Genomic DNA, 57,259 nt, shown 5'->3' on the forward strand with positions numbered 1-57,259 from the left:
AACAGCCACACCACCCCCGCCGCAATCGCGAAGCACGCCGCACCCAGCGCGAATACCCCGCCCTGCCCGGTAATCGGAAACACCAGCCCGGTCACCAATGGCCCGAGCAACGAACCCACTCGGCCAATAGCCGAGGCGAAGCCCGAACCGGTCGCCCGCGCCGACGTCGGATAAAGCTCCGGCGTGTAGGTGTAGAGCACCGCCCACATACCGAACAGGAAAAACTGCATCAACAACCCGGTGCCGATCAGCAGCGCCACGTTGCCGCCGAACACCGCGCTCTGCCCATACAGAAACGCCATCACCCCGCCGCCGAGCAGCGTAACGATGCACACCGGTTTACGCCCCCAGCGCTCGACCAGCCACGCCGCCATCAGAAACCCGGGAATCCCGCCCAACGAAATCAGCACCGTGTAATACACCGACTGCGTCACGGCAAAACCCGACTGTTGCAGCAGCGCACTCAGCCACGACGTCAACCCGTAAAAGCCCAGCAGGGCGAAAAACCACAGACTCCAGATCATCGTCGTGCGCTGGCGATACTGCGGTGACCAGATTTGCTTGAGCGCCGAAAAGAAGTTGCCCGGCGGCGTCACGGTACGCGGCAAGCGAATCGGTTCCGGCAGCGCCGCACCGCCGAGGGAGGATCGCACCCGCGCTTCGATGCCGTTCAACACCTTGTCCGCCGCTTCATCATGCCCAGCCTGCTCCAGCCAGCGCGGTGATTCAGGAATGAAAAAACGAATGGCCAACACAAACACCGCCGGTATCGCCAACACCAGAAAGATGTCGCGCCAGCCAATCAACGGCAGCAGGAAGTACGAGAGCACGCCCGCCGCAACAAACCCCAGTGGCCAGAAGCCGTCCATCAAGGCGATATAACGCCCGCGCCGCTGTGCCGGAATCAGCTCAGAGAGCATCGACTGCGCGATAGGAAACTCCATGCCCATGCCGATTCCCAACAGGATGCGGAACAGCGTCAGCGCCTCGACCGTTTGCGCCGTCGAGCACAGATAACTGGCCACGCCCCACAAGACGATGCTCCACTGGAACACCGGTTTGCGCCCGAAGCGGTCGGCGAGCATGCCCGACAACGACGCGCCCAGCACCATGCCGAAAAAGCTCGAACTGGCGAGCAATCCGGCCTGCGCACTGCTCAGTCCGAACTCGGCCTTAATCGAGCCGAGCAAAAACGTCATCATCGCCAGATCCATCGAATCGAAGAAAAACGCCAAGGCAATGATGATGAAAATGATCCGGTGATAACCGCTGATCGGCAGGCGTTCCAGCCGCTCTGCCGCACTGAAGTGTCGAGTGTCCATGCCGCCTCCCCCATCCGAAAAGTCCCCGGATCGAGTGTGCGCGATCGCGTTCAGGCGTTCGTGCTGGATGCGACCTGTTCGCAGCCGTGGGCGACGCGGCGACTGCTCTACAACGCCATTTCCAGCTCGGTCTCCCTGGCGAAGCGATGGATTTCGCGCTGCCCGGTGGAGGTCAATTGCAAGGCGCGGGAATCGTGGGGCAAGGTCAGCCAGCCGGACTGCATGAACAACTGCAACAGCGCCGCGCCGAGGGTGCCGCCCATGTGCGGACGTCTTTCGCTCCAGTCCGGGCAGGCGCAGGCGACTTGCACGTTACGGTGGGCCAGCGCCTGAATGAACACCCCGCGCTTGGCCAGTTGTGTCGAACCTTTGTGCGTGACCACCACGCGCTGTTCGATCTGCTCGATCCAGCCGGCATCAAGCAAACGTTGATACAAATCGGCAGCGAGCGTGCCGCCGAGGTGGTCGTCGCAGAAACGTGCGCGCAGCAGTGAAGACGGCGCCGTCTGCGGTTTGGCAATCGGCGTTGCGCGTTTGAACACGGCGGGAATGTCGCGGGGTGCGCTGGCGATGGTGGCGCTGGCCAGGGCTTCGATTGCCGCGCCGACCTCGGGCGCCGACAGACGGAAAAAGCGCTTGCGCCCACGCACTTCGACTTTCAACAGGCCGCCAGTGGAGAGTCGCGCCAGATGAGCGCTGGCCGAGGACGGCGATAACCCCGCCAGCAACGCCAGCTCTTCGGTTTGCCGCGCCGAGCCATCCATCAAGGCCCACATCATCGCACTGCGCTTGGGGTCAGCCAGCAACGTGGCGATCTGGCTGATGCAAGGTGCATGTTCCATATATTCACTCCCTGTTGAATCGTATCGTCTACTGCTCGCAGACATCTTGACCACTAATGAGTCGTCGGCCAAGACGCGAAATACGCCATGTACCGGGGCCATGCTGGCCACTGACGCAATCTGCCTGGGCACTGAATCAGTCGCCGTTGCGCGCCCGTCACCCGTTCCCGGCGACGGGCGGTGAAGGTCTGTGGATCGGGGTGTCGGTACGGCATGAGGCGGCCGCTAGTATAAGCGGGTTACAGGCTGCGTCCCGCGCCGGGGCCTGCACGGGTGGTGATTGTTGCTGAGAGAAATTTCTCTATTTACCTGCGACTAATGATCAACTTTCGAGAAAGCGGGAAATTGACTACTCAATTCAGCGCATCGGCTGGCGAGCATTTCCCTCAGAAGGTTCACTGGCTTACTCAATTGAGCGCGATGGGCGCACAACAAATTCAGCGGAGCGCGCTCACATAACAGCTCCGGAAGCAGCACTTTGAGGCGTCCGGCGAGGACATCGGCGCCGACGTCGAGCCAGGATTTGTAGGCGATGCCTGCGCCGGCCACTGCCCACAGGCGCACGACATCGGCGTCGTCACTGAAACGATCGCCGCTGACCGTCAGCCCGACTTCGCGCTTGCCGTCGTGAAAACTCCAGTGGTCGTGAACCCGGCTGCCGAGCATGTACAGCAGGCAATTGTGTTGCGCCAGTTGTTCAAGCTGACGCGGTTCGCCGTGTCGGGCCAGGTACGCCGGGGAGGCGCAGAGTACGCGACGGTTGTGCGGGGCGATCGGCATGGCCACCAGACTGGAATCTTCCGGCTCGCCATAGCGCAAGGCGATGTCCACGGGTTGGCGGAACAGGTCGGCGATGCGATCGCCAAGCAGCAGGCGCACAGTCAGTTTCGGGTGCTCGCGCTGGAACTCATCCAGCCACGGCAGCAACAAATTGCGACCGAAATCCGAGGGTGCCGATAACTGCAAAATTCCGCTGATCTGATCCTGCCCGCTGGCCAGCAAGCGCCGCCCTTCATCGAGGTTGCTCAACGCCGCCCGCGCGTATTCGAGAAAACCCTCGCCTTCGGCGGTCAGGCGCAAACTGCGGGTCGAACGCGCCAGCAAACGTGCGCCGAGTTGCTGTTCGATGCGCTTCAACGCCGCGCTGGCCACGGCGGCGGACATGTCCATCACCCGCGCCGCCGCCGACAGACTGCCCAGATCCGCCGCCCGAACAAACAACTGCAAGTCATCGAAACGCAGCATCCTCAGCCTCGATTATCAAAAAAATATTGAAAGAGACTGCTGTTTTAGCCGGTTTTATCCGGCAGAGAAATAGCTAATCATCCGCTCATCGAATTCATCCCGCTTCTCTGGAGCCGCGCATGTCCCAGCCATTCACCGCCATCGCTACCCTGATCGCCAAACCCGGCCAGCAGGACGCCCTCGAACAAGCCCTGCGCGCCTTGGTTGAACCGAGCCGCGCCGAGGACGGTTGCAGCCAGTACGACTTGCACCGCGACCTCGCCGACCCACAGGTTTTTTATGTAATCGAACATTGGGCCAGCGAGGAAATCCTCCAGACGCACAACGCCAGCGCGCATTTCCAGAATTTTCAGGCCACTGCCGCGCAGACCATCGAACACTTCGAACTCAAGCGCCTCGGCGCGATTGCCTGATTCCTTCTTCTATTACCTGTACGGAGCCACTCATGAAAGCCATCGCCTATTACGCGTCCCTGCCGATCAGCGACGCCAAGTCCCTGCAAGACATCGAACTGCCAGAACCGGTCGCCGGCCCGCGCGACCTGCTGGTTGAAGTCAAAGCCATCTCGGTCAACCCGGTGGACACCAAAGTGCGGCAAAACGTGGCGCCGGAACACGGCGCGGCGAAAGTGTTGGGCTGGGACGTCGCCGGTGTGGTCAAGGCTGTCGGCAGCGACGTGACGCTGTTCAAGGCTGGCGACAAGGTTTTCTACGCCGGTTCCATTGCTCGGGCTGGCGGCAACAGTGAACTGCACACAGTAGATGAGCGCATCGTCGGCCATATGCCGAAATCCCTCGGTTTCGCCGAAGCCGCTGCGCTGCCGCTGACCGCGATCACCGCTTGGGAATTGCTCTTCGAACGTCTGCAAATCCGCGAAGGCAAAACCGATGAAGGCCAAAGCCTGCTGATCGTTGGCGCGGCCGGCGGTGTCGGTTCGATCCTCACTCAGTTGGCCAAGCAACTGACGGGGCTGAAAGTGATCGGCACTGCTTCTCGCCAGCAGACCAGCGATTGGGTGAAAGAACTGGGCGCCGATCTGGTGATCGATCACAGCAAGCCGTTGAGCGAAGAACTGAAACGCGCCGGGATCGACAACGTCACTCACGTCGCCAGCCTGACCCAGACCGAGCAGCATCTGGATCAATTGGTCGAGGCACTGGCGCCGCAAGGCAAACTGGCGCTGATCGACGATCCGAAGTCGCTCGACGTGAGCAAGCTCAAGCGCAAGAGCCTGTCGCTGCACTGGGAGTTCATGTACACCCGCTCGCTGTTTGAGACGCCGGACATGATCGAGCAGCACAAGCTGCTCAATCGTGTGGCTGAGCTGATTGATGCGGGTACGTTGAAGACCACGGTGGGTGAGCATTTCGGTGTGATCAATGCGGCCAATCTGCGTCGGGCGCATGAGTTGCTGGAGAGTGGCAAAGCCAAGGGGAAAATTGTTTTAGAAAGTTTCTAAAGTCAAAAGATCGTCCGATCGCGGCCCGAGCCTTCGGCAGCTCCTACAGGGGTGTAGAGCCACGGTGGAGTGGGCGCGGCCGTGTAGGAGAGGCCGCAGGCTGCGATCTTTGCCGTCAGTCAGATGGCTGACCCTTGTCACAATTGTGATGGTATTCAGGACTACAATCGAAGCCTCTGCGGTACATCTTTTACGCAAAGGAGGTCAGCAATGAAGATCCTGATAAAAGAAGTGGCAAAGTCTCAATGGCAGGTTCGTCTCGACCAGCACGCCGTGACATTCCGCAGTGAAGCCGAAGCCCTGGCCTTCACCCGCACCCTCGAAGCGCGAATATTCGCGCCCCATCAGATTCCCGACCGCAGCCGGCAGCGCGCCGCCGGCTGAGTGTTTCAGACCTCGGCTTGAGCCTGCGCCAGCGCCCGGGCGTTTTGCAGACGCCGGGTCAGCATCGCGACGCACACCACCAGCAACCCGCAAACGCTGATGACAATCGCCATCGGCACGGCGGTGCCGTCGTGCAACACACCGACCAGAGCCGAAGCCCCGGCGGCGACGCTGAATTGCATGCAACCGAGCAACGCCGACGCACTGCCGGCGCGCCCGCCCTGCCCGTTCATCGCGCAAGCGGCGGCGTTGGGGCTGATGCAGCCGAGGCTCGACACGCAGATAAACAATGGAATCAGCAGCGGCCACAACGATTCGGTGTGCAAGGCGCTGACCGCCAATAACGTCAGGCCCGCTGCCAGATAAACCCAGACTGCACGCGCCAGCAGGAATGCCGGGCCACGCTTGGCCAACAGCCGCGCGTTGACCTGCGCCACCAGAATGAAGCCCGCCGCGTTGGTGCCGAACAGCCAGCCGAAATGCTCGGCGGGCACGCCATACAGTTTGATGAAGATAAACGGTGAGCCGGCGATGTAGGCGAACATCCCGGCGATGGCGATGCCGCCGGTCAGCGCGTGGCCGAGGTAAACGCGATCACTCAGCAAGCGTGCGTACTGGCGAAAGGCACCGGACAACGGTTGGCGCGGCATACTCGCTGGCATGCTTTCCGGCAGACCGAGCGCGACCGCGAGGGCGGCCAGGGCGCTGAAACCGGTCAGCACCAGGAAAATCGACTGCCAACCGGTGGTGTTGACCAGCAGACCGCCGAGCATCGGCGCCAGAATCGGTGCCAGACCCATCACCAGCATCAGTTGCGAAAACACCTTCGCCGAGCCGACGGCGTCGCATTTGTCGCTGACCACGGCGCGGGAAATCACCATGCCCGCACAGCCGCCCAACGCCTGCACGAAGCGCGCGCCGATCAGCCATTCGAGGTTCGGCGCGTAGGCGCAGGCCAGTGAAGCGAGGGTGAACAGGGTCAAACCGACGAGCAGCGGAATGCGCCGACCAAAGCGATCCGCCACCGGGCCGTAGGCCAACTGGCCGAGGGACAAACCGGCGAAATAGGCGGCCAGGGTCATCTGCACGTGCTTCTCGTCGGTGGCGAACGCCAGCGCCATCGCGGGAAATGCAGGTAAATAAAAGTCGATCGCCAAGGGCCCGAAGGCGGCCAAGGCACCGAGAATCAAAATGGTACGGAAGTTCATCAGGCATCCAGTCAGGCAAGTCGGCAGCCCGACAGTCTAGCTGCGGCTGGACGCCTTGAACATTCCGATAGCTCGCTAACTATAAAAACAGCAAAAGATCGCAGCCTTCGGCAGCTCCTACATGAATGCGTCCCCTGTAGGAGCTGCCGAAGGCTGCGATCTTTTTGCTTCTAGGCGAGTTTGACGGCGTAGCCCTCTTCGCTGATGACCTCGATCACCTGCTCGGCACTCAGCGCACTTTCAACGCCCACTTCTTTCGCCGCCAGATCGACGCGCACGCTGGCCGCCGGGTCTTTGGCCTGCACGGCGTTGGTGATGGCTTTGACGCAGTGGCCGCAGGACATGCCTTGAACGTTGAACACTTGCATGGAATGACTCCTTTGAGTGAGGTTGCCGGCAGTGTCGAGCTTGCCATGATGGCAAGGTCAAGTTCTGCAATCATCTGCCGGGCTGGCAATCGGCGTCGCGCTCGGCCAAGCTGCGTGCATCAATGACTTAAATTCAGGAGATTCAGCCATGCGCTGGTCAGCTTTCAGCCTGTTTGGCTTGCTCAGCCTCTTTGCCGCCGTCCCTCAAGTGCAAGCCGCCGGGGAGGATTACGCGGTGCTGATCATCTCCCGCGAGCGTCTGGAAGTGTCGACCTCCTGCGAGATTGGCGTGTACATCCAGGATCAGCTCTCGGCGCGGCTGCTGCAGGAGCAAAGTATTTCCTTCAACCTGCCGCCGGGCACCGTGTCGCTGCGCTTGAAGTTGCTGCCGGGGCAAGTCGCCGGTTGCAACCCGGGCATGCTTGCGCCGGGTTCGCAGGAGATCAAACTGCGTGCCGGGGATGTGCTGAAGTATCGCTTGGCGATGAATTCGGAAGGCGTCTACCTGAAACGCGCCGATCTCGAATACTGATTTATGCGCGTGATCGTTCCCACGCTCCGCGTGGGAATGTAGCCATGGACGCTCCGCGTCCCGATGCGTGACGCAGAGCGTCACAGGAGGCATTCCCACGCGGAGCGTGGGAACGATCACGGTAGGAAGATTGGCGCTTGACCTTGCCCGCATGGCAAGGTTGATCCTTGTAGGCATCTACTACAGGGAGTACGACCGATGTCCGATTCCATCACTTTCGATCTGCCGATTGCCGGCATGACCTGCGCCAGTTGCGCCGGGCGTGTCGAGCGGGCTTTGAGCAAAGTCAGCGGCGCCAGTGCCGTCAGCGTCAACCTCGCCACCGAGCAGGCCCGTGTGCAGGCGCCGGGTGACAGCCTTGCGGCCTTGATGGAAGCGGTCGAACGCGCCGGTTACAGCGTCCCGCAGCAAACTCTCGAACTGAACATCGAAGGCATGACCTGCGCTTCCTGCGTCGGTCGCGTCGAGCGCGCCCTGAACAAAGTCCCCGGGGTGAAAAGCGTCAGCGTCAATCTGGCCAACGAACGCGCCCACCTCGAATTGCTCGGCCAAGTCGATCAACAAACCCTGCTCGACGCCGTGAGCAAGGCCGGCTACTCGGCCAGCGTCTGGCAAGCCGAACACCCGCAAACCGATAACCAACAGCAGAAGCTCAAGCACGAACGCTGGGCGCTGATCTGCGCGATCGCCCTCGCCTTGCCGTTGGTGGCGCCGATGTTGCTGCAACCGTTCGGCATTCACTGGATGCTCCCGGCCTGGGCGCAATTCGTCCTCGCCACGCCGGTGCAGTTCATCTTCGGTGCGCGTTTCAACGTCGCTGCGTGGAAAGCCGTGCGCGCCGGCGCCGGCAACATGGACTTGCTCGTCGCCCTCGGCACCAGCGCCGGTTACGGCTTGAGCCTTTATGAATGGGCCACCGCCGCCGGGCGCATGCCGCATCTGTATTTCGAAGCGTCGGCGGTGGTGATTGCCTTGGTGCTGCTCGGCAAATACCTCGAGAGCCGCGCCAAACGCCAGACCGCCAGCGCCATCCGCGCCCTCGAAGCCTTGCGGCCGGAACGGGCGATTCAAGTGATCGACGGCCGCGAACAAGATGTCGCCATCAGCGCCCTGCGCCTCAATGATCTGGTGCTGGTCAAACCCGGCGAACGCTTCCCGGTCGACGGCGAGGTTATCGAAGGCCAGAGCCACGCCGACGAAGCGCTGATCAGCGGCGAGAGCCTGCCCGTGCCGAAACAACCGGGCGACAAAGTCACCGGCGGCGCAATCAACGGTGAAGGTCGCTTGTTGGTGCGCACTCAGGCGCTCGGCGCCGAGACTGTATTGGCGCGGATCATTCGCTTGGTCGAGGACGCCCAGGCAGCGAAAGCACCGATCCAGAAACTGGTGGATAAGGTCAGCCAGATTTTCGTGCCGACCGTGTTGCTGATTGCCCTGGCCACGTTGATGGGCTGGTGGCTGTACGGCGCGCCGCTGGAAACCGCGCTGATCAATGCGGTCGCTGTTCTGGTTATCGCTTGCCCCTGTGCACTGGGCCTCGCCACGCCGACCGCGATCATGGCCGGCACCGGCGTGGCCGCGCGCCACGGCATTCTGATCAAGGACGCCGAAGCGCTGGAACGCGCCCATGAAGTCAGCACTGTGGTGTTCGACAAGACCGGCACGCTGACCTCCGGCACCCCGCGTATTGCCCATTTCAGCGCGGTCGATGGTGATGAAAACAGGCTGCTGACACTGGCCGGCGCCCTGCAACGCGGCAGTGAACATCCGCTGGCCAAAGCGGTGCTCGACGCCGCTGCTGAACGCAATCTGCAGGTGCCGGATGTCAGCGACAGCCAGTCGCTGACCGGTCGCGGCATCGCCGGTAATCTCGATGGCCGACGTCTGGCCTTGGGCAATCGGCGCATGCTCGACGAAAGTGGTTTGAGCACCGGCAACCTGAGCGAATCCGCCCAAGCCTGGGAAGCTGAAGGTCGCACGTTGTCGTGGTTGATCGAGCAAAGTCCCGAGCCGAAAGTGCTGGGTTTGTTCGCCTTCGGTGACACCTTGAAACCCGGCGCGCTGGAAGCCGTGCAGCAACTCGCCGCACGAGATATCCACAGCCATCTGCTGACCGGCGACAACCGTGGCAGCGCTCGCGTGGTCGCCGAAGCGCTGGGCATCAGCAATGTTCACGCCGAAGTGCTGCCCGCCGACAAAGCCGCCACCGTCGCCGAGCTGAAAAAAACCGGCGTGGTCGCGATGGTCGGCGACGGCATCAACGACGCCCCGGCCCTCGCCGCTGCGGACATCGGCATCGCCATGGGCGGCGGCACCGACGTCGCCATGCACGCGGCGGGTATCACTCTGATGCGCGGCGATCCACGGTTGGTGCCGGCGGCGCTGGAAATCAGCCGCAAGACCTACGCGAAAATTCGTCAGAACCTGTTCTGGGCCTTCGTCTACAACCTGATCGGCATTCCGCTGGCGGCGTTCGGCTTCCTCAATCCGGTATTGGCCGGGGCGGCGATGGCGCTGTCCAGCGTCAGCGTGGTGAGCAATGCGCTACTGTTGAAAACCTGGAAACCCAAGGATCTGGAGGAGCACCGATGAACATCGGTCAAGCGGCCAAACACAGTGGCCTGAGCGCGAAAATGATCCGCTATTACGAATCGATCGGCCTGCTCAAAGCGGCGCATCGCACCGACAGCGGTTACCGGGTCTACGGTGACGATGACCTGCACACGTTGGCGTTTATCAAGCGCTCGCGGGACTTAGGCTTTTCACTGGAAGAGGTCGGCAAACTGCTGACCCTCTGGCAGGATCGCCAACGTGCCAGCGCCGATGTGAAGGCGTTGGCGCGTCAGCACATCGACGAGCTGAACCAGAAGATTCGCGAACTCGGCGAACTGCGCGACACCCTGCAAGACCTGGTCGAACACTGCAATGGCGACCATCGCCCCGACTGCCCGATCCTCAAGGAGCTGGCGTCGGGCTGCTGCGCACAACCCGCGCGCGTTTGAGCGCCAACAGTTTCACCGTGAGCAATGTGCAAAGCGGAATACCGTGGAACAACATGACCACGGCACCCGGCGTCCACCACGCGTAGAACGGCGCAGCGATGAGCATGCCGATGCCGAAACCGGTCATTTGCAGCAACGTCAGCACGCTGAAGATTGGCAGGCGCAAGTGCTCGGGCTCGCGTTGCAGACGGGACATCAGGCCGACTTCGGAAAAGCCATCGCCCAGCCCCGCCGGCAATGAAAACAGCAGCAATCCGTAGAGGCTGTGCTGCTGGAACATCAGAATGAAGCCGCAAGACATCAGCGCCACACCGAAGAAAAACCGCCGCTCCAGATGGATATTGTCCGAGCCTTTGAGGCGACTGGCGATGCGCGCGCCGAGCAGTTTGCCGCTGGCCCACACAGCGAGCATCAGGCCCAACGTGGTACTCGCCGAATCGGGCGTGAGCAGTTTCGAGATGATCGGAAAACCGACGTTGTGCGCGGCGCTGCCCAGAGTGTCGGCCATCGTCACCGCGAGCATCGCGGCAATCACCGGCGCACTGCGCAAGCCGTGCTTGAGCGCTGACCATTCGCCGCGTTCGGGTTCCTCGTTGATCGTGGGCGCGTCGAAGCGCAGCGGTACGATCAACATCGCCGCGAGCAGATAGGTCACGGCATTCAGGGCGAATACCGTTTCAAATCCGAATGCAGCTACCAGCAAACCCGATACGAGACTGCCGCCGACCATCGCTGCTGATGAGGCGGAGGTGATCCAGGCGTTCGCTTTGAGCAGTTGGTTGGCGGGGATCAAACGCGGCAGCTGACTGTTGAGGCCGATGGCGAACATCGAATTGCCCAGGCCGAGGCCGAAGGCAATGAGCGGCAATAACCAGACCTGCTGGCTGACCGGCACGATTAATAGCAAACCGAGCACGCTGGCGCGCAACAGGTCGAAGGCAATCAGCGGCGCGCGACCGCTCCAGCGCCGGTAAAACGCAGTGCCGATGAGGCTGGCAAAAATCCCGCCGCCGACGCGACTGGCGAGGAAGATGCCGACGCTCATGGCGCTGTTGCTGAGCAGGTAGACATAGGTGGCCAGCGCGACCATGTTGAGGAATGCGCCGAAATCGGAGATCAACCGGGCGGTGATGATCAGTTGGGTGTTGCGTTGGGTACTCACATACGATCCTTGTAGGAGCTGCCGAAGGCTGCGATCTTTTGATCCTGTTCTGATCGATCGCCAAGATCAAAAGATCGCAGCCTTCGGCAGCTCCTACAAGGGATTGGTGGTGTGCTGAAGACAAAAAACCCGGCCGAAGCCGGGTTTCTGTTCAAACGATCACTGCATCCACGGGGGTGGGGGTGGTTCTTCTGATTTGCCTTTAGGCTCGTCATCCGCCGCGCGGATCGCTTGCTTGCGCTCTTCATCAAGCCGCGCCGCTTCGATCTCGCGGATAACCCCGCCGACATCGGCCAGCTCTTCCGGCTCGTCGAACTCACCGGTCAACACACTGTTCGGGTGCAAGGTGCCGGCTTCGTACAGCGCCCACATTTCTTTCGCGTACTTGGTCTTCTTCAACTCCGGCGCAAAGCGACCGAAGTACGAAGCCATGTTGCCAACGTCGCGCTCAAGCATGCTGAACGCGTGGTTGTTGCCGGCAGCATCGACCGCTTGTGGCAGGTCGATGATCACCGGGCCGGTCGGTGTCAGCAGCACGTTGAACTCGGAAAGGTCACCGTGCACCAGACCGGTACACAACATCAGCACGATCTGCGAAATCAGGAACGCGTGATATTCACGGGCCTGATCGGCTTCCAGTACCACGTCATTAAGACGCGGCGCCGCATCGCCGTATTCATCGGCCACCAGTTCCATCAGCAGCACGCCTTCGAGGAAGTCGAACGGCTTGGGCACGCGCACACCGGCGCCAGCCAGACGGAACAGCGCCGCCACTTCGGCGTTCTGCCAGGCGTCTTCGGTCTCTTTGCGACCGAATTTCGAGCCCTTGGCCATCGCGCGCGCCTGACGGCTGTTACGCACCTTGCGGCCTTCCTGATACTCGGCTGCCTGGCGGAAACTACGTTTGTTTGCCTCCTTGTAGACCTTGGCGCAACGTAACTCGTTGCCGCAGCGCACCACATAAACAGCTGCTTCTTTACCACTCATGAGTGGTCGCAGCACCTCGTCAACCAGACCGTCTTCGATCAGCGGTTCAATGCGTTTTGGAGTCTTCATCAGCTTTTATTGTGGGTCCTTTATTACCAAACACGCGAATGTCACTCGTTATACGGCAATCCTCGCAGTACGGGGAGGGGTTGCCGACCTGTGAACGTTGTCGATGCACACACTGTGCCGGATTAATCAGGGCCAACCTGCGTAGACCGCAGCGAATCATAGCTGACAGCGTGGTACTTGTTGGTACCGGCTGGCGAGGGCATTTGCGACAGAATCTGACATTTGTGGTTGTCGCCTGTTTACCCACCCCAGCCCTCTCCCGGAGGGAGAGGGGGCCGACCGAGTTGTCTGGCGTTATACATCGACCTGGAATACCGCGTCGATTATGGATTGGGCAAACTGAAACATATGGATTCGGCGAACTGAATGACCGCGTCGATTTTTGGATTCGGTGCAGCACTATCAGGTCGGCGTACCTCGCAAGCATCCCCCAATCAGTCCCCTCTCCCTCCGGGAGAGGGCTAGGGTGAGGGGCTCTTCTAGCGTTCGATGATCGCGGTAACACCTTGCCCGCCAGCGGCACAAATCGAAATCAGACCGCGCCCCTTACCCGCCGCCTCCAGCAGTTTGGCCAGGTTGGCGACGATGCGTCCACCGGTCGCCGCAAACGGATGCCCCGCCGCCAGCGAACTGCCCTTCACATTCAGCCGACTACGATCAATCGACCCCAACGGCGCATCCAGCCCCAACCGGGATTTGCAGTATTCGGGATCCTCCCAAGCCTTGAGCGTACACAACACCTGCGCCGCAAACGCTTCGTGAATTTCGTAGTAATCAAAATCCTGCAAGCTCAGCCCGTTGCGCGCCAGCAAACGTGGCACTGCGTACACCGGCGCCATCAACAGGCCCTCGGCACCGTTGACGAAATCCACCGCCGCCGCCTCACCATCGCGCAGATAGGCAAGAATCGGCAAGCCGCGCTCCTTCGCCCACTCTTCACTGCCGAGCAGCACCACCGAGGCGCCATCGGTGAGTGGCGTGGAGTTGCCTGCCGTCAGCGTGCCTTTGGCGCTTTTCTCGAACGCCGGTTTCAGCGCGGCGAGTTTTTCCAGGGTCAGATCCGGGCGCAGATTGTTGTCGCGGGTCAGGCCGAGGAACGGTGTCATCAGATCGTTGTGCCAGCCTTCGCTATAGGACGCCGCCAGTTTTTGGTGACTTTCGAGGGCCAGTTGATCCTGCTCTTCACGCGGAATATTCCAGGTCTGCGCCATCAATTCGCAGTGCTGGCCCATCGACAGGCCGGTGCGAGGCTCGCCGTTGCGCGGGAATTCCGGGATCAGGTGTTGGGGCCGCAGTTGCAGAAAGGTTTTCAGTTTGTCGCCGGTGGTTTTCGCGCGGTTGGCTTGCAGAAGGATTTTGCGCAGGCCTTCGCTGACGCTGATCGGCGCGTCCGACGTGGTGTCGACGCCGCCAGCGATGCCGCAATCGATCTGGCCGAGGGCGATTTTGTTGGCGACCAGCAATGCGGCTTCCAGACCGGTGCCGCAGGCTTGCTGGATATCGTAGGCCGGAGTGGCTGGCGACAAACGCGAGCCGAGCACGCATTCGCGGGTCAGGTTCATATCCCGTGACAATTTAAGTACCGCGCCCGCCACGACTTCGCCGATGCGCAGACCGTGGAGGTTGTAGCGTTCGATCAGGCCTTCGAGCGCGGCAGTGAGCATCACCTGATTGCTGGCCGTGGCGTACGGCCCGTTGGAACGGGCGAAAGGGATACGGTTACCGCCAATGATCGCGACGCGGCGCAGCTGACTCATGAATAACTCCTTTTCCACATTATCGAATTTGATGCTGTTCCTGTGGGAGCGAGCTTGCTCGCGAAGAGTCCGGCACATTCACTATGTGCAGGGGCTGACCGGACGCTTTCGCGAGCAAGCTCGCTCCCACAGTTTCCGCATTTATCTGCCAGACCTGCTAAACCTCAGTGTTCTAGCGTAGGCCCTATTGCGTGGATCGAACGATTGATTGCCATCGGTAGTCCACACTTTGAACCCCAACTTTTGGAGAGCGTTCCATGTCTGACCGCTATATCGACTTCGCCAACTCGTCCTTCGGCCATCGTCTGGTCGGGGCGCTGGGCCTGCCGTCGCCGGTGCGACTGGAGCGCTGGCAGGCTGGGCGCCTGCGGCCGGTGGAAGGTGCGCTGCTGATCGGTGGCGGGCCGCTGGCCGAACGCGTCAGCACATTTGCCAACCGTCTGACCGAAAGCATTTACCGCTACGGCGAGCAACCGGCGACCGCCACTGAATGGATTCCCGGCCACGGCCCGAAACTCAAAGCGGTGGTGTTCGACGCCAGCGAATTGCAGCACACCGACCAGCTCAAGCAATTGCGTGAATTCTTCCAGCCGCTGATGAAGAATCTTGAGAGCAGCGCGCACTTGGTGATTCTGGGCCGCGCCCCGGAAACCCTCAGCGATCCGTTCGCCTCCAGTGCACAACGCGCGCTCGAAGGTTTTTCGCGTTCGCTGGCCAAAGAACTGCGCAGCGGCGGCACGTTGCAGCTGATCTATGTCGGCGAAGGCGCCGAGGATCAACTGGAAGGCCCGCTGCGGTTTTTCCTTTCGCCGAAAAGCGCATTTGTCTCCGGACAAGTGATTCGTCTAACCGCGTGCGCCACACAAGTCACTGACTGGACGCGTCCGCTGGCCGGTCGCAAAGCGCTGGTCACCGGTGCGGCACGCGGTATCGGCGCATCGATCGCTGAGACCCTCGCCCGCGATGGCGCCGAAGTGATTCTGCTCGACGTGCCGCCAGCGAAAACCGATCTCGAAGCCCTCGCCGCCCGCCTCGGTGGCCGCGCGATCACCCTCGATATCTGCGCCGAAGACGCCGCCGCACAGTTGACCGAACACCTGCCGGACGGCCTCGACATTCTGGTGCACAACGCCGGCATCACCCGCGATAAAACCCTGGCCAACATGACCCCGGAATTCTGGGACGCGGTGCTCGCGGTCAATCTCAACGCGCCGCAAGTGCTGACCAAAGCGCTGCTCGACAACGGCACGCTGCACGACGATGCGCGAGTGATTCTGCTCGCCTCGATCAGCGGCATCGCCGGCAACCGTGGGCAAACCAACTACGCCGCGAGCAAGGCCGGTTTGATCGGTCTGGCCCAAGCGTGGGCGCCGACGTTGCTGGAGCGTGGCATCAGCATCAACGCGGTCGCCCCCGGTTTTATCGAAACGCAGATGACTGCGCACATCCCGTTTGGTCTGCGTGAAGCCGGGCGGCGCATGAGTTCGCTGGGCCAGGGCGGCTTGCCACAAGACGTCGCCGAAGCCGTCGCATGGCTGGCGCAACCGGGCACCGGCGCGTTTACCGGTCAGGCGTTGCGGGTTTGTGGGCAAAGTGTTTTGGGGGCTTAAGGCATGAGCATCAAATGGCACACGCTGGAACGCGAACCGAGCCTGCCGGGGCTTTACGCACGGGCCGCGACGCGACGCAAAATCACCGGCACTACCCTGCCCGACAGCGGTTTGCGCTGTTGGGTCGATGTCGATGGCAAGCGCCTGGCGGACTATCGAAAGGTCTGCGGCTTTGCCGATGACGGGCTGTTGCCGCCGACTTATCCACATATCCTCGCGTTCGCGTTGCAGATGCAATTGCTCACGGCAAAAGAGTTTCCGTTTCCGCTGCTGGGGCTGATTCATCTGAGCAATCGCATTCGCGTGTTGCGGCCAATGGGCGGGATCAGTCGCGCGCAGGTCAGCGTGCGTGTGCACAACTTGCAGCCGCACCCCAAGGGCGCAACGTTTGATCTGCTGACTACATTGGACGACCAACTCGGGCCGTTGTGGGAGGCGGAAAGCCAGATGCTTTGTCGCGGGGTGAAGCTCGAGGGCGAACCAGTTGATCCGAATTGGGAGCCTGCGCAAGCATTAAGCGAATTGGCGCAGTGGAAAGCGCCGGCGGACATTGGCCGGCAGTACGCCAAGGTTTCCGGTGACTACAACCCGATTCACTTGAGCGCGGCGAGTGCCAAGCTGTTTGGCTTTCCTACGGCCATTGCTCATGGCTTGTGGAACAAGGCACGGACATTGGCGGCGCTGGCCGATCATTTGCCCAAGGCCAATCTGGAAATCACTGTGCACTTTCGTAAACCGGTGCGACTGCCGAGCGAGGTGACGTTGCTGGCGAGTGCGGCGGGGTCGAGTGGTGAGTTGCGGTTAGTGGGCAATGGGGAGTTGGAGCATATGGTCGGGCTGTGGCAACCGATCGCCTGACTCTGAACTGAAGTAATGATGAGCTTTTGTGGTGAGGGGATTTATCCCCGATGGGTGGCGCAGCCGCCCCAACCCCAGCAAACACGTTCATCCTGATTCACCGCATTGAATGGATTTGCGGCCGCTGCGCAGCCGGTCGGGGATAAATCCCCTCACCACAGGGTTGAGGTGGCACAGAGGATTGTGTTGATCCCGGAAACAGGAAGGTTCGACCTGTTAATTGTGTATATATCACTTAAGTTTTCCCGCCTCCCCTCCCTTCCAATGAAAAAACCCAAGCCTTGATTTTCAAGGCTTTTTTTTGCGCGTTTATCACCTCGGTATTAGTCCTTAGGCGCTGCAAACGGCCCTCTATATAAAGGCGTTAATACCAACTTGAGAATGGCGGGAACCCGCGCCTGGACTGAGATTGCAGCAACGGACGAGGACATTGCCGGCGACATGAATCGGCGAGTCATCGAAGGCAACGAACGTTGTGACAGGTGCAAGGAATCTCGATCATGAAAACTCAAGTCTGGTCAAAATCTGCAATCGCTTTGGCAGTGGTTCTCTCTCTCGGTCTCGCCGGTTGCAGCAGCGGCGGTGGCGGCCATCACAGCAGCTCCGGCAGTTCTGCGCCGGCCAGTGGCTCCGCCGGTACTGACGGGGCTGCGGGTGGTTCCGGCAGCGGCACCGATGGTACGGCCGGCAGCGGTGGTACCGGTGGAACCGGGACTGACGGCACGGCCGGCACAGGTGGTACTAACGGCACTGGCGGAACTGGCGGTACAAACGGCAACAACGGCACGGACGGTACGGCTGGCACTGGCGGAACCAACGGCACAGGCACCACCGGCCCAGCGGGTCCGACCGGCCCTGCAGGTCCCGCCGGCCCTACCGGACCAACGGGTTCTACTGGCGAAACCGGTTCCACTGGCCCAACCGGGCCTACGGGTCCAACCGGACCTACCGGCCCGACCAATCCAACTGACCCGACTAATCCGACCACTACGCCTTTGGTCACCACCAACCTGATTCAGGATGTCGGCAAAACCGTCTCCGGCGTCGGCGATGGCGTTGGCCAGGTGGGTGATTCGCTGAGTAAAGTGCCGGTTGTCGGCGGCGTGGTTCAAAGCGCAGTCAACACCACCGGCAATGTGGTCAGCACGCTCGGCGATGGTGTGGCCAACGGCATCGGCAAACTGGGCACCACTGACAATGGTCTGGGCGTTACCGCCGCATCGGTCGGTGGAGTAGTTTCAGATGTCGGCAATGGTGTTAAGGATCTTGACGGCAAATTGGTGACCGCCACCAGCAGCGTTCCAGTCGTCGGTGGCGTGGTGACCAAAGTCGCACCGATTCTCGGTGGCGTTGGTGACAAAGTGACCATGATTGGCGACACCCTCAGTGCCGCTACCACCACCGGCCCGCTTGGCTCGCTGACCAAAGGCGTCGGAGACAAACTGGTACCGGTGATTGCCATGACTGAAAGCATCACCACCAAAGTCGGCGGCGCAACCGGCCTCGGCTCGCCACTCAATGGCCTGACCCAGCAACTCGGCGCAACTGTAACCAGCCTCGGCAGCAAAGTGACTGCCACCGGTAATGGCAACCCCGTCACTAACACCGTCGGCGGCGCGCTGAGCAATGTCGGCAGCGCTGTTGGCAAGGCCGGTGGCCTGGTATCAAGCGGCACCGGTGGTGGCGATTCCGGCGGCATCGGTGGCGGACTTGGCGGCATCGGCGGCGCGCTGGGCGGCACCGGCCTGCTGCAAACCGTCGGCGGCGCGGTGGCCAATGTTGGCAGCGGCTTGAGCACTGGCAACAGCGCACTGGCAGCTCCGGGCGGCACCGTCGTCTCGGTCGGCAACACCGTCGCCTCGCTCAACACGGCTCTGGGCGGTTCGGGCACACCGATCACCGCACCGACCGCAACCCTGGCAACCATCACTAACACCGTCAGTACAGGCATTGCTCCGGTCACGGCAGCCGTCACCAGCCTGACGCAAAATGTCGGCGCAGCGACCGGCCTTGGCAGCCCGGTCTCCAGCCTCACCGCACAGGTGGGCGGCGCAGTCAGCAATCTGGGTGGCGGCATCGCCGGTGCCACAAGCAACCCGGTTCTCAGCGCCGTCGGTGGCACCGTCGCCAGCGTGGGCACCACCGTCGGCGCTGTCGGAGGCCTGGTCAACGCCGGCACGGCGGGCGGAGGTACTGGCGCGACAAACCCGGTCACTTCACTGGTCAGTAACGTCGGCGCCACCGTCGGCAATACGGTCAACACTGTCGGCGGCACTGTCGGCGGCGTACTCAACACAGTCACCAGCACCGCGTCCGGCGCTGGCGGCACCGCCACCGGTGGTGGTCTGGGCGGCGTACTCGGTGGTCTGACCGGCGCCCTGGGCGGCAACAAACGCTAAATTGCACCTGGCCGATTCGACGGCCTCACCTACAGCGCCTACGCTTGGTTGAGGGCGGAAGATTCCTACGAGTCTTCCGCTTTTTTCTTAGGAAAAATCAGCCCGGTGCTGTGATGACCACGGAGTGTCCTATGCGCGTAATGGCGTCTTTGCTGTTCCTCAGCCTCAGTTCCACTGCCCTCGCCGACACCCTGCCGACCTTTCTCAACTCCAACGAAACCATCCGCAACCTGCCCGTGCCCAACCTGCCGGCCGATGCCTATCGCCCGAACGCCGCGCCCGTGCAAGTCCCGGATCCCGGCGCTGCCGCCGCGCAGCCGTTGATGATGAGCACCAAGATCAACCTGAAAACCGTGCAGATCGAAGGCGGCACGATCTACCCGCTCACTGAACTGGCAGAAAACTACAAGCCCCTGATCGGCCGCGAAACCAGCCTCGCCGACCTGATCGAAGCCACGCGCAACATCACCCGCCGTTATCAACAGGACGGCTACCTGTTGTCCTACGCGTTCCTGCCGCAACAGAAATTCGACGACGGCGTGGCGCGGGTGGTGTTGGTGGAAGGTTACGTACGCGACGTACAAGTCGAAGGCGACGTCGGCCGCGTCAGAGGTCTGCTGGATAAATTCATCACCAAAATCCAGGCCGAACGCCCGCTGACCCGCAAGACTTTCGAACGCTACACCACGCTGATGACACGCATCCCCGGCGTCACCATCCAGGCGCAAGTGCCACCACCGGGCACCACCGACGGCGCCACCACCCTGATCGCCCAGGCCAGCCGCAAGCCGTTCACCAGCACACTGAGCACCACCGAAGACAACCGCAACGGCACTCAAGCATTGCTCGGTGTCAGCAGCAATTCACAGACTTCGATGGGCGAACAACTGACCCTCAGCGGCCTGTTCCCGCCAGGTGACGATGACGAACATTACTACCGCGCCGACTACAGCCAATTCCTCGGATCCGAGGGCACACAACTGGCCCTGTCCGCCTCACGCTACCGCGCCGACCCCGGCACCAACCTGCGACTGGACAACGGCCTGGAACTCAAACCGCACCGCGAAAACGATCGCTACTCGATCGGCTTCACCGTTCCCCTGATCGCCGCCTCCAACGAACTGCTAACAGCCGGCTCGCGCCTCTACGCCGTCAACGACAAAACCCGCTACAACGTCGTCGGCTACCCGCTGAGCGTCGAAGAACGCACCGACATCCGCGCCCTCGCCTTCGAAGGCGACTGGCGCAAAGCCGATGCCAAACAACTGCGCATCCTCAGCGCCGGCCTCTACCAAGGCCTCGACAGCATGGGCGCAAAAACCAACAACACCGCCATCGACCTCGACTTCTTCCGCGCTCGACTGTCCGGGGTGCAGAGCGATAAATTCTTCGACAACTGGCAAGGCGTGCTCTCGGCCGCCCTGTACTGGAGCGACGACAGCGTGCCCGACAGCGAACGCGCGGTATTTGGCGGACAGAATTTCGGTCGCGGCTATCCCGATGACCAAGCGTCCGGCGACAAGGGATGGGGCGTGGCGTACGAGGTCAACTACAGCTACAACCGCGAAGGAAGCTGGGTGCGGATACTGCAACCGTATGTAGTGCTGGATCGCTCGCGCAGCTGGTTCAATCAACTGCCGGTGCAGGCGAACAGCTTGTCCTCGGCGGCGCTGGGATTACGGTTTGGCGATGCCAAGTACTACAACATCGCGCTGGAAGCGGCGAAGGCAATGTCGGATGAAGCACTCGATACGTTTAACCGGCGGACGCGATATAGCATCAGTTTTAGTTATCAGTTGTAGGGGGCGGTGCTGGGGAGGGCGCTTTCGCGACGCAGGTTCGTAGAGCCTGTTTTTGTTCGCAAACAATACCGGTCTTGAAGCAAAAAAAAACGCCATCCTCATCTTTCGGACGGCGTTTTTCTTTCCAGACGTCAGTCAACCGTATCTACCGACACAGGTGTCAGTTGAATCTCGAACTGGAAAAGCCTTGAGGATGGGCCGACGTTACCGACTCGGTCTTCATATATGTAATAAAAGAAAAAAGCCCCATCACCGTTGTCTTCAACTGACGCCCTTGGAATCTTTATTTGAATCGGTGCAGAGGTATCATCATCTACAACATGTCTGTCGACATAAATTCCGGAGTTACGGCTTCCGTAATAACCCATGCAGACATCGCCCTGCTTAACATCTGCAGGGGTGGGAATGATCATAGTGATATCCCCAAGAGCATCCAGAATTTTGCGCGTGACAACACCCTTGATGATCTCAGATGGCGGAACCGCCGCAATACCAGGATTACCGTAATTGGGGGCAACTCTGTCAATTACAAACTCTGAAGTATCAGATTTGTGGGCATTACCCAAATAGTGAACCATATAAGACAAACGAAATAATCCCATCGTATCCGTGAAAGCACCCGCCAGTGTCATTTCAAATTTGACTGGAGGCGGAATGGGTACGTCCATCCAATGAGAAACCAGTTCGGAACCGTTTTTTAACAAGACCATAAATGCGTCACCCTGTGCTAGCCCCGGAGGTAGCCACAGATCCTCCACAATCACCCTGCAATCCTTGCCCTGACGACTCCTTTGTAATTTAGTCGCCTTATCACCCGGCAGTGCTGGCAACAGGTTTTCAACCACAGGCGCCTTACGGGCTTGTTGACTGACGGGCACGGACACTACATCCAATTCTCTTAGAACGGCCTCAGCGTCGGATAACAACTTCTGCTCAGACATCACTTGATTTCCTTTTCAAAGAATTTACCAAGCCTTCCAGGACTAATTCCCTGCAGAAAAGCTGGCGAAAACAGATCTCAGTGAATACCAAACGCAGGCGACTGCCTACTGTCAGAAATTACAGGTCTAACTACCGCTCGTCGTAGTTCACGTTTGTGCGCTAAAGAAAATTACGATACCCACCTACTGAATGGAGCCCCCCCCCTGTGAGCTGCCGAACGCTGCGATCTTTTGATGTTGTTTTTAAGAGCAAGATCAAAAGATCGCAGCCTTCGGCAGCTCCTACAGGTTGGGGATATTCAGGTAAAGATTAGTCGGCTCTCAGGCCGCCTTCGCGAGCAAGCTCAGCTCCTACGAAGATCAAAAGCCGAACGAGCCGTGCTTCTCACCACTCAACACGATGAGCGCAAGCTCGGGTGCAGCTTTTGATCTTAGAGCCCGTCGGCAGGCTGAGTGGAGGGATTGATCCGGGGTGGGAGCGCAGCGACCGTTTGGCGCAGCCAAACACATCGAGAGGAGGTGCAGCGAAGCAAACCGGAGGCGATGAACCCCGGATCAATCCCGCAGCGAAGGAACCCGAGCCCTAGCGAGGGCCGAACGTCAGGGCAAAGCGTTTTGGTTACTTTTGGGCGTCTGCAAAAGTGACCCGCCGTAAGGGCGGAACCCATACCCGCCATCACAAAAAAAACGGATATACCCCAAAAACCTCACCCCCGCCCAACCCCCCTAGGCTTGGGAAACAAATTATCCAAAGTCTCAAACAACCTCACGTGATAAATCGGCTTGCGAAACAGATCCACCACCTGCAACCGCAGCAAATCACTGACATCCTCCATATCCGCATGCCCCGACATCACAATCACCGGCAAATGCGCCCGCGACGTATGCTCACGCAAGCGCTTGATCAACGACATGCCCGACTCCTCAGGCATACGCAAATCGGTAATCACCAATGCAATATCCGGATGCCGCGTCAAATGATGCAACGCCAACTTCACCGACGTCGCCGTATGACACACAAACCCCTCACCCTCCAGCAACTCAGCCAGCTCCAGCAACGCATCCTCTTCATCGTCAACCAGAAGCAACTGTTGGCGCGGCAGCGAGGAAGCAGTCATGGGCAATCCCTGAAAAGCCGAAAGTGAACCCGAGTGTAGCGCGTCATTCGCCCATCATCGCGATCAGGGCGTCTGCACCGGCGCCGCTGGCGGGGTTCCGCCCAAGGACGTCAGCACACTGCTGAAAATGGCATAGACCTTCGCTCCGATCGGCGTAACGAACACCACGACCACCACAGCGACCATCGCCACCACAATCGCGTACTCGATGGCCGACGCCGCCTCGGTGCTGCCCAGGAACGAGCGCACACGAGCAATCACATATTCAAGCAACATGGCTATTCTCCTTCGCGCCAGCCGCTGGCCGGACACGGAAAATCCAACAGCCTCGTCAAAGCCTGAGCCCGCTATTCGTCAGCGCGCACAGGCCATGAAAAAGGAAGAGTGAGTTCGATCAGATACCGGGCTTGGTCTGCGCCGTACCGCCAAGCTTGGTCAGAATGACGTTGAAAATCGCCAGTACCTTATCGCCGACAGGTGTCACAAATACCACGACAACCACGGCGACCATCGCCACAACAATCGCGTATTCAATAGCCGACGCCGCTTCGTCGCTTTTGCAGAATGTCCGGGCATGCGCCCGCAGATAGTCGAGAGTCATACGAAACATACGTCCACTCCTTCGCGCCTTTGGCGCCGATGTCACGCTACAGCGGCAAGGTTCCACCGTGCCATTTGAGCATTGTCAACAAACCCCCTCCCAACAACTGTAAGAACGGATTAATCACAAAGGATTAGTCCATTGGTGATCGGCCGTTTCCTGCTGTTAATTGGCCAACACCCCTACTTTAGTCAGTTATTTGTCTGTCACTAATGGCGTTTTGGCTTGGATCAGCTAGCGTGGAAATAGCGAAATAGTTGAATGTTCATAGCTGCCGGATTGCGAAATCTCTCGTTGAAAAATGCGGTGGGTCGTGCAGCAGGAAAGGGAGAGCCGTCATGAACAGTCGCGTCACCATGGGCCTTGCAGCAGTGTTGTTGCTCGGCGCCGTTTTTGTCGGGTATTGGGGGCTGGTGCTCAGCCGTCAACCGGCACCTGTTGCCGAGGCGCCTGCCGCGCCGAACGTCACCGTTGAAAAAACTGTCGCGATCGCCGAAGACCAGACCCGCCAACCGGTGGTGGTTTTGCTCCACGACGTGCCGCCATTCACGCCGCTGACCGCCGCCGACGTCACCGTGGAAAAACTGCGCAGCGCCCCGGCCGGCAGCTTAAGCAGCGTCGATCAAGCGGTCGGCCGCACACCGTGGCGGCACCTCAGCGCCGGCACTTGGCTGAATGATGAAAGCTTCTCCGCCGGTGGCTCACTGGCACGCATGATCCACAGCGATGAACGCGCGCTGACCGTGGCCGTCGATGAAGTGATCAGTGCTGCCGGGCAATTGCTTCCCGGTGACTACGTCGATGTCCTCCTCTACCTGCGCCAGGACGGCAGCAACTTGCAGCAGTCGGCGCAGATTGTTTTACCGGCCATGCGCGTGCTTGGCGTCGGTGATCAATACGGCCTGACCAACGACGGCCAACCCGCCTCGCCGACCCTGTCTGCCGACGAAAAAATCAAACAGGATCAACGTCGCATCGCCGCGCGCACCGTGGTGTTGGCGGTACCGGAACAACTGCTCAGCCGGATGATGCTCGCCACCCAGGTCGGCACGTTGCGTCTGGCCGTGCGCAGCAGCGAAGAACAACGTCTGGCGAAATACTGGGCTGGCGAAAGTCAGGCACCCGGCCACATCGACAACGCCAACAGCCAACTCTTCCAGTTCACCCAACTGGCCCTCGGCGCGGCGCCAAAAGTGCCGTCCAGCGGTGGCTCCGGTACAGTTGCACGGCCGGCGGTGGAGATCATTCGCGGCAACCAGATCACTCAACAAACCCCATGATTGCGCAAGGATCCAAGTGCATGCCGAGTCGTTGCTGGCCGACCTTAAAACCAATGCTGCAGGCCATGTTGTTGATGGGCCTGTCGATGGACGCCGTGTGGGCGGCCACCGGTAATTGCTCGGCACTCGGGCGCATGCCGCCGGTGATCGAGATCGGCGAGGGCTTTCAACAGGATGTGCAATCACCGGTGGCGATCACGCGGCTGGCGATTGGCGATCCGAAGATCGCTGACGTGCACGCCAACGGCAGCTCGTCTTTTCTGCTCACCGGCGTCGCGCCCGGCGCCACCAGCCTGATGGTCTGGACGTCGTGCTCCAGCGAACCGCGCCAGAGCATGGTGTTCGTGCAAGGCGCCGCCACCGCTGCACTCACCGGTGCCAGCCTGCCGCCGTCAGAAGATCCGAGCCTGCCGTCGCAAGTGCAGACCGACATTCGTTTCGTCGAAGTCAGCCGCACCAAACTCAAGGAAGCCACCGCCTCGTTGATCGGTGTGCGCGGCAACTTCCTGTTCGGCTCGCCCGGCACATTGCCGAATATTGATGGTGTGCCGCAGCCACGCTTGCCGGTGAACAACGGTCTGTTCAACTTCTCATGGATCGGCGGCAAGACCATGGCGATCATCAATGCGCTGGAAGGCAGCGGCTTCGCTTACACCCTCGCGCGGCCAAGTCTGGTAGCGCTGAGCGGGCAAAGCGCAAGCTTCCTTGCTGGCGGCGAAATCCCGATTCCGGTGCCCAGCTCCGGCAGCGACACAGTGACCATCGAATACAAGGAATTCGGTATTCGTCTGACGCTGACGCCGACCGTGATCGACCGTAATCGCGTCACCCTCAAAGTCGCACCAGAAGTCAGCGAACTGGATTACGCCAACGCCATCAACATCGGCGGCACGCCAGTGCCCGCGCTGACCGTGCGCCGCACAGACACCAGTGTGTCGCTGGCCGACGGCGAAAGTTTCGTCATCAGCGGTTTGATCAGCACCACCAACACTTCGCAGGTGAACAAGTTTCCGGGCCTGGGCGACATCCCGGTGCTGGGCGCATTTTTCCGTGATTCGCAGATCAAACGCGAAGAGCGCGAACTGCTGATGATCGTCACCCCGCACTTGGTGCAGCCGCTGGCCGCCGACGCGCAACTGCCGTCGTTGCCGGGGGAAAAACTGCGCAACTACGACCCGAATTTCTATCGCATGTTCTTCCTCGAAAACGGCAACTTCGACAAGCGCAGCGGGTTGTCCCAATGAGCCAGAGCCTGAGCCAGACGTTCCTCGCCATCACCCGCAACAGCACCGATCTGGAATGGCTGCAAAGCGCCCTCGCGCCGCTCGGCCAAGTAGTCAGCGCCGGTGGTGGCAGCCTCGATGAATTGCTCGCACTGGTCGATGTCACCTTCGCCAATCTGGTGTTCGTCGGCCTCGATCGCGAACACGTCGTGGCGCAGAGCGCGCTGATCGAAGGTGCGCTGGAAGCCAAACCGATGCTGGCGATCGTCGCCCTCGGCGACGGCATGGACAATCAGCTGGTGCTCAATGCAATGCGCGCCGGCGCGCGGGATTTCGTCGCCTACGGTTCGCGCTCCAGCGAAGTCGCAGGATTGGTGCGGCGCCTGAGCAAACGTCTGCCGCCGGTGGCACCAAACACGCAACTGGGTGGCCTGACCGTGATGTATGGCGTGCAGAGCAGCTCCGACGGCGCACTGCTGGCCAATCATATGGCGATGGTCGTGCAGAAGAGCGGACAACAAACTTTGTTGCTCGATCTCGGTTTGCCGCGCGGTGACAGCCTCGCGTTGCTGGGCTTAGAGAGCTCGTTCCACTTCGGCGACGCTCTGCGCCATCTAAGACGCCTCGACGCCACGCTGATCGACAGCGCCTTCACCAGCGCCGAAGCCGGGCTGCGCATCCTCGCTTACGCCAGCAGTGACGAGCCGCTGGAAACCACCAGCGCCGCCGAATTGTTCATGCTGCTCAGCGCCCTGCGTCAGCACTTCCAGCACATCGTCGTCAACCTCACCGGGCAAGCCGACAGCGAGGCCTTGCGCACTTTCGTCAGCCACTGCGACAAGCTGCTCTGGTACACCGATCAGAACGTGCTCAACTGCCGACGCAACCTCGCCGTGCTCAATAACTGGCGCGAGAAAGGCATGAAACTCGACCACGGCCGACTGCTGATCGACCGCTATTTAAGCAACGTCGCGCCGGATGCGGAAACCCTCGGCAAGACCTACAACCTGGAAGTTATCGCGGTTCTGGCGGCCAACGCCGAAGTGCGTCTCAACGCGAAAAATCAGGGTGTCAGCCTGTTCGAACTGGCGCCGCGAGAAAAACTCACGCAAAGCCTGCGCGCCCTCGGCGAACGTCTGGCGAAACGCTCCGAAGGGCTGGCGAAACCGAAAGTCACCTGGTTCGGGCGTCTGCGAGGCAACACATGAGCAGCGAAAAACTCTTCGGCTCGCCGCAACGCGGGGCGGTGGGCAACACCGATCACGAAGGCCTGAAACTGGTGCTGCACCGCTACATCATCGATGCCATCGAAGAGTCGGGGAAAAACCTGCTGGAGGGTTCGCGCCAGCAACTCGCGCAATTCGTCACCGACAAAGTCGCTGAATACATCGCCCGTTTGCACCTGGCGATCTCGCGTTATGAGATGGAGCGGCTGGGCGAAGAAATCGTCGACGAGCTCACCGGGTTCGGCCCATTGGAAGTGCTGCTGCGCGATCCAACGGTGACGGAAATTCTGGTCAACGGCCCGCACCGGGTGTTCATCGAACGCGACGGCGTGCTGCATCAAAGTGACCTGCGTTTTATCGATGCGCATCACGTTGAACGGGTGATGCAGCGGATTCTCGCGCCGCTCGGTCGGCGTCTTGATGAGTCGTCGCCAATGGTCGATGCGCGCCTGCCGGATGGCAGTCGGGTCAACGCGATCATTCCGCCGATTGCCCTCGACGGCCCGTGCCTGTCGATTCGGAAATTCCGTAAAGACATGCTGAAAAGCAGCGACCTGATGGCGATGCAAACCATCGATCTGCAGATCTTCGAATTCCTCCAGGACGCGGTCGGCAAGCGCTGCAACGTTCTTATCAGCGGCGGTACCGGCACCGGTAAAACCACGCTGCTGAACATCCTCAGCCAATTGATCAACCCGCACGAACGTCTGGTGACCATCGAAGACGTCGCCGAATTGCAGCTCGGCCACCCGCACGTGGTGCGTCTGGAAACCCGTCCGCCGAATGCCGAGGGCCACGGCGAAGTGAAGGCCAGCGACCTGATCCGCAACGCCCTGCGGATGCGCCCCGACCGCATCATCCTCGGCGAGATTCGCGGCGTCGAAGTGGTCGATGTGTTGACCGCGATGAACACCGGCCACGACGGTTCGATGAGCACCGTGCACGCCAACAATGCGCAGGATGCGCTGCTGCGTCTGGAGACGCTGGTCGGCCTGACCGGTCGCGCCATCGCCGAACGCACCTTGCGCCAGATGATCTGCGCGGCGCTCGACGTGATCATCCAGTTGACCCGCATGCCCGATGGGCGCCGCTGCGTCAGCGAAGTGGTGGAAGTGGTCGGCATCCGCGAAGACGTCTACGTCACCAACACCCTGTTCCGCCTCGACCGCCGCACCGGTTTCGGCTTCCTCCGTGAAGCGGTCAATCCGGCGGGCGACAAGTTGCGCCACGAGACTCATCTGGGCTGACGGCAAGGAGCACGGAGCATGCTGGGACCGGTCATTCTCATAACCTTGTGTCTGGTTTTGCTCGGGCTGTCGATCCGTTTGTTTCTGCACGGCATACGCAAAACCGCCAACGAAAAAGTCCTCGGCCGACTGGCCGCCGGGCAACCGCAACTGGCCGAAGAAAAACCGAAATGGGTGGGCCTTGAGCGGATGTTTTTGCGCGCAGGTTTAGGCCGTCCGACCGAGCGTTTTGGTTTGTGGATGAGTCTTTTGGCGGTCTCCATGGGTCTCGGTTATCTGCTGTTCGACTGGGTTGGTTTGCTGGTGATGCTGGTCGCTCCGCCACTGATTTTGCGGCTGTACATCGCCTTCCTTTATCGGCGCCGAATCAAGCGCATGATCGAGCAGCTGCCGCAGTTACTCGATCACACCGTGCGCAGTTTAAAGTCCGGGCGCACCTTGAGCGACGCGGTCATGGGCGGCATCGAGGCCAGTGACGATCCGCTGAAAAAAGCCATGGGCCGGGTGCAGCGCAACGTGCAACTGGGGGTCAATCTGCCCGACGCGGTCAGCGACTTTGCCGAGCTGTACGAGCAGGACGAACTGCGCATGTTCGCCCTCGGCCTCAAGGTCAATCACCGCTACGGCGGCAACGCCAGCGAACTGCTGGAGAACCTGATCAAACTGATCCGCGAACGCGATCAGGGCGCCCGTCAATTGCGCGCCCTCACCGGCGAAACGCGGATGACTGCGTGGGTGCTTGGCTCGCTGCCGATCATCCTCGTCAGCTATTTCATGCTGACCAATCCGGGTTACATGCTCGGCATGTGGCACGACTCGGGCGGCCACACCATGTTGATCATCGCAGCGCTGTTGCAAGTGTTCGGATGCCTGGCGCTGTGGCGCATGTTGCGGAGTGTTTGAAATGCTCTATCTCGCCGCCCTGATGTTATTGCTCGGTGCGCTGCTGCTGGTGGCCAACCACTTGCTCACCGAGCGCCGTCGCGTGCGCCAGGTCAACCAGCGGTTGCAGGGGCATCTGGTGCGCGAAAACCGCTTCGGCACTTGGTTGCGCGCGTTCGGCAACACTCGATTTGGTCGGCGTTCGGTGAGCATCGACAGCGAAACCCAAACCCTGCTCAGCCGCATTGGCTGGCGCCGCGCCAACGAGCGCGCGCTGTTCGCCGCCTGCCAGATCGGTACGCCGTTGCTGACCTTAGGGCTGGCGATTTTTTTACAGGAAGTTTTTTTCCCCCACGCCGACAACCGCTGGATCATGCCGATGCTCGCCGCCGGCGCCGGTTACCTGCTGCCCAAACGCCTGCTTGCCTACGCGGCCGGGCGTCGGCAGAAAATCATCTCGGTGGAAATTTCCACGTTCATTCCGCTGCTGCGCATCCTCTTCGAATCCGGCATGGCCGTGGAGCAGGCACTGCGCGTGCTGAGCATCGAGGGGCAAAAACTGCTGCCGGAACTGACCAGCGAACTGCGCCTGATCCTCGTCCGTGTCGACTCCGGTCTGGAGCTCGGTCAGGAGCTGAACAAAGCCGCGGTGATGCTCGCCGTCGACGAATTCACCGACACCTGCGTGATCCTTCAACAACTGATCCAACAGGGCGGCGGCGCGATGAAATCGCTGCTGGCGCTCAAACAACTGCTGGATGACCGGCGCCTGACACGCTTGCAGGAATACATCTCGAAGATGTCGGCAAAAATGTCGGTGGTGATGATGTTGTTTCTGTTCCCGGCGCTGCTGATCGTCCTCGCCGGCCCCGGCTTCACTGCGATTACCCGGGCGTTTGCATCCTGAATCCGACTCATGGAGCGTGTTTGATGAAAGTACTGATAGTCATCGCCAGTCTGCTGCTGCTCGGCGGTTGCGCCACCAACGGCCAGGCGCCGTGGACGTCGCTGCTGTCGCCGTCCAGTTGCAGCAAACTGTCCTCGGAACAGGAACTGGCGCTGAACCTGGCGGACGACCTGGCCAACGATGGCAAACTGCACGCCAGCCTCGCCAACCTCGAAAGCCTGCCGGACAACCTCAGCGAAGTGCGTCTGCGCAAAGCCAAGGTCTATCGCCTGCTCGGCCGCAGCGAAGCCGAACCGCTTTACCGCAGCCTGGTCGGCGGCTGCCTGACCGCCGAAGCCGAACACGGCCTCGGCCAACTCTATGCCGCGCGCGGCGACAACGGCCAGGCCCAGGCGCACCTGCAACGCGCCGTGCGCCTGGCGCCCACCGACGAAAAAATCCGCAACGACCTGGGCGTGGTCTACCTCAACCAACTGCGCCTGAACGACGCCAGCTTCGAATTCCTCACCGCCCTCGAACTCAAGCAAAACAACCAACTGGCGGCGCAGAACCTGGTCACCTTACTGCTCTACCAGAACAACTGGCCGCAAGCCGCCGAAATCGTCAGCCGCGCCAAACTGACCCCGGATCAATTCACCGAAGCCCAGGAACGCGCAGAAAAACTCAAAGCCCCGGTCAAAGCCAAACCCGCGGCCAGCAACCAGGTCGCGGTCGTCGCCGACCCACTGCCGTCCTCGATCAAATAAGGAGACAGCCATGAACCCCGTCAAAGGCCTGTGCTACCTGACCCTGCTCAGCCTGCCCCTCAGCGCCCACGCCATCGACGCCGGCCCCGCCTCGGCGCAACAACAGGAAACCGAAGGCTGGCTCGTCCTGCAAAGCCGCAACCAGGCCGCCTCGAAAAACCCACAACCGGCGACCGCCACTGAGCGTGAATTGGCGATGCAGCGCTGGATCAAAAAATACAAATACGAAATCCCGGATCTGTATGACCCGGATGCGGGTGGGAAGATTGAGACCAAAAATTAGAAGCGGGGTGACCATCCGACCGCTTTCGCGAGCAAGCCCGCTCCCACACTTGATCGCATTCCATCTGAAAGAACCCGGTCAACTGTGGGAGCGAGCCTGCTCGCGAAGAACGATGACACGGTCTTACGTCTGCGGATCAACCCGATCCAGCGCACGATTCACCGTCAATTCAGCAAGCATCACAATCTGCTGAATCGCCAACGCCGTACTCCTCTGCAAACCACTCAACTCATTCGCAAAATTACTCGCCATGGCACTCGCCGAGGCCAGTGATTCGCATGCGTGGGCGAGCAGGCTTTCGGTATCGATGTTGGGGTGGACGAGAAACATCGTGCTGGGCTGGTAGGGTTTTTCGGGTGCTGGGCTGAGGTAGAAATCGAGAGCGCGTTTGATGGCTTCGCGGTTTTTGATTTGATCGTCGGCGCGGATGGCTTCGGCGAGTGGGGTGGTGAGGTCGTGCGGGGGATCGGGAATCAGTTTGTCCATGAAAAGCTCCTACTTCCTAGTGAGAGCCAACTCTTGCCGTTTCCACACGACAAAAGGTGGCAGCTGTACGCAGGGTGGAAAACCGATAAGTAGGCAACCGGCCAGACCAAAGTCTGCCCACGCACAGCCGCCGCGACACAGTTTGCAGACGAAAGAAGACGCCGACAATGATTACGGTAGCGATGCAATGCATCTACTTGATACAGGTTTCCACACCTGGTCGCTGAATTGGCAGCGACAGGCAGAGACTAGAGCGCGCGCGTCCGACGGACAACCTGAAAACCCTGTGGGAACGTTCGACAAATTTCACACACTTTTAAACAACCAAAAGCAAACCCTCACCCTAGCCCTCTCCCGGAGGGAGAGGGGACTGACCGGGGTGTTTGGGCGAGTTACGCCGACGTGAAATACCGAGCCGAACTTGAGTTTTAAAGCTTGGATCAAAAGCCCCTCACCCTAGCCCTCTCCCAGAGGGAGAGGGGACTGACCTGGGTGTTTGGGCGAGTTACGCCGACGTGGGATACCGAGTTGAACTCACATTCTGACAAGCACAAAAATCGGCCCCCTCTCCCTCGGGAGAGGGCTGGGGTGAGGGGCAATAACACCACAAATCAAAAGCCGACCACGCAGTGCTCTTCACCACTCAACACGATGAGCGCAAGCTCGGGTGCAGCTTTTGATCTTAGAGCCCGTCGGGAGGCTGAGCGGGAGGGATTCATACGGGGAAAGCATCGAGAGGAGGTGCAGCGAAGCAAACCGTAGGCGATGCCCCCGGATGAACCCGGAGCGAAGGAACCCGAGCCTTAGCGAGGGCCGGACGTCAGGGCAAAGACCTTTGGTTACTTTGGGGCGTTTGCCAAAGTGACCCGCCGTAAGGGCGGAACCCTAATCCGCCATCACACAAATACCGGATATGTACCCAAATCAATGCGCCGTAACCCGCCCCCGCCCAGGCGAAAGCGCCAACGCCAACTGCGTCCGATTATGCATATGCGTCAACCTTAAAACCTGCGAAACATAAAGCTTCACCGTGTTCTCGGTAATCCCCAACTCACAAGCAATCTGATAATTCGTCTGCCCCTTCCCCACCAACCGCGCCACATCCAACTGCCGTGGCGACAACTGATTGAAAATCTCCGGCATCTCCGCCGCCTCAACCTCCCCACCCAACCTATCCCGCACCACCGTCGCAGGACTACGCCGAACCTTATCCAGATCCTGATAAAGGTCATCAATCGACTCAGACAAAAACTGCAACTTCTGATTCAAATGCCCAAGCTGCACATTCTTGTGCCGCTCCTGCAACGCCAACTCCTGACGCTGCAAACCCTCCAGCAACTCCGCCAGATCAATCGGCTTCTGATAATAATCAGCAATCCCCGCGCGCAACGCCTTGATCACGTCCTGCTTGTCCGCGCGCCCGGTCAACATGATCGCCTCGAACGCCCGCTGCTTGCCGGCCAGGCGTTGCAACGCCTGCACCAGTTCAATGCCATCCATCCCCGGCATGTGCAGGTCGCACAACACCAGACCAATCTGCGCGTCTTCAGTAAAACGCTCGATCGCCTCTTGGCTGGAAACGCAGGGGACGCAGCGATAACCGCTGGACTCGAGAAACTCGCACAACTCCTCGACAATCAAGGGTTGATCATCAACCACGAGGACTTTTACCGCAGACGTAAGCTTGTTCACGTGCCACTCCATGCCCTAGGCCAAAGCTGACCATTCCTGTACTGACAGCTCTCGGCTGTATAACCAGCTCCTTTGAAAGTAGACGTACTTTCCGACTATGTACATAGAACTAGTGGCGCCCGGCGACTAGTGGATCCAATAGAAAGCCAGCCCCGTGCCGAGCAGCACAAACGGCGCAAATGGCAGCTTTTTTGACGATCCCGGGCCCAAATATCGAAGACGATCTCTAAGCCCTTGACTCATATGCAGCCAGACTCTTGGCGCGAGCAGCAGCCAGAGCACGCTGGCGATACCGGCGCCGACAAATGTCCAAAGAACGAAAATACCGTCCGTCGCAAGGCCCAGAGCTGTCATTAGTTTCACATCACCGGCGCCCATGCGGCCCATCAAATAACCCGGTAGGGTGAACGCCAACGCCAACAAAACCGCCCAGCCGCCCTGCCCGGCCTGAGCACCCAGCCAGGTGCTGCCGGTGGCCAATAAAAACACCAGCGCCAAGGCACCGACACCGACGGTCAAGAGATTGGTGATGCGCCGCTGCCGGGCGTCCTGAGCGGCGCAAACCAGCAGCCATACGAGAAGGATAAAACTCTGCATCCGGTAAAAACCGTCCGTTTTTGCTGAATGATTCTATGCTGATACTACGCAGTGACTGTCAGGGTAGACGCACTCATGAAAAACGGCTTTCGGAAGTCGCAAAAAGGTGCGGTGGCGATTGAGTTCGCCTTGGTGTTCGTGATCTTTTTTGCGGTGTTTTACGGCTTGATCAGCTACAGCCTGCCGTTCGTGATGATGCAATCATTCAATCAGGCCACAGCTGAAGCCGTGCGCCGTAGCGTCGCCATTGACCCGATGACGCCCGGTTATGCGACGGCGGTCGTCAATGCTGCGAATGCAGCGCTGACTCAACAACTGTCTTGGGTGCCGTCGTCGTTCAATTTGGTGATTGGCACCGATACCAGCGCGGTTTTCGACAGCACTAAAGGTCTCAACGGCACGCTCACCGTCAGCGTCAATTACCCGGTCAGCAAGCTCAATCAAGTGCTGCCATTTCTGGTGCTGCCGGGAGTTGGCACCGTGCCCAGCCTGCCGACCAATCTGACCGCCCAATCGAGTCTGCAATTTTGACGGCGGGCGATAAACTTTTCGGGCGGTTGCTCAAGCGTTCAGCGATCATCGCTCACGAACCGCTGGAGCCTCTGGTCTCGCCGATGCTGGGCCTGCACATTCATCTCGACGATGACGGTGCGGTATTGCAGATGGCCGGGCCGTTGCGTCATGTGCTCGAACAACAGAAACCTCACGCTCAACCATTGCCACTGAGCGACTACTTGCTCGCCCACAGTTGCCTGGCCATCGAGGGCCAGCCGAGTGATTGGCAGGGGCAACTGCTCGATCTCGACTTCGCCTGCCTCGGCGATCAGGTGCTGCATTTGCGCGGCTGGGCGCAGCGCTGGGGCAACGGCTGGCTGTTGCAGTTGATGGACATCGCCGACTTGCTCATCGAACGCCAGCAAGCGCGCCACCACGACGCCTGCCAAGTGATCGCCGGGCAAATCAGCGAACAATTGCGCAGTTGCGGCCCGTTGCGTTTGCCGGTGATTGTCAGCGAACAACTGCAAGTCATCGCCCAGCGCTGGCACATCCCTTGTCTGGCATTGGCGCTGCTCGATGAACAGGAACAGGGCTGGCAAATCTATCGACAGTTCCAGGCCCATGACGCGCCGACGCTGTGGCACGACGGTCAGCGACTGGGCACGCCGCTGGACAGTTTGAACGGCACCGCGCCGCAGCGACTCGATGCGCATCACGGCCTCAACGAACATTCGCGGGTGCAGATTATCTTCGGCAACGCCGACGGTTTTGCCGTGCCCTACAGCGATGATCGCGGCGTGGTCGCATGGCTGCTCTGCGGTTTTTACGACGTTGATCACGCTGCGCCCTATCTGACCGTGCGCGACTGGATGTGGCTGGCAAGTTCACTGGCGGCGCCGTTGCTCGGGCGTCTGCGTGAGCAGCAGCATCATCGCCAGCACGAACGTCTGGAATCCCTACAGACCTTGCTCGGCACCGGTTGGTGGGAAATCCCCGGTGTCGGCGATGCGGTGCAATTGGCACCGTCATTGGCGGCCGCCCTGCATCTGCAGGCGACACGATTGACCCAGGAAGAATGGCTGACGCAGATCCATCCTGCCGATCGCGAGGAAATGCGCAGCTGTCTGCACGCCCTGCAACAACGCGGCGAGCCGCTGACCTTGAGCGTGCGTCTGCACCCTGCGGATAACGAGCAGGCGCCGACGTGGTTTCGCGTGCAAGGACAAGTCACCGGCAGCGCCGAACACCGGCGTCTGGTCGGTTTCATGCTCGACATCAGCGACATCAAAAACCAGCAACAACTGGCCGCCGCCGCCCATGCGCGGCTGGACAATCTGATCGCCAGTTCACCGGCGGTAATTTACGTGCAGCACTACGCCGAAGGTGCGTTGCAACCAGCGTTTTTCAGCGCCAGCCTGCAACCGCTGCTCGGTTTGCGTCTGGAAGATTGCAGCGCGGCAGAGCTGATCGAACGCCTGCACCCGGAAGATCGCGAGGTGTATTTCCAGCGTACTCGGCAGTTGCTGCGCGAAGGTTCGGTGCGTGCGCGTTATCGATTGCGTGACAGCCGTGGCGATTATCACTGGCTGCTCGACGAGGCCAAACTGCTGCGCAACGACCTCGGTTTGCCGGTCGAAGCTGTTGGCCTGTGGCTGGATGTCACCGATGCGACGCTGGCCGCTGAGCGGATCAAACAAAGCGAAGAGCGCTACCGGATTCTGGTCGAAGATTCACCGGCGATGATCTGCCGCTATCGCCCTGATCTGACCCTGACTTTCGGCAACCGGCCACTGGCTAACTATCTGGAATGCACGCCAGAGCAATTGCCGGGTATCGATCTGGGCACCTGGATGTCCGACGAGCAGCGCGCTGCTTTCGTCCAGCGCCTGACGCTGCTGACCCCGGAAAACCCGGTGAGCACCGCCGAAATCAGCCTGCAATTACCCGGCCGCGAACATGCCTGGTGGGTGTGGTCGGATCGCGGTGTGTTCGATGAGCGCGGGCAGTTGATCGAAGTGCAAGCGGTGGGTCGCGACAACACCGAAGTGCGCCGCTCGCAGCAGCAGCTCACGCAGAGCGCAAAAATGGCCACCCTCGGCGAGATGGCCACGGGGCTCGCCCACGAAATCAATCAGCCGCTGAACGTGATGCGCATGGCTATCGTCAACGTGCTCAAGCGCTTGAGTAATGGCGATGTGCAGGTCGATTACCTGACCGACAAACTCAACCGCATCGACGCGCAGGTGCAGCGCGCGGCCAAGGTTGTCGATCACATGCGCGTGTTCGGCCGCCGTTCGGAGATCGAGCAGCAACTGTTCAATCCGACTTCGGCCATCGAAGGCACCCTGTCACTGTTGGCTGAAGGCATGCGCGGTAAAGGCGTGGATCTGCGCATCAGCGACACCGGTTTTCAGGTGCAGGTGCGCGGTTACGTCGATCAGCTGGAGCAGGTGTTGATCAACCTGATGGTCAACGCCCGCGATGCGTTGTTGAGCAAGCGTGAGAAGGATTCGAGCTTCAAACCGTGGATTTCGATTTATGCCGAGCGTGATGATGAGAAGGTCAGGCTGTGGGTCGAGGACAACGGTGGCGGCATTGACCCGCGTTTGCTCGAGCGGATTTTCGAGCCGTTTTTTACCACCAAACCTATTGGTGTCGGCACGGGGTTAGGGCTGTCGGTGAGTTACGGGATCATCGACAACATGGGTGGGCTTTTGAGCGTGCGCAACTCGGTCGAGGGCGCGCGGTTTTGTATTGAGTTACCGATTTCGGCGGACGATTAGATGACTAGATAGGCTTTGCCGGTTTGCCCGCAGGTCATGTTGGCGCCGACGTCGACGTCCATCAGGTTGATGCCGAGGCTTTTTAGGAGGTTGTTGAGAATAGGATCCAGCAAGGGACTCAGCACAGCGGTGACCGCTGGGAGTAAACGGTTGGTGACGTCACTGATCAGTGAGGCGACGCCCGTGACAATGGCACCCAACGGATTGCTACCCAGCGGTCGATAGACAATCAGGTTAACCCCCGCCAGCGTGTTCGACAGGCTGTTGACGATGTTGGTAGTCGGCACGGCCGCCTGAATGCTCGGCGGCAATTTCAGGTTGGCCGGGGTGGCGAACGGCGTTGAGCTGGAGAACACCAGATCCTGCGAGTTTTGCGCGACGCTGGTGTCGAGCATGATGCCGATACCGCCGGCGCCGAAAGGGACGTGGGTGGATGCATCACAGGTTCCGAGCCCGAGGATTTTGTGGCAGGTGACGATACCCAGATCGATCAATGCCAACGGCGCCACCGTCGGTTCGGCAGCCGAAGAGAACGCATTGTTCGCGTCGATCTTACCGAGTTTGAGGTCGGCAATCGACGTGATGGTGTGGGCGGTCAGGCTTTTGGTGCCGGTAGCGCCCGTCGGGCAGCGGAAATCGGTGACATAACTTTTCGCACCGCCAACATCCAGGCTGATGTCGATGCGCGGCGTCGGCAGCAGTTGCGGATCCAGTTGCTCGCAACCCGCGCCAAGCAGGCAGCCCAGCGAGTTCAGCGTGCCGACCAAGTCCAGACTCAGCAGCGCATTGAGCGTCGGCGTCAATGCACCGACTAGTCCAAGCACGGCGTTGGTCAGCCCGGTCACGCCGCTCAGCACCGGAAGATTCGTTGAAATCAGCGTGCGAATTTGCGCAGTGCGCACATAAATCCGGTTCGCCCCCAGCGGATCGACTTTGGCCAGCGCCGGATCACCAATCGCAGAAAACTGCGGCGGCTCGATCACCTTCACTTTCACCGTGACATTCGCCAGCCCCAACACGCTGATCGGCAACGTCGCCGCCACCGCGCTTTTGCTGTTGGCCAGTTGAATCACGCCCTGCACCAGTTGCAGCAGTTGCAGATTGGCGTCGAGCCCCGCCGCCGTGGTGCCGGTCTGCAATTGCAGAATATCGCCAAGTTTGACCGGCGCCGCGTTGATCGCCGCCACCTGCAACTGGCCCAGTGCAGTGATCACCTCCGCCGTCGCGCCGTTGAGTTGCACCACCGTCGCGGCGGCCTGAATCAGTTGGGTGACCGTGGCCTGGGTGTTAAGCAGTTGCGTGTAATTACCGGCGGCGACATTGAGGTTGATCGCCAATTGGTTGAGGTAGCTGAGCAGGTTGATATCGGTTTTGAGCAAGCCGTCCCAGCCCAGCGCCGTGAGGTTGACGTTGCCGCCCAGCAGCCCGGAAAACAGCGGATTGAGGATGTTCGATTGCGCGGTATTGATCGTGGCCAAGGTGCTGCGAATGTTCAGTTGGGCGATGGTCGGCTGGGGTTTCGCGGCGACGGCCGTGGCGTTGAGCGTGGTGTTGAGGCTGACCGCCGTGCCGCTGAACAACGCCTGCACGCCGCCGGCAAAACTGGTGGTGAGGGTGTGACTGCCGACTACCCGCACTGCTGCCGCTTGCGTGGCATCGGCGGTGAAGGTGCGCAGTCCGGTTGCGGCAGTAACTAACGATCCGCAAGTGGTGGCGAGGGTGTTGTTGGCATCGACGGTAAAACCATTACGCACCGCGCTTTGCCCGGCGTAAGTGGCAGCGGTCAAACCGGGCAGACAATTGCCGCCACGGCTCACCGCTTCCAGCGCGGCGTTATCCACCACCCGCTGCAATTTGCGCTGCTCCATGTACAAGCGCCCGGTGTCGACCACCAACAGCATCGCCACCAGCGCCACACTCAAGGTGGCAGCCGCCATCAACCCGATCGCCCCGCGTTGCCGGGCCGGGCCATTGAACTGCGAACGAGGCGACATGGCGCACTCCTTTGCCGGCGCACTGCCGAGCGCAACCTCCATTGATGAAAATGAGTGTAGACGCCGCCGAGCAACACTGCTGGCAACACGCCAGCGCACACAGCACAAAACCTGTAGGAGCCGAGCTTGCTCGCGAAAGCGGACTGTCTGCCAAATCAATGTTGAATGTGCCGGCCTCTTCGCGGGCAAGCCCGGCTCCCACAATGACCGAGGTGCCTACAAATTCTGTGAACACCCCAAAAACCTGTGGGAGCGAGCTTGCTCGCGAAAGCGGACTGTCTGCCAAATCAATGTTGAATGTGCCGGCCTCTTCGCGGGCAAGCCCGGCTCCCACAATGACCGAGGTGCGCACAATTCTTCTGAACACCATAAAAACCTGTAGGAGCCGAGCTTGCTCGCGAAAGCGGTGGGTCATTCAGCATTGATCTGCCTGACACACCGTCTTCGCGAGCAAGCTCTGCTCCTACAATGACCGAGGTGCGCACAAATTCTGTGAACACCCCAAAAACCTGTGGGAGCGGGCTTGCTCGCGAAAGCGACGGGTCATTCAGCATTTATCTGCCTGACCCACCGTCTTCGCGAGCAAGCTCGGCTCCCACAGGGATTGGGATTTCAGCGCGGTGGGTAGTTGGCGAGGATTCGGGTGACAGTCTCGCGGATGGCGTTGCTGCGATCTTCCGGATTCGGTTTGCTGGCGAGCATTTGCTCGTCGCTGCCGCGCCACACGAGTTTGCCGTCCTTGCCGTCGAGCAAGTCGATCTGGATGGTCGCGACTTTGTAGGTGATGTTGCGTGTTTCGTTGTACATCGGCGCGCCCCAGTAGCCATTCCACGGGCCACCCCAACCGCCGCCGTAGTTGGTCGTCACTTGCTGCTGACGATCCTCGACGATCAAGTAAGTCTGCACACTCAAATCACCTTTGGCCCCGGCAGCGGCCGGGCGCAAACCGCGCTGATCGAGTTGATCGGTGACGGCCTGGCGGATGCGTTGCTCGGTCAGGTCGCTTTTGATCCGTGGATCATCCGGGCGATATTGCAAGGCGGGTTCTTTCCAGCTCCAGTTGCGATACGCAGCAAAATCGCGGCTGGCGTCGAAGTCATGATTGACCTGATTGGCGGCGCAGGCGCTGAGCAACGCGGCCATGGCCAGTAAGGCGAGACGACGGAACATGGTTTTTCTCCGGTAGAAGACATGACCTGCACAAGCTTCTCATTTGCAAGAAGCTAACTGGGAGGATACGCCGACATGGCCTTTTCCACAGCCTCCCGGATCGAATCGGCTTGATCACTCTGGTTGCCACGGGTGCCTGTTTCGGCGCTGGAACTCCAGACCGGTTGTCCGGTACCGGCGTCGAACAGATCCACCTGAACGACGACCACTTGTTCGGAGTACGTGCGCACGATCGGCACGCTGTTGTACATCCCGTAACCCCGACCATAACGATCATAGCCACTGTATCCGCCGCCGTAGTAGCCGTAATCGTCCTGCACCTGACGCAAGCGTGTTTGCAGACTCAGATTGGCGCTGACCAACAGGTCGGCCGGACGATTGTCGTGCAGCGGGCGCAGACCTCGCTGATCCAGCGCGTTGCTGACTGCCTCGGCCACTTGCGCCGAATCCGCCCATGCCGTGCCCGGCGGCAATTGGCCGTTGAGCCAGGCCCAGCTGCGATAGCGTCCGTAATCACGCGGCGGCGCCGGATAAGCACTGCGATCAAAGGTGTTGGCGGCTTGCGGCGGCGCCGGCGGCAAGGGCCGCGATTGCGCCACATAAGGGTTGCTGCCCTCGCAGGCGGCCAACCCCAGACAGATCAGCAATAACCCGGATTGAGCTTTCATTTCGCGCTCCGATCAGATCGGCCGGCAGATCCAGTGCAAGTAACGCCCAAGCCCGGCGAAGCTTGGGTGGCGACGGTGAGCGAGCTCCATCTCGAGCAAATCGACGAGTTCGGCGCGGGCCTGGAATTCTACCGGCATGTAGTCGTGGAAAACCCGGATCCCGCTCTGAGTTTCGACCTGCCACAACCCTTCGAGTTGCGTTGCCAATTCCCGTGGATCGAGGGGCTGCTGCGGGGTCAGGCTCTGCTTTTCACCGGCCATGTCGTTCTTGCGCATTTTCTTGAAATGGCCTTTGAGCAGGTTGCGGTAAATCAGCGCGTCGCGGTTGTAGAACGCCAGCGACAGCCAGCCGCCGGGCTTGGTCAATTGATGCAGCACCGGCAGGATCGCGTGGGGTTCGGCGAGCCACTCGAGCACGGCGTGGCAGATCACCAGGTCATACGGTTCGGTGAGTTGCCCGAGCAACTCCTGCCACGGTGCCTGAATAAACGTCGCGGTCTGCCCGGCTTCGGCGAAACGCTGGCGCGCGCCTTCGAGCATCGGTTCGGCCGGCTCGGTGAAGGTCACCTCGTGGCCACGCTCGGCCAGCCACAGCGACATGTGGCCGAGACCACCGCCGATGTCGAGCACACGCAACCGCCGATCCGGCAGCGCTTCAACGAGGTCGGCCTGCAACACCGCGAGGCGAATCGCGCCTTTGGCGCCGCCGTAGATTTTTTCGGCGAAACGCGTCGCCAACTGATCGAAATGCCGGTCGCTCATCAGCTGAACCGCCGTTCGCTGTCGGCGAGCTTGGCGCGCACCACTTCATTCATGTCCAACCCCAACTCGCTGCACAGCAGCAACAGGTACAGCACGATATCGCCGACTTCCTGCCCGGCATGGGCGAGTTTGTCAGCGGGCAACTGGCGCGACTGGTCTTCGCTCAGCCACTGGAAGATTTCCACCAGCTCAGACATCTCGACGCTGGCGGCCATGGCGAGGTTTTTCGGGCTGTGAAATTGCCGCCAGTCATTGCGGTCGCGAATGGCGTGCAGGCGTTCGGTCAGTTCAACAAGGTTCATCGGGCTCTCCTGAAGGCGTATAGCTTCAAGCGGATGCCCGCTGAAGGCAAGGCCCTCTGTAGGAGCTGCCGCAGGCTGCGATCTTTTGACATTGATCTTGAAAAACAACATCAAAAGATCGCAGCCTGCGGCAGCTCCTACAGGTTTTCCGTTCGGCGTTGCATTGGGCCATACTCGTGGCAGGGAACTCGGCCACCTGCGTTGTGGCCCAAGGCTCAGCTCTTTCATCAGGATGCACACATGCAGGTAGAAAGCTTTTTCGAATGGCTCGGCCAGGCGCTCGGGTCGGTGATCCGCTTTATCGTCGATGGCCTCAGCGGGCTGTTCAATATTCTGAGCAATGCCGGCGGCAACTTTGTCGACGGGCTGGCGAAGACGCTGGGGATGGACACGTCGATCATCAGCATCATCGCGCTGATTGTCGGGTTGATGCTGTTGTGGTCGGCGATTCGGGCGTTTATGAATGCGTCGATCATTGCCGGGATTATCTGGTTGTTGCTGGGGTTGTGGTTGCTGAGCTGGATTATTCACTGACACCACCGCCCTCCTGTAGGAGTGAGCCTGCTCGCGATAGCGGTGGTTCAGTTGAAACATCTCTAGCTGACACACCGCTATCGCGAGCAGGCTCACTCCTACAGGGGGATTGCGTTAATCGCTACAATGCCGCTCCCCCAAGGAGCCCGCATGTCCAACCTGACCACCGACTGGCGCGACCGCCCGACTCACCGCAAGGTCTGGGCGCTGGCTGCGCCGATGATCCTTTCGAATATTTCCGTGCCGCTGGTGGCGCTGGTCGACAGCACTGTCATCGGCCATTTGCCCCACGCCCATCAATTGGGCGCCGTGGCAGTCGGCGCCAGCCTGTACACCTTTCTCGCCTGGGCCATGGGTTTTCTGCGCATGGGCACTACCGGTTTTGCCGCGCAAGCAGCCGGGCGCAGTGACGGCGCGGCGTTGCGGCAGATTCTCTTGCAAGGGCTGCTGCTGGCGATGGGTCTGGCGCTGGTGCTCGGCACCCTCGGCGTGCCGTTGAGCGGCGTGGCTCTGCATTTCATGCAGCCGTCGGCGGAGCTGGATCAGCTCACCCGGGAGTTTTTCCATACGCGGCTGTTCGGCCTGCCGGCGGCGCTGGCCAGTTATGCGCTGGTCGGCTGGTTCCTCGGCACGCAGAACGCGCGGGCGCCGCTGGCGATTCTGCTGAGCACCAACCTGATCAACATCGCCCTCAATCTGTGGTTCGTCATCGGTCTGGACTGGGGCGTGGTCGGTTCGGCCCGCGCTTCGGTGATCGCCGAATGGAGCGGCGCCCTGCTCGGCCTCTACATGACCCGCAAAGCCCTGCGTGCGTATCCGGGGCACATTGCCTGGGCGGCGTTGAAGCTGTGGCAGAGCTGGCGCCCGTTGCTGGCGGTCAATCGCGACATCTTCATCCGCAGCCTCGCCCTGCAATCGGTGTTTTTCCTGATCACCGTGCAAGGCGCGCGGCTGGGTGATGCCACCGTCGCCGCCAACGCGCTGCTGCTCAATGGCTTGCTGCTGACCGCCCACGCCCTCGACGGTCTGGCCCACGCCGTCGAAGCCCTCTGCGGCCACGCCATCGGCTCGCGTGATCGCCTCGCGTTGCGTCGATCGCTGGTGGTGGCCGGCGGTTGGTCATTGATCGCCAGCGTCGGTTTTGCCGTGCTGTTTCTGCTCGGCGGGCATCTGTTTATCGAGATGCAGACCAACATCCAGAGCGTGCGCGACACCGCATTCATCTACCTGCCCTACCTCGCCGTGCTGCCGTTGATTGCGGTGTGGAGCTACTTGCTCGACGGCCTGTTTATCGGCGCCACCCGCGCGCGGGAAATGCGCAACGGCATGTTGATGACCGTGGTTCTGCTGCTGCCCTTCGCCTGGGCGCTACAAGGTCTGGGCAATCACGGCCTGTGGATAACGTTTCTGCTGTTCATGGTCTTGCGCAGCCTGACGCTCGGCGCGCAAGCGCTGTGGCTCAAACGCAATGACGGCTGGTTCAACGGCGGCGCTCACTGAGTGGGCGTGTGCTCGATGAAGCCGACCACCTGATCGAGCACCGGCGCCAATCGCCGCAATGGTCGTGACAGTGTCGCCACCAATGTGATGTGGTTGGGCCGCGAGTAATACAAATCTTGCACCGGCACCCCGGCTTCGCGCAGTTTGCGAGCGAGGCCGCCGGTGTTGCGCGTCGGGTTGACCAGATCATCCTTGCTCGCAGCAATCAGCAACGCCGGTGGCGCGCCGCGACTGACGTGATTGATCGGCTGCGATTGCGGCGGCGAATTCGGCCAGAAGAACACCGGGCGCACATCAGGGTTCTCGATCGGCAGAAAATCATACGGCCCGGCCAGACCGATCCATCCGCTGAGATCTTTCGGCGACATGCCGACCTTCCCCAGCAAATCGCCATCCAGCGCCAGCATCGCCGCGTTGTAGGCGCCGGAGCTGTGCCCCATCAAATACAGGCGCTGCGGGTTGCCGGAATATTCACTGATGTGTGCCTTGGCCCACGCCACCGCCCGCGCGCCGTCTTCAAGAAACAGTGGATAACGCACCTGCGGATACAGCCGATAATCCGCAACCACTGCGACAATTCCGCGCGACGCCAGCGCTTCGCCGACAAAGGTGTAATCCGTTCGGTCGCCCGTATTCCAGCTGCCGCCGTAGAAAAACACCACCACTGGCGCATCCTTGAGCGGATGACGCGGCACATAGACGTCGAGCTTCTGCCGTGGATCGTCACCGTAGGCAATGCCAGCGGTTTTATCGAAGGTATCTTCGGGCGTCAGGGCATTGAGCACTTTCACCGGCGAGCAACCGCCCAGCACCAACAGTAAAATCCCGCCGATCAGCGTGCCAAACCGTTGCCGAAAAGTGCCTGCCATGGATGCCGAACCTCTGATTCAGGGTTGATCGTTCTGCCACTGACGACGCACATGGTCGAGCCCTTCCTGCTGGGTCAATCCCGCCGGTGGCGGCACCAACACAGCGCGCGGATGCAGCAAGCGTAGCCACAACCAGCCGTCGAGCACGCCACGGTCGCTGAAGCCCAGCGCCAGACCTTGTTGAACATGGGAGGCCATCGCCGCGTAGTCGGTTCCAAGCGATTGGCACCAGCGCCAGATGTGCTGCTCCAGCAGACAGGTTTGCAGGCGCTCGCGTTGCTGCGCGGTCAGATTTTCTTCAACCCCGAGCGGCGCCACCGCCAAGCGTGGATTGCGCAATTGCTGCCAGCCGTGACTGCCGATTGCCCGGTCGGCCCAGGTGCCGCCGTACCAACGTAACTGCTGGATTGGCCCGAGCCAGCGGCTCAATTCGCGGGCATCACAGGCGTCGAAGAAATAGCTGGCGGTCTGGCGGTTGTAGTAACTCAGCAGCGCCCGGTGATGCAGGCCGAACGACACGGTGAGCATGCGCCGCAAATGCAGGAGCAATTCCGCGCTCGACACTTCGCTGTCCAGCAGCAAGCCGCGCCAGGTCTGCGGGTCGCGCTGACAGCATTCCAGCAGCGCCTCGCTGTCGTGCAACTCGATCAACAACGGCCCGTGCTCGCGCAGCGGTTGAAACTCCGTGGCATCGAACAGCCAGAAGTGCCGCAAGCCGGCAAACTCTTCACGCAGATTCTTCAGCGCATGCGGTGCTTCCTGGACATCAAGCAGCAGCCATTGCGCCAGCGGTTCGAGCATGACGTCGCTCATCCGCGACCGCTCGGGTCGAGTTCACTGACCAACCGGCAGCTGCAGATTGATTCGCGACAATGGCTGTAACTGCCGCCGCCGGGGATCAGGCACAGCAGCAGCAACGGTTGCGCCGACTTCAGCCATTGCGGCAGGCCTTCGGTGATGATCTGCTCCGGCAACGGGGTATCTTGCTTAGGCTCTTCATCGGCCAGCGGCGCCTGTAAAACCCCGCTGATCACCGGTTGATCCGGATCGCCTTCAAGAAAACTCACCACCACCTCGACCCCTTCGCGCAGCAATGGCAACGCCTGGTCGGCCAACGCCGGCGCCAGCGGCAGCCAGCAATGACTGGCCGCAGCGCCTTCGCCCTGATACAGCCAGTCGAATTGCACCGCCACCGGCCGCGAGCGATCCGGACGCGGCTCGTCGACCGCCACCACCCAGGCCCGTTGCAAACTGTGCATGCGTGGGCGCGCGGGCACGGTTTCCGGTACCGGCGCGGCATCCTGCAAGACCGCGAAAATCCGGTTGGCGTAAGGCTGTTCGAGGGACATGTCAGCGTGATGTTCAACGCGCGACAGCAGCCATTCACGATTGCACTCGGCAAATGGATGCCCCGCCAGCGGCAACCAGCGGCCACTGCGCAAGCAGGCCAGATCGGTTTCGCCCTCGGCCCTCTGCGCCGCTTGCGTACCGCCCTCGCTCGGCGACCATGCGTTGTGCAATTGCCAGCGACGCACCGCTGGCGCTTCGTCTTCTATCACGTCAGCAAATTGCGCGGCACCGGCCCGAGGCAATTGCGCGACATCGTCACCGAACACCAGACAATGGCCGTCACGCCGATGCTCGAAGTGATAGTGGATGCCCGCCTGCGCGCACAACCGCTGCAGCAGTTGCAGGTCGGACTCGCGGTATTGGGTGCAGAACGCCAACGGCGGATAGTCGCCGCCCAGCTCAAAGCGTCGCTGCCCACCGCTGATCCCGTGTTCCTTGAGCACTTGCGCAAGAATTTGCGGCACCGAGCAACCACTGAACACCCGCTGACTGAAACGCAACGCCAGGCAGTTCAATTTTGGCCCCAACCGCGCGCGACACAGGCGGACGCCCGGGCCATGTTCGTGCTGAACCAGGCTGTGCAATTGCCCGTGCACACCGTTGCGCAGCGCATCGAAATGCAGGAACACCGAGCGGTGCAGCAGACCGGCGAGATCCAGTTGCACATCGTCGATCAACACATCGATCTCAAACGCAAAGGGTTCGCTGAGGGCTTCGTTACCGGTAAACGCCAGCACTTCGAAGGCGTCGGACAGACCCGCTACATCGAGACGAAAGGTCGGCTCGTTGACTGGATCAAACATAGGCGGATCTCTACAGGAGGGGCGGCCGGGGATTCTCGCCGAGACCCATGGCTGAGTAGAGTGCCGAAGTACAACTTAGGAAATGACCTACGCGAAAAGCAGACCGGATGACTTTGCTGGCCGGGATGGCCAAGGATTTCGCGGGGAAGTTGGGATATGTCCCACCGGGTTATCCGAACTTTCCACAGCCTGCGGGGAAAATTTCAGACAACCCGGTTTAAGGACAACCTGCCGTCAGGAAGACAGGTAGGAGGAGCGGGTCAGACCCAGACGCAAGGCATCGAGGAATTGCGTGCGTTCGCTGGCACTGATGCGGGCACTGGCGCACTTGTCGCGGTAGTGAGTCATCAGTTCTTCCGGCGACAAGTGCACGTAACGCAGCATGTCTTCGATGGTGTCGTGGGTCTCGATGCCGGCGTGGTACACGCTGCCATCGGCGTTCTGGTAGATGTTCACCGAGTCGGTATCACCGAACAGGTTGTGCATGTCGCCGAGGATTTCCTGATAGGCGCCCACGAGGAACACGCCCAGCAGGTAGTCTTCGCCTTCATTCAAACCGTGTACCGGCAGACTGGTTTCGATGCTCTGCTCGTCGACGTACTGATTGATCTTGCCGTCGGAATCGCAGGTCAGATCTTGCAGCACGGCACGGCGCAGCGGCTCTTCGTCGAGACGGTGCAGCGGGATGATCGGCAGTACCTGATCGATCGCCCAGGTGTCCGGCAGGCTCTGGAACACCGAGAAGTTGCAGATGTACTTGTCGGCCAGTTTGTCGTTGAGCTCGTCGAGCACCTGACGGTGCGAACGCTGACGGGCTTTCAGCGAGTTGTGCAGGCGGCGGCACACGGCGAAGTAGCACTGCTCGGCCAAGGCTTTCTCGGCCAGGGTCAGCTTGCCGTCGGCGTACTGCGCAGCCACGTCGCTCATGTAGTGAGTCGCGCGCCAGTAGGTTTCGGTGACCATTTCGATGTCGGTCGGGCCGAGCAGGTCAACCAGCCACTGCACGGTTTCCGGCAGCGCTTCTTTATTTTCGATCTGCGGGATTTCGTCGTTGTGCTTCTCGACGTCAGTCACCTGCACCACCAGCATTGCGTGGTGCGCGGTCAGCGAGCGGCCGCTTTCGGAGAAGATGTGCGGATGCGGCAGGGCCTGCGCATCGCAGAATTCCTTGAGCATGCCGACCACGACACCGGCGTAATCGTCCATGTCGTAGTTGATCGAGCTGGCGTTGCGCGAGTGCGTGCCGTCGTAGTCGACGCCCAGACCGCCACCGACGTCGATGTGATCGACCGGCAGACCGAGGTTGCGCAGCTCGCCGTAGTAACGGATCGCTTCTTTGAAACCGTGCTGATAGTCAGCGAGGTTGGCAATCTGCGAACCCATGTGGAAGTGCAGCAGGCGAATGCCCTGATCCAGACCGGCCGCGCGGAAGCGCTCGACCACCGACAGCAGTTGCGCCGCCGACAGACCGAATTTGGATTTCTCGCCACCGGTGTCCGCCCACTTCGACGAGGCCAGCGACGACAGACGCACGCGCAGGCCGACCTGTGGCTTGACCTTCAGCGAGGCGGCTTCTTCGATCACCAGAGCGACTTCGGATTCTTTCTCGATGACGATGAACACGTTGTGGCCAAGCTTCTGACCCATCAGCGCCAGACGAATGAACTCGCGATCCTTGTAACCGTTGCAGACGATGGTGCCGCCCTTCGGCGCCAGTGCCAGCACGGCCAGCAGCTCAGGCTTGGAGCCGGCTTCCAGACCGATGGAGACGTCCTTGGTGGCGATGATGTTCTCGATCACCGCTTCTTGCTGGTTAACCTTGATCGGGTACAGCGCGGTGTACTTGCTCTGGTATTCCAGACGCTCGATGTTCGCATCGAAGGCGCCGGTCAACTGGCGGACACGGTCTTGCAGGATGTCAGGGAAACGAACCAGCAACGGCAAGGACAAACCGCTTTTGCGCAGTTGGTCGACTTGCTCGAACAGGTCGATAGGCGAGCTGCTCGGGCCGTTCGGACGAACTTCGACGCGACCGGCTTCATTGATCGCGAAATACCCGGCCCCCCAATGGCGAATCCCGTAAACACTGCGGCTGTCCGCAACTGTCCATTGGCTGCCATCGTCTTTACGTGTGCGTCGTACGGACATCGAAGTCCCCTATAAAGAAGTCATAGTGCGTCGCCTGAACGCAGGCTGGCGCAGTCTAAAGAATGAAAATGACGATTCATCAGCGCGGCGGTAGACCGCGCTGACCGCGTGGAGTTTAGAAACCGGTCATGAACAGGCTCTGTGAAAACCATGGAGACGACGCCGGATCTGAATGAATTCAGCGCCGGATCAAGCCGCAGATGGATTTCACAGAGGCTGCTAGCCGCCGGACTTCTTCGCTTTGAAACCGTGCTTGATCAGCTCAGCCAAGAGTAGCTCGACATGATCGCCCTGGATTTCGATGATCCCGTCTTTCAGCGCCCCGCCAGTGCCGCAACGTTTCTTCAACGTTGTCGCCAACTCTTTGAGCGCGTCTTCGGCCAGTGGCACGCCGGTGATGGTGGTCACCGTCTTGCCGCCGCGGCCCTTGCTCTCGCGACGCACGCGGGCAATGCCGTCCCCTGCCGGGATCACGGTTTGTTTGCAGATACAGGCGTCCACCGGCTTACTGCATTCCGGGCAATGACGACCTGCGTCGGTGGAAAATACCAGGCCACCAAGGGCGGCGAAGGATGCGGCTTTTTTGGCCACCGGCAATCCTCTTGGGAGGACAAAGACTGATCGCGACCTTGGGCAGGTCATCGACCGCGAAGCCCCACTCAGGCAGGGGCAGCGCTACTGCACCGGAATTTGGCGACGAGACTGCTGACCTGTAGGAGCTGCCGAAGGCTGCGATCTTTTGATCCTGCTCTTGAAAAACAAGATCAAAAGATCGCAGCCTTCGGCAGCTCCTACAGTGGGTCAGCAGGCCAACCTCAAACTATTCGGTGCAGCTTGAAAAGGTCGCGCAGTGTAACGGCAAAAAACCCGATTGCTAAGTGCCAATCAGCGCCAATTTATGTGTTCTTTGCGACGTCGCTTTGTTGCGCCTTGAGATAGCGCTTCAACGCGGCCAGCGAGTCCGGGCAGTAAGGCTTTTGCCGGATTTCCTGCATGACCTGCTCGACCGGAATAAAGCGCGCTTCCAGCACCTCTTCCGGCTGCAGTTTCAGCGGGCCGTCCCAGACTGCAGAAAACGCCGAACACCAGAGACGGTTGCCGGTGTCTTCGAAGTAGAAATGGTCGTGAGCGGTCAACTCCACCCCGCTGACGCCCAGCTCTTCTTCAAGCTCACGGGCGGCCGACTCGGCGTAAGTCTCGTCAGCCTGCACCATGCCACCCGCCGCGACATCCCAATAACCGGGATAAATCGCCTTGCTCAGCGTGCGCCGGTGCACGCAAAGCTCACCGGCGGAATTGAACAGCATGATGTAAGTGCCGCGACCGATCAGCCCGCGTTCGCGCAGATCGGCGCGCACCAGAGCGCCGAGCAGGTTGTCCTGCTCGTCGACCCAGGCAATCTGTTCGGCATCGGAGGCGGCACGGTGCGCCGCCTCTTTCGCGCTATCGGACATGACTCATCCCTGATTAAGCAGTTGACGCAGATCGATCACAGCAGCGTTCGCACGGGAAATATAGTTGGCCATGACCAGCGAGTGGTTGGCCAAAACGCCGAAGCCGCTACCGTTAAGAATCATAGGACTCCACACCGGTTCCTGCGAGGCTTCCAGTTCACGAATGATCTGACGCACGCTGACGGTGGCGTTCTTCTTCGCCAGTACATCGGCGAAGTCGACTTCGATAGCGCGCAGCAAATGCGACAGCGCCCACGCCTGACCGCGTGCTTCGTAGAAGACGTTGTCGATCTGCATCCACGGCGTCTCGACGATTTCCTCATCGACCTGCGGCACTTCACCCACCGCCGGGGTTTCGGTTTTCAGCGCGGTGTTCAGCTTGACCCGACCGACACTGGCCGACAGTCGTTGCGACAGCGAGCCCAGACGGGTGCCGACATCGCCCAGCCAGTTGTTCAGGTTGTCAGCACGTGCGTAGAACAGTGCGTTTTTCTGGCTCGGATCCGACAGGCGCGCCTGATAACGGCTCAGCGAGTTGATGCCTTCCTGATACTCGGACTCGCTGGAAGGCAGAACCCAGCTCTTGTTGTCGAAGTTGAAACGCGGCTCGGCCTTGGCCAGATCGGCGTCTTCCGCCGACTGCGATTGCGAGCGGGCGAAGTCTTTGCGCAGGGCACGGGTCAGGTCGCGCACCTGAACCAGCACGCCGTATTCCCAGCTTGGCGTGTTGTCCATCCACAGGCCTGGCGGGAAGCGGTCGTTGGAAATGTAACCGCCCGGTTTGTTGAGCAAGGTGCCCGCGACGGTCTTCAGGGTTTCGACCGTGGTGTAGCCGATGACCATTTGCTTGCCTTCTTTCTCGGCAGCCACTTGCGCGTTTTGTGCGACCGGAAACAGCGCCGGCTCCTGGCTCCAGTACCAGCCGAGGCCGATGGTCACCAGCAGATAAATGCCGATCAGTGTGGCCAATGCGCGGCTGAACAGCAGCCCGCCAACATAGCTGCGGGTGGCCGACTTGGGCTCGGCGGCACGTTCAGGCGCGCTGCCCGCGCGGTTTTTCCAGTCCAGCATGGCGATATCCTTTCAATCACTTGGGTTCAACGGTTCGACCACAACCATACAACAACGTGCCAGAGCCGGGCACCCGCGCGTAAAGATAAGCCGCAAATCATGTGGGCGAATGACGCTTCGCGCCGAACTAAGGGATTCCCTGATAGCCGAGGGCCGATCACCCGCATGCAGGCGCTTGAAAACAATCGAAAAGCGCATTCACCGCGATGATAAAAGCGTGGGCAAAAAACTCATCCGAAAATCATCCTGCCTCTATAACGCCCCCAGATCACGGGGACTTCACCGACGAGCAGGTCGAAAACAAAACCGATCGGTCAGAAACTGAATGATGACGCATTGCAGATTATTGCAGTACGACGCTCGTGTAAGGGAAAAGAGGTGCTAGCATAGAGCCACCAGTCGCCCTCAGCATGCAGCCTAACTAGTAGTCAGGATATGACCGAGCCAGAAGACCCCAGCCGTGAGCGTCTCAAGCACCACTTTGCCCAGCGGGTAATTCATCAGGCACGTCAGATTCTTGAGATATGGCAGCGCCTGCAACGCAGTGAGTGGTCCACCGTCGACCTCGCCGAACTGAGCGAGGCGAACTTGCGCCTGCTGCGTTTTGCCGAGCGCTTCGAACAGCCCGAACACACGCAACTGGCGCACCACATCAGTCAATCGCTGCAAGCAGTGGATGCCAATCGCGGCCGTCTCAGCAGCGGTCTGATCACCGACCTCAATCGTTTGATGCAGCGTTTGTCGCGCACCGGCCTGCGTCACGGCGATCAACTCGACCAGACCTTCCTGCCGCCGCTGCGCAAGCCGATCTACGTGATGCTGCAGGATCACGACCGCGCCGAGCGACTGGCCAAACAACTGGAATTTTTCGGTCTCAGCGCACAGGCGCTGGACAGCGTGGCAGCCTTTCGTTCGTCGATGGTCGAGCGCTTGCCCGCCGCCATCGTCATGGACGTGGACTTCAGCGGTGCCGGCATCGGCCTGAAACTCGCCGCCGAAGCGCAGGTCGGTCTGGATGAACCGCTGCCGCTGCTGTTCTTCAGCCTGCACGAAACCGACACCCCGACCCGTCTTGCCGCCGTGCGCGCCGGCGGCCAGGAATTCCTCACCGGCACCCTCGAAGCGTCGAGCCTGCTGGAGAAAATCGAGGTCCTCACCTGCGTCGCCCAGTACGAACCTTATAAAGTGCTGATCATCGACGACTCGCGTGCGCAGGCCCTGCACACCGAGCGTCTGCTCAACAGCGCCGGGATCGTCACGCGCACGCTGATCGAACCGATTCAGGCGATGGCCGAACTGGCCGATTTCCAGCCGGATCTGATCATCCTCGACATGTACATGCCGGCCTGCACCGGCACCGAGCTGGCCAAAGTGATTCGCCACAACGACCGTTATGTCAGCGTGCCGATCATCTATCTGTCGGCCGAGGACGATCTGGACAAACAGCTCGACGCGATGAGCGAGGGCGGCGATGACTTCCTGACCAAACCGATCAAGCCGCGCCACCTGATCACCACCGTGCGCAACCGCGCGGCCCGCGCGCGCAATCTGAAAGCACGGATGGTGCGCGACAGCCTCACCGGTCTGTACAACCACACGCACATTCTGCAATTGCTTGAGGACTGCTCGTTCCGCGCTCGCCGCGAGAACAAGCCGCTGAGCTTTGCGATGCTCGACATCGACCACTTCAAACGGGTCAACGACAGCCACGGCCACCCAATGGGCGACCGCGTGATCAAGAGCCTGGCGCTGTTCCTCAAGCAGCGTTTGCGCAAGACCGATTTCATCGGCCGTTACGGCGGCGAAGAATTCGCCATCGTCATGCCCGACACGGATATAGAGGCTGCGCACAAAGTGCTCGACGAAATTCGTCAGCGCTTCGCCGAGATTCATTACCCGGCACAACCGCAGGATTTGTGGTGCACCTTCAGCGCCGGCGTGGTGGAAATGCACGACGACTGCGACAGCCTGATGATGGCCAGCCAGGCCGACGAGGCGCTGTACCGCGCCAAGGGTGCCGGGCGCAATCGCGTGCAGTCGGCGCGGGAATCAAAGCAAAGTGCCACCTTTTCATCAGATTCCACTGATTCGGTCATAACCCTGTAACAGAACCGCAATAAATTCAGGCGCTTACCATTTCTGCCGTTGGTAGCCGTCATGCGCCTGAAGTTGCTCACCAATCTCAATACCCTGCTGCTGGTCGCCGTGTGTGTCGCACTCGGCGCCACGCTGTGGTGGTCGCAAAAAGCCCTCGAACGCCCGTATCTATTGATGGAGCGGTATCTGGGGTTGTCACAGCAATTTCAGAACGAGGTCGCTCGTAACGTCGAGGACTACCTCGCCAGCGGCGACGCCTTGCGCCTGAGCGCCGCCAGTCAGGCCATCGATGGCTTGCACAAAGAACTCGGCGAACTGCCGCCGGCGCTGGCCGATACGCTGCGCCCGAGCCTGGCGGAGCTGGATGAATTCAGCAAAACCGACTTGCTCGCCGCCGGCAAACTGGCCGGTGATCCGCAGGCGCTGCTGTTGCAGGCCGAACGCGAACTGAGCGCCAGCCTTGAGCAACTCAGCACCTACGCCAACGGCAACTCGGGTTACCTGACGCCGCTGCTTGCCGCCTCGCAACATCTCGGCAAATTGTCGCTGGCGCGGGACAAACTGGTCAGCAGCGGTCGCAGTGAACTGGCGGCGGACGTTGAGCGTGAAGTCAGCAATATCAGCACGCAGGCTCAAGCAATCGATGCCCTGCCCTTGCTCGGCGTGGTTGCGAAAAGTGAATCCGGCAGCGACGATTTCGCCGCGCTGATGGGCATCGAGAACACTGAAAAAGCCGTCGCCGAAGATGCTGGCGTCGGCCTCAAACGCGAACTCAACAGCTTGCTCGGTCGTTATCCGGCAGAGCTGGCGCGCACTCGCGAGCAGATCCAGAAGCGCAGCGATCTCAGCGCCGCCACCCACCAGAAAATCGCCGCCGTGCAGCAGGCCATCGCCGGACTCGAGCCGGTGGTGCGTGCGCAACACGGGCAGATTCAGGGTGAAGTGCGCCTGATGCAGGGCGTGATGATCGGCCTGATTCTGTTGATCGCGCTGCTGATCGACACCTTGCAGCGCCGACTCTCGCGCACCCTGACCAACCTAGCTCCAGCGCTGTCGACCTGGGCTGAAGGCGATTTCAGCCGCGACATTCATCTGGGCAAAACCAACCGCGAACTGCACGACATCGAGGCTTCGCTCAATCGCTTGCGCGCCTATCTGGTGGATCTGGTCGGGACGATTCGCGGCAACGCCGAGCAGGTCGCGGGCAGCAGCCGCACCCTCGCCGAGCTGAGCAACGATTTGCACAGCGGCGCCGAGCATCAGGCCGGCGACACCGCATTGATCCGCGATTCCCTCGGCGAACTGGAGGCGACCATTCAACAAGTGGCCGGTGACGCGCGGCAGGCAGCCGATGCCAGCCGTCATGCCGGACTGGCCGTCGAGCATGGCCAAACCGTGATTGGCCAGAGCCTGACCGGGCTGCACGCCTTGGTCGGTGAAGTGCAAGGCAACGCGCAGATGATCGAGCATCTGGCGGAGGAGTCAGCGACCATCGGTGGCGTGCTGACGGTGATTCGCTCGATTGCCGATCAGACCAATTTGCTCGCGCTGAACGCGGCGATTGAAGCGGCGCGGGCCGGGGAGATGGGTCGTGGTTTTGCCGTGGTCGCCGAGGAAGTGCGTTCGCTGGCGCAGCGGACAGCCGGGGCCACGGCGGAGATTCAGACGTTGATTGCCGGCCTGCAAACGGCGGCACGGCAATCGGTCGAAGGCATGCGCGCGCAGGTCGAACACGCCGAAGCCACGGCCAGTCAGGCACAAGCAGCGGACGGGGCGCTGGATAAAATTGTTGGCGCGATCCAGACCATCTCCGACACGGCGGTGCGCATTGCTGAGGTTACGGCGCAGCAGAGTGGCGCGGTCAGTGAGATTCGCGATCACAGTGAGCGGATTCATCAGTTGGGTGGGGATAACTTGCTGCGGATCGGCCGAGGTCGCGAACAGGGCGAAAATCTGCTGGTTCTCGGCGGCCAGCTGCATACCGCCGTTCAGGCCTTCCGCGTCTGACAAAAATCCCTGTAGGAGCTGCCGAAGGCTGCGATCTTTTGATCTTCCACCTAAAAATCAAAAGATCGCAGCCTTCGGCAGCTCCTACAAGGATTGCCACAAATGACCGGATCCAGACCCCCGGTCACATATTTTGCGCAAACATCGCCCATCGTGCTGGCTATTGCATAGAACTGGACAGTCACAAAGTCTTTGCGGCATAGTCGCCGGGTTCTGAACATTGCTCACCCATAACAAGGACACGCAGATGGCAACGCTACTGGTGCTGCACGGCCCCAACCTGAACCTGCTCGGCACCCGCGAACCCGGTACTTACGGTTCAACGACCCTGGCGCAGATCAATCAGGATCTGGAGCGCCGCGCCCGTGAAGCCGGCCACCATCTGCTGTATCTGCAAAGCAATGCCGAGTACGAATTGATCGACCGGATCCACGCCGCGCGCGGCGAAGGTGTGGATTTCATCCTGATCAATCCAGCAGCTTTTACACACACAAGTGTCGCATTACGTGACGCGTTGCTGGGAGTGAGCATCCCATTCATCGAAGTGCATTTGTCCAACGTGCACAAACGCGAACCTTTCCGCCATCACTCTTACTTCTCCGACGTAGCGGTGGGAGTGATCTGCGGCCTTGGCGCCAGCGGTTACCGACTGGCCCTGGAGGCTGCACTAGAACAGCTTGAAACACCGGCAACGACTTGAAATACAAGCGTTAAGCGCCCCTGACCGACCCTTGGGAGTTGATGATTCATGGATATCCGTAAAGTTAAGAAATTGATCGAATTGCTGGAAGAGTCCGGCATCGACGAGCTCGAGATCAAGGAAGGCGAAGAGTCCGTACGCATCAGCCGTCACAGCAAAACCCCGGCTCAGCAGTATTACGCGCCGGCTCCGATGCAAGCACCGGCTGCCGCACCTGTTGCTGCTCCGGTAGCGGCTGCAGCACCGGTTGCCGCTGCTGCGCCAGCGCTGAACGGCACTGTTGCCCGTTCGCCGATGGTCGGCACGTTCTACCG

Annotated in this window: 52 protein-coding genes and 1 pseudogene (1 of these 53 cut by a window edge); 26 read left to right on the forward strand and 27 right to left on the reverse strand. The window is 60.5% G+C overall.

The features are described from left to right. The 3 genes from GVL50_RS13145 to GVL50_RS13155 all read right to left on the reverse strand — a co-directional run. Nucleotides 1-1,322, reverse strand: a 1,322-nt coding sequence (locus GVL50_RS13145) for an MFS transporter (protein WP_159813447.1), incomplete at its 3' end; no start/stop codon positions are given. Nucleotides 1,323-1,429: 107 nt separating this feature from the next. Next, nucleotides 1,430-2,164, reverse strand: coding sequence for a helix-turn-helix transcriptional regulator (locus GVL50_RS13150; RefSeq protein ID WP_159813449.1), 735 nt, complete (start codon nt 2,162-2,164; stop codon nt 1,430-1,432). 315 nt (nt 2,165-2,479) lie between these two features. After that, nucleotides 2,480-3,409 (reverse strand): LysR family transcriptional regulator, encoded by a 930-nt coding sequence (locus GVL50_RS13155; RefSeq protein WP_159813451.1) that lies wholly within the window; start codon nt 3,407-3,409, stop codon nt 2,480-2,482. Between the two features lie 119 nt (nt 3,410-3,528). Here GVL50_RS13155 and GVL50_RS13160 point away from each other — a divergent pair, with 119 nt between their 5' ends. The 3 genes from GVL50_RS13160 (at nt 3,529) to GVL50_RS28750 (ending at nt 5,252) form a co-directional block, all read left to right on the forward strand. Continuing rightward, nucleotides 3,529-3,822, forward strand: coding sequence for a putative quinol monooxygenase (locus GVL50_RS13160; RefSeq protein WP_159813453.1), 294 nt, complete (start codon nt 3,529-3,531; stop codon nt 3,820-3,822). Between the two features lie 32 nt (nt 3,823-3,854). Next, nucleotides 3,855-4,868, forward strand: coding sequence for a zinc-binding alcohol dehydrogenase family protein (locus GVL50_RS13165; RefSeq protein WP_159813455.1), 1,014 nt, complete (start codon nt 3,855-3,857; stop codon nt 4,866-4,868). 210 nt (nt 4,869-5,078) lie between these two features. Beyond that, the gene (locus tag GVL50_RS28750) at nt 5,079-5,252 is read left to right on the forward strand and encodes a hypothetical protein (RefSeq protein WP_178124187.1); all 174 of its coding nucleotides are present in this window, start codon (nt 5,079-5,081) and stop codon (nt 5,250-5,252) included. A 5-nt stretch (nt 5,253-5,257) separates the two neighbouring features. Here the strand turns inward: GVL50_RS28750 and GVL50_RS13170 are convergent, their stop codons facing one another. Further along, nucleotides 5,258-6,460 (reverse strand): multidrug effflux MFS transporter, encoded by a 1,203-nt coding sequence (locus tag GVL50_RS13170; RefSeq protein WP_159813457.1) that lies wholly within the window; start codon nt 6,458-6,460, stop codon nt 5,258-5,260. Nucleotides 6,461-6,630: 170 nt separating this feature from the next. Beyond that, nucleotides 6,631-6,828: a cation transporter gene (locus GVL50_RS13175; protein ID WP_025111719.1), complete on the reverse strand. Its 198-nt coding sequence runs from the start codon at nt 6,826-6,828 to the stop codon at nt 6,631-6,633. Nucleotides 6,829-6,976: 148 nt separating this feature from the next. Here GVL50_RS13175 and GVL50_RS13180 point away from each other — a divergent pair, with 148 nt between their 5' ends. From GVL50_RS13180 to cueR, 3 genes are all read left to right on the forward strand, one after another. Beyond that, the gene (locus GVL50_RS13180; protein ID WP_053116942.1) at nt 6,977-7,360 is read left to right on the forward strand and encodes a hypothetical protein; all 384 of its coding nucleotides are present in this window, start codon (nt 6,977-6,979) and stop codon (nt 7,358-7,360) included. A 198-nt stretch (nt 7,361-7,558) separates the two neighbouring features. Then, entirely contained in the window at nt 7,559-9,952 is a 2,394-nt protein-coding gene (cueA, locus tag GVL50_RS13185) for a copper resistance metal-translocating P1-type ATPase CueA (protein WP_159813459.1), read from the forward strand. Next, nucleotides 9,949-10,362: a Cu(I)-responsive transcriptional regulator gene (gene cueR, locus GVL50_RS13190; RefSeq protein WP_064387762.1), complete on the forward strand. Its 414-nt coding sequence runs from the start codon at nt 9,949-9,951 to the stop codon at nt 10,360-10,362. The genes cueA and cueR overlap by 4 nt, the downstream gene beginning before the upstream one ends. Here cueR and GVL50_RS13195 read toward each other — a convergent pair. From GVL50_RS13195 to GVL50_RS13205, 3 genes are all read right to left on the reverse strand, one after another. Then, entirely contained in the window at nt 10,316-11,524 is a 1,209-nt protein-coding gene (locus GVL50_RS13195; protein ID WP_159813461.1) for an MFS transporter, read from the reverse strand. The genes cueR and GVL50_RS13195 overlap by 47 nt on opposite strands. A gap of 159 nt (nt 11,525-11,683) precedes the next feature. Then, nucleotides 11,684-12,580 carry a PA4780 family RIO1-like protein kinase gene (locus GVL50_RS13200; RefSeq protein ID WP_053116938.1) on the reverse strand — a complete coding sequence of 299 codons (897 nt, stop codon included), beginning with the start codon at nt 12,578-12,580 and terminating at the stop codon, nt 11,684-11,686. A 479-nt stretch (nt 12,581-13,059) separates the two neighbouring features. After that, nucleotides 13,060-14,337: an acetyl-CoA C-acetyltransferase gene (locus GVL50_RS13205; protein ID WP_159813463.1), complete on the reverse strand. Its 1,278-nt coding sequence runs from the start codon at nt 14,335-14,337 to the stop codon at nt 13,060-13,062. 257 nt (nt 14,338-14,594) lie between these two features. Between GVL50_RS13205 and GVL50_RS13210 the strand changes: the two genes are divergently transcribed. The 4 genes from GVL50_RS13210 (at nt 14,595) to GVL50_RS13225 (ending at nt 21,006) form a co-directional block, all read left to right on the forward strand. Beyond that, the gene (locus GVL50_RS13210) at nt 14,595-15,947 is read left to right on the forward strand and encodes a 3-oxoacyl-ACP reductase (protein ID WP_159813465.1); all 1,353 of its coding nucleotides are present in this window, start codon (nt 14,595-14,597) and stop codon (nt 15,945-15,947) included. Nucleotides 15,948-15,950: 3 nt separating this feature from the next. Then, nucleotides 15,951-16,805, forward strand: a complete 855-nt coding sequence (locus GVL50_RS13215) for a MaoC/PaaZ C-terminal domain-containing protein (protein WP_159813467.1) — start codon at nt 15,951-15,953, stop codon at nt 16,803-16,805. Between the two features lie 500 nt (nt 16,806-17,305). Continuing rightward, nucleotides 17,306-19,204, forward strand: a complete 1,899-nt coding sequence (locus GVL50_RS13220; RefSeq protein ID WP_159813469.1) for a collagen-like triple helix repeat-containing protein — start codon at nt 17,306-17,308, stop codon at nt 19,202-19,204. Nucleotides 19,205-19,335: 131 nt separating this feature from the next. Then, entirely contained in the window at nt 19,336-21,006 is a 1,671-nt protein-coding gene (locus tag GVL50_RS13225) for a ShlB/FhaC/HecB family hemolysin secretion/activation protein (protein ID WP_159813471.1), read from the forward strand. A 131-nt stretch (nt 21,007-21,137) separates the two neighbouring features. Here the strand turns inward: GVL50_RS13225 and GVL50_RS13230 are convergent, their stop codons facing one another. The 4 genes from GVL50_RS13230 to GVL50_RS13245 all read right to left on the reverse strand — a co-directional run bounded on the left by GVL50_RS13230 (nt 21,138) and on the right by GVL50_RS13245 (nt 23,666). Further along, the gene (locus GVL50_RS13230) at nt 21,138-21,947 is read right to left on the reverse strand and encodes a hypothetical protein (protein ID WP_159813473.1); all 810 of its coding nucleotides are present in this window, start codon (nt 21,945-21,947) and stop codon (nt 21,138-21,140) included. Between the two features lie 707 nt (nt 21,948-22,654). Next, the gene (locus GVL50_RS13235) at nt 22,655-23,065 is read right to left on the reverse strand and encodes a response regulator (protein WP_053116932.1); all 411 of its coding nucleotides are present in this window, start codon (nt 23,063-23,065) and stop codon (nt 22,655-22,657) included. Between the two features lie 63 nt (nt 23,066-23,128). Then, entirely contained in the window at nt 23,129-23,341 is a 213-nt protein-coding gene (locus GVL50_RS13240) for a Flp family type IVb pilin (RefSeq protein ID WP_159813475.1), read from the reverse strand. A gap of 118 nt (nt 23,342-23,459) precedes the next feature. Then, a complete protein-coding gene (locus GVL50_RS13245) occupies nt 23,460-23,666 on the reverse strand; it encodes a Flp family type IVb pilin (protein ID WP_053116954.1) in 207 nt (68 codons plus the stop codon). A gap of 338 nt (nt 23,667-24,004) precedes the next feature. Between GVL50_RS13245 and cpaB the strand changes: the two genes are divergently transcribed. The 8 genes from cpaB to GVL50_RS13285 are packed head-to-tail and all read left to right on the forward strand — an operon-like array spanning nt 24,005 to nt 31,460. Further along, a complete protein-coding gene (cpaB, locus tag GVL50_RS13250) occupies nt 24,005-24,946 on the forward strand; it encodes a Flp pilus assembly protein CpaB (RefSeq protein ID WP_159813477.1) in 942 nt (313 codons plus the stop codon). Between the two features lie 20 nt (nt 24,947-24,966). Continuing rightward, nucleotides 24,967-26,190 carry a type II and III secretion system protein family protein gene (locus GVL50_RS13255; RefSeq protein WP_159813479.1) on the forward strand — a complete coding sequence of 408 codons (1,224 nt, stop codon included), beginning with the start codon at nt 24,967-24,969 and terminating at the stop codon, nt 26,188-26,190. Continuing rightward, nucleotides 26,187-27,377 (forward strand): pilus assembly protein, encoded by a 1,191-nt coding sequence (locus tag GVL50_RS13260; RefSeq protein ID WP_053116928.1) that lies wholly within the window; start codon nt 26,187-26,189, stop codon nt 27,375-27,377. Before GVL50_RS13255 ends, GVL50_RS13260 begins: the two co-directional genes overlap by 4 nt. Continuing rightward, a complete protein-coding gene (locus tag GVL50_RS13265; protein ID WP_159813481.1) occupies nt 27,374-28,642 on the forward strand; it encodes a CpaF family protein in 1,269 nt (422 codons plus the stop codon). Before GVL50_RS13260 ends, GVL50_RS13265 begins: the two co-directional genes overlap by 4 nt. Nucleotides 28,643-28,660: 18 nt before the next feature. Further along, a complete protein-coding gene (locus GVL50_RS13270) occupies nt 28,661-29,545 on the forward strand; it encodes a type II secretion system F family protein (RefSeq protein ID WP_159813483.1) in 885 nt (294 codons plus the stop codon). Between the two features lies 1 nt (nt 29,546). After that, a complete protein-coding gene (locus tag GVL50_RS13275; protein WP_159813485.1) occupies nt 29,547-30,431 on the forward strand; it encodes a type II secretion system F family protein in 885 nt (294 codons plus the stop codon). 23 nt (nt 30,432-30,454) lie between these two features. Then, nucleotides 30,455-31,177, forward strand: a complete 723-nt coding sequence (locus tag GVL50_RS13280) for a tetratricopeptide repeat protein (protein WP_053116924.1) — start codon at nt 30,455-30,457, stop codon at nt 31,175-31,177. Between the two features lie 10 nt (nt 31,178-31,187). Then, entirely contained in the window at nt 31,188-31,460 is a 273-nt protein-coding gene (locus GVL50_RS13285) for a DUF3613 domain-containing protein (protein WP_053116923.1), read from the forward strand. Between the two features lie 123 nt (nt 31,461-31,583). On the opposite strand, the gene GVL50_RS13290 is transcribed toward GVL50_RS13285, so the two are convergent. The 3 genes from GVL50_RS13290 to GVL50_RS13300 all read right to left on the reverse strand — a co-directional run bounded on the left by GVL50_RS13290 (nt 31,584) and on the right by GVL50_RS13300 (nt 34,235). Further along, a complete protein-coding gene (locus tag GVL50_RS13290; RefSeq protein ID WP_159813487.1) occupies nt 31,584-31,946 on the reverse strand; it encodes a DUF6124 family protein in 363 nt (120 codons plus the stop codon). Between the two features lie 924 nt (nt 31,947-32,870). After that, entirely contained in the window at nt 32,871-33,638 is a 768-nt protein-coding gene (locus tag GVL50_RS13295; protein WP_159813489.1) for a response regulator transcription factor, read from the reverse strand. Nucleotides 33,639-33,764: 126 nt separating this feature from the next. After that, nucleotides 33,765-34,235 (reverse strand): prepilin peptidase, encoded by a 471-nt coding sequence (locus GVL50_RS13300; protein ID WP_159813491.1) that lies wholly within the window; start codon nt 34,233-34,235, stop codon nt 33,765-33,767. Between the two features lie 75 nt (nt 34,236-34,310). Between GVL50_RS13300 and GVL50_RS13305 the strand changes: the two genes are divergently transcribed. Together GVL50_RS13305 and GVL50_RS13310 are read left to right on the forward strand one after the other, a co-directional pair. After that, entirely contained in the window at nt 34,311-34,766 is a 456-nt protein-coding gene (locus GVL50_RS13305) for a TadE/TadG family type IV pilus assembly protein (protein WP_159813493.1), read from the forward strand. Next, nucleotides 34,763-37,516, forward strand: coding sequence for an ATP-binding protein (locus GVL50_RS13310; protein ID WP_159813495.1), 2,754 nt, complete (start codon nt 34,763-34,765; stop codon nt 37,514-37,516). The genes GVL50_RS13305 and GVL50_RS13310 overlap by 4 nt, the downstream gene beginning before the upstream one ends. On the opposite strand, the gene GVL50_RS13315 is transcribed toward GVL50_RS13310, so the two are convergent. From GVL50_RS13315 to GVL50_RS13335, 5 genes are all read right to left on the reverse strand, one after another. Then, nucleotides 37,513-39,510, reverse strand: a complete 1,998-nt coding sequence (locus GVL50_RS13315; RefSeq protein ID WP_159813497.1) for a pilus assembly protein TadG-related protein — start codon at nt 39,508-39,510, stop codon at nt 37,513-37,515. The genes GVL50_RS13310 and GVL50_RS13315 overlap by 4 nt on opposite strands. A gap of 612 nt (nt 39,511-40,122) precedes the next feature. Next, entirely contained in the window at nt 40,123-40,680 is a 558-nt protein-coding gene (locus GVL50_RS13320) for a DUF4136 domain-containing protein (RefSeq protein WP_053116918.1), read from the reverse strand. 53 nt (nt 40,681-40,733) lie between these two features. Then, nucleotides 40,734-41,348 (reverse strand): DUF4136 domain-containing protein, encoded by a 615-nt coding sequence (locus tag GVL50_RS13325; RefSeq protein ID WP_053116917.1) that lies wholly within the window; start codon nt 41,346-41,348, stop codon nt 40,734-40,736. 12 nt (nt 41,349-41,360) lie between these two features. Next, the gene (locus GVL50_RS13330; protein WP_159813499.1) at nt 41,361-42,110 is read right to left on the reverse strand and encodes a methyltransferase; all 750 of its coding nucleotides are present in this window, start codon (nt 42,108-42,110) and stop codon (nt 41,361-41,363) included. Next, nucleotides 42,110-42,412, reverse strand: a complete 303-nt coding sequence (locus tag GVL50_RS13335) for a MazG-like family protein (protein ID WP_053116915.1) — start codon at nt 42,410-42,412, stop codon at nt 42,110-42,112. Before GVL50_RS13335 ends, GVL50_RS13330 begins: the two co-directional genes overlap by 1 nt. A 240-nt stretch (nt 42,413-42,652) precedes the next feature. On the opposite strand from GVL50_RS13335, the gene GVL50_RS13340 reads away from it, so the two are divergent. Further along, nucleotides 42,653-42,946 carry a hypothetical protein gene (locus GVL50_RS13340; RefSeq protein WP_007914623.1) on the forward strand — a complete coding sequence of 98 codons (294 nt, stop codon included), beginning with the start codon at nt 42,653-42,655 and terminating at the stop codon, nt 42,944-42,946. Nucleotides 42,947-43,096: 150 nt separating this feature from the next. After that, complete coding sequence (locus GVL50_RS13345; protein WP_159813501.1) at nt 43,097-44,446, forward strand: MATE family efflux transporter; 1,350 nt, start codon at nt 43,097-43,099, stop codon at nt 44,444-44,446. Here GVL50_RS13345 and GVL50_RS13350 read toward each other — a convergent pair. The 7 genes from GVL50_RS13350 to GVL50_RS13380 all read right to left on the reverse strand — a co-directional run bounded on the left by GVL50_RS13350 (nt 44,440) and on the right by GVL50_RS13380 (nt 52,141). After that, nucleotides 44,440-45,315: an alpha/beta hydrolase gene (locus GVL50_RS13350; protein ID WP_159813503.1), complete on the reverse strand. Its 876-nt coding sequence runs from the start codon at nt 45,313-45,315 to the stop codon at nt 44,440-44,442. The genes GVL50_RS13345 and GVL50_RS13350 overlap by 7 nt on opposite strands. An 18-nt stretch (nt 45,316-45,333) precedes the next feature. Continuing rightward, complete coding sequence (locus tag GVL50_RS13355; RefSeq protein ID WP_159813505.1) at nt 45,334-46,128, reverse strand: DUF4123 domain-containing protein; 795 nt, start codon at nt 46,126-46,128, stop codon at nt 45,334-45,336. After that, nucleotides 46,125-47,468 (reverse strand): contractile injection system protein, VgrG/Pvc8 family, encoded by a 1,344-nt coding sequence (locus tag GVL50_RS13360; protein ID WP_159813507.1) that lies wholly within the window; start codon nt 47,466-47,468, stop codon nt 46,125-46,127. The genes GVL50_RS13355 and GVL50_RS13360 overlap by 4 nt, the downstream gene beginning before the upstream one ends. A gap of 234 nt (nt 47,469-47,702) precedes the next feature. Then, complete coding sequence (gene speA, locus GVL50_RS13365; protein WP_053116910.1) at nt 47,703-49,616, reverse strand: arginine decarboxylase; 1,914 nt, start codon at nt 49,614-49,616, stop codon at nt 47,703-47,705. Between the two features lie 219 nt (nt 49,617-49,835). Beyond that, nucleotides 49,836-50,207, reverse strand: coding sequence for a translation initiation factor Sui1 (locus GVL50_RS13370; RefSeq protein WP_007914613.1), 372 nt, complete (start codon nt 50,205-50,207; stop codon nt 49,836-49,838). A gap of 305 nt (nt 50,208-50,512) precedes the next feature. Then, complete coding sequence (locus GVL50_RS13375; protein WP_053116909.1) at nt 50,513-51,070, reverse strand: NUDIX hydrolase; 558 nt, start codon at nt 51,068-51,070, stop codon at nt 50,513-50,515. Nucleotides 51,071-51,073: 3 nt separating this feature from the next. After that, nucleotides 51,074-52,141 carry a DUF2333 family protein gene (locus GVL50_RS13380; RefSeq protein ID WP_053116908.1) on the reverse strand — a complete coding sequence of 356 codons (1,068 nt, stop codon included), beginning with the start codon at nt 52,139-52,141 and terminating at the stop codon, nt 51,074-51,076. Nucleotides 52,142-52,576: 435 nt separating this feature from the next. Here GVL50_RS13380 and gcbA point away from each other — a divergent pair, with 435 nt between their 5' ends. The 4 genes and pseudogenes from gcbA to accB all read left to right on the forward strand — a co-directional run. Then, entirely contained in the window at nt 52,577-54,247 is a 1,671-nt protein-coding gene (gene gcbA, locus GVL50_RS13385; protein WP_159813509.1) for a diguanylate cyclase GcbA, read from the forward strand. Between the two features lie 1,491 nt (nt 54,248-55,738). Next, nucleotides 55,739-56,245: pseudogene (locus GVL50_RS29445) on the forward strand (methyl-accepting chemotaxis protein); the annotation flags it as partial. Nucleotides 56,246-56,492: 247 nt separating this feature from the next. Beyond that, nucleotides 56,493-56,945 (forward strand): type II 3-dehydroquinate dehydratase, encoded by a 453-nt coding sequence (gene aroQ, locus GVL50_RS13395; protein WP_008078187.1) that lies wholly within the window; start codon nt 56,493-56,495, stop codon nt 56,943-56,945. Nucleotides 56,946-56,993: 48 nt separating this feature from the next. Continuing rightward, nucleotides 56,994-57,259: the 5' portion of an acetyl-CoA carboxylase biotin carboxyl carrier protein gene (gene accB, locus GVL50_RS13400; RefSeq protein ID WP_008078186.1), read on the forward strand. 193 nt of this gene lie beyond the right edge of the window; the window shows 266 of its 459 coding nt (coding positions 1-266); its start codon is at nt 56,994-56,996; its stop codon lies beyond the right edge, outside the window.

This window comes from Pseudomonas sp. 18058 (assembly GCF_902706155.1).
In the GTDB taxonomy this organism is placed as follows: domain Bacteria; phylum Pseudomonadota; class Gammaproteobacteria; order Pseudomonadales; family Pseudomonadaceae; genus Aquipseudomonas; species Aquipseudomonas rustica.

What these genes read in the sequence shown, in the direction of transcription:
- cueA (WP_159813459.1), top strand. Translation starts at nt 7,559, where the DNA reads ATGTCCGATTCCATCACTTTCGATCTGCCGATTGCCGGCATGACCTGC.
- GVL50_RS13380 (WP_053116908.1), bottom strand. Translation starts at nt 52,141, where the DNA reads ATGCTGGACTGGAAAAACCGCGCGGGCAGCGCGCCTGAACGTGCCGCC.
- gcbA (WP_159813509.1), top strand. Translation starts at nt 52,577, where the DNA reads ATGACCGAGCCAGAAGACCCCAGCCGTGAGCGTCTCAAGCACCACTTT.
- GVL50_RS13245 (WP_053116954.1), bottom strand. Translation starts at nt 23,666, where the DNA reads ATGACTCTCGACTATCTGCGGGCGCATGCCCGGACATTCTGCAAAAGC.
- GVL50_RS13315 (WP_159813497.1), bottom strand. Translation starts at nt 39,510, where the DNA reads ATGTCGCCTCGTTCGCAGTTCAATGGCCCGGCCCGGCAACGCGGGGCG.
- GVL50_RS13275 (WP_159813485.1), top strand. Translation starts at nt 29,547, where the DNA reads ATGCTCTATCTCGCCGCCCTGATGTTATTGCTCGGTGCGCTGCTGCTG.
- GVL50_RS13240 (WP_159813475.1), bottom strand. Translation starts at nt 23,341, where the DNA reads ATGTTGCTTGAATATGTGATTGCTCGTGTGCGCTCGTTCCTGGGCAGC.
- GVL50_RS13280 (WP_053116924.1), top strand. Translation starts at nt 30,455, where the DNA reads ATGAAAGTACTGATAGTCATCGCCAGTCTGCTGCTGCTCGGCGGTTGC.
- cueR (WP_064387762.1), top strand. Translation starts at nt 9,949, where the DNA reads ATGAACATCGGTCAAGCGGCCAAACACAGTGGCCTGAGCGCGAAAATG.
- GVL50_RS13150 (WP_159813449.1), bottom strand. Translation starts at nt 2,164, where the DNA reads ATGGAACATGCACCTTGCATCAGCCAGATCGCCACGTTGCTGGCTGAC.
- GVL50_RS13290 (WP_159813487.1), bottom strand. Translation starts at nt 31,946, where the DNA reads ATGGACAAACTGATTCCCGATCCCCCGCACGACCTCACCACCCCACTC.
- GVL50_RS13325 (WP_053116917.1), bottom strand. Translation starts at nt 41,348, where the DNA reads ATGAAAGCTCAATCCGGGTTATTGCTGATCTGTCTGGGGTTGGCCGCC.
- GVL50_RS13205 (WP_159813463.1), bottom strand. Translation starts at nt 14,337, where the DNA reads ATGAGTCAGCTGCGCCGCGTCGCGATCATTGGCGGTAACCGTATCCCT.
- GVL50_RS13260 (WP_053116928.1), top strand. Translation starts at nt 26,187, where the DNA reads ATGAGCCAGAGCCTGAGCCAGACGTTCCTCGCCATCACCCGCAACAGC.
- aroQ (WP_008078187.1), top strand. Translation starts at nt 56,493, where the DNA reads ATGGCAACGCTACTGGTGCTGCACGGCCCCAACCTGAACCTGCTCGGC.
- GVL50_RS13300 (WP_159813491.1), bottom strand. Translation starts at nt 34,235, where the DNA reads ATGCAGAGTTTTATCCTTCTCGTATGGCTGCTGGTTTGCGCCGCTCAG.
- GVL50_RS13215 (WP_159813467.1), top strand. Translation starts at nt 15,951, where the DNA reads ATGAGCATCAAATGGCACACGCTGGAACGCGAACCGAGCCTGCCGGGG.
- speA (WP_053116910.1), bottom strand. Translation starts at nt 49,616, where the DNA reads ATGTCCGTACGACGCACACGTAAAGACGATGGCAGCCAATGGACAGTT.
- GVL50_RS13155 (WP_159813451.1), bottom strand. Translation starts at nt 3,409, where the DNA reads ATGCTGCGTTTCGATGACTTGCAGTTGTTTGTTCGGGCGGCGGATCTG.
- GVL50_RS13220 (WP_159813469.1), top strand. Translation starts at nt 17,306, where the DNA reads ATGAAAACTCAAGTCTGGTCAAAATCTGCAATCGCTTTGGCAGTGGTT.
- GVL50_RS13305 (WP_159813493.1), top strand. Translation starts at nt 34,311, where the DNA reads ATGAAAAACGGCTTTCGGAAGTCGCAAAAAGGTGCGGTGGCGATTGAG.
- GVL50_RS13160 (WP_159813453.1), top strand. Translation starts at nt 3,529, where the DNA reads ATGTCCCAGCCATTCACCGCCATCGCTACCCTGATCGCCAAACCCGGC.
- GVL50_RS13340 (WP_007914623.1), top strand. Translation starts at nt 42,653, where the DNA reads ATGCAGGTAGAAAGCTTTTTCGAATGGCTCGGCCAGGCGCTCGGGTCG.
- GVL50_RS13360 (WP_159813507.1), bottom strand. Translation starts at nt 47,468, where the DNA reads ATGTTTGATCCAGTCAACGAGCCGACCTTTCGTCTCGATGTAGCGGGT.
- GVL50_RS13320 (WP_053116918.1), bottom strand. Translation starts at nt 40,680, where the DNA reads ATGTTCCGTCGTCTCGCCTTACTGGCCATGGCCGCGTTGCTCAGCGCC.
- GVL50_RS13200 (WP_053116938.1), bottom strand. Translation starts at nt 12,580, where the DNA reads ATGAAGACTCCAAAACGCATTGAACCGCTGATCGAAGACGGTCTGGTT.
- GVL50_RS13210 (WP_159813465.1), top strand. Translation starts at nt 14,595, where the DNA reads ATGTCTGACCGCTATATCGACTTCGCCAACTCGTCCTTCGGCCATCGT.
- GVL50_RS13285 (WP_053116923.1), top strand. Translation starts at nt 31,188, where the DNA reads ATGAACCCCGTCAAAGGCCTGTGCTACCTGACCCTGCTCAGCCTGCCC.
- GVL50_RS28750 (WP_178124187.1), top strand. Translation starts at nt 5,079, where the DNA reads ATGAAGATCCTGATAAAAGAAGTGGCAAAGTCTCAATGGCAGGTTCGT.
- GVL50_RS13270 (WP_159813483.1), top strand. Translation starts at nt 28,661, where the DNA reads ATGCTGGGACCGGTCATTCTCATAACCTTGTGTCTGGTTTTGCTCGGG.
- GVL50_RS13330 (WP_159813499.1), bottom strand. Translation starts at nt 42,110, where the DNA reads ATGAGCGACCGGCATTTCGATCAGTTGGCGACGCGTTTCGCCGAAAAA.
- GVL50_RS13265 (WP_159813481.1), top strand. Translation starts at nt 27,374, where the DNA reads ATGAGCAGCGAAAAACTCTTCGGCTCGCCGCAACGCGGGGCGGTGGGC.
- GVL50_RS13235 (WP_053116932.1), bottom strand. Translation starts at nt 23,065, where the DNA reads ATGACTGCTTCCTCGCTGCCGCGCCAACAGTTGCTTCTGGTTGACGAT.
- GVL50_RS13170 (WP_159813457.1), bottom strand. Translation starts at nt 6,460, where the DNA reads ATGAACTTCCGTACCATTTTGATTCTCGGTGCCTTGGCCGCCTTCGGG.
- GVL50_RS13335 (WP_053116915.1), bottom strand. Translation starts at nt 42,412, where the DNA reads ATGAACCTTGTTGAACTGACCGAACGCCTGCACGCCATTCGCGACCGC.
- cpaB (WP_159813477.1), top strand. Translation starts at nt 24,005, where the DNA reads ATGAACAGTCGCGTCACCATGGGCCTTGCAGCAGTGTTGTTGCTCGGC.
- GVL50_RS13355 (WP_159813505.1), bottom strand. Translation starts at nt 46,128, where the DNA reads ATGAGCGACGTCATGCTCGAACCGCTGGCGCAATGGCTGCTGCTTGAT.
- GVL50_RS13180 (WP_053116942.1), top strand. Translation starts at nt 6,977, where the DNA reads ATGCGCTGGTCAGCTTTCAGCCTGTTTGGCTTGCTCAGCCTCTTTGCC.
- GVL50_RS13165 (WP_159813455.1), top strand. Translation starts at nt 3,855, where the DNA reads ATGAAAGCCATCGCCTATTACGCGTCCCTGCCGATCAGCGACGCCAAG.
- GVL50_RS13255 (WP_159813479.1), top strand. Translation starts at nt 24,967, where the DNA reads ATGCCGAGTCGTTGCTGGCCGACCTTAAAACCAATGCTGCAGGCCATG.
- GVL50_RS13225 (WP_159813471.1), top strand. Translation starts at nt 19,336, where the DNA reads ATGCGCGTAATGGCGTCTTTGCTGTTCCTCAGCCTCAGTTCCACTGCC.
- GVL50_RS13350 (WP_159813503.1), bottom strand. Translation starts at nt 45,315, where the DNA reads ATGGCAGGCACTTTTCGGCAACGGTTTGGCACGCTGATCGGCGGGATT.
- GVL50_RS13345 (WP_159813501.1), top strand. Translation starts at nt 43,097, where the DNA reads ATGTCCAACCTGACCACCGACTGGCGCGACCGCCCGACTCACCGCAAG.
- GVL50_RS13230 (WP_159813473.1), bottom strand. Translation starts at nt 21,947, where the DNA reads ATGTCTGAGCAGAAGTTGTTATCCGACGCTGAGGCCGTTCTAAGAGAA.
- GVL50_RS13375 (WP_053116909.1), bottom strand. Translation starts at nt 51,070, where the DNA reads ATGTCCGATAGCGCGAAAGAGGCGGCGCACCGTGCCGCCTCCGATGCC.
- GVL50_RS13175 (WP_025111719.1), bottom strand. Translation starts at nt 6,828, where the DNA reads ATGCAAGTGTTCAACGTTCAAGGCATGTCCTGCGGCCACTGCGTCAAA.